Raw genomic sequence first — 57,250 nt, 5'->3', positions numbered from 1 at the left:
GGTGCCTTGGCACTGGTCAGCCGGGACAACGTGCGGGCGATCTGGATACCGCGCTCCAGCCGCCGGCCGATCTCGAGGAAACGCCAGCCGGCGAAGCGGTACATATTCTCGTGCAGCAGGCCGGAGAAGCCGGCGAGCTTGCGCAGGATGACCGTCATGGCCCGTGTCGCGTCGTCGCCCGGCGCCACCGTGGTTGCGAACTGATGGATGGTCTTCGACAGGTCCTTGAGCGCCAGCCAGCCATCGGGTGAGAAGCGGTCGCGGATCTGCCCGGCGCTGTAGACGGCGCTGTCCAGCGTACCGATCAGCCCGGACGGGATCGCCGTCTCGACATCGATGCCGAACGGTTCGAGATAATCCCTGATGTCGGCGAGCAGCGGCATGTCCGGGTCGGACGTCTCGGCCAGCCGCACATGATAGGCGCGCAGGATGCGCACCGTGTCTTCCGAACGTTCGATGTAGCGGCCGAGCCAGGTCAGGTTCTCCGCCGCGCGGCTGGGCAGGCTGCCCGGCCTGGTGCGGATGAAGCTGTCGCCCTCTTGCGGCAGCAGCGTCTCGCGCTCCACCGGCTTGTCGCTGACCACCCAGACATCAGCCGCCTGGCCGCCGCGCTGCATGGCGATAGCCGTCGGATCGAGTGACAGGCCGACGCGGGCAAACCCGCCCGGCATCACCGTCCAGCCCTGGGGCGTTCGCGCCAGATAGACGCGCAGGCTCGCCGGCCGCGGCTCCAGCCAGCCGCCGACATAGACCGGTGTCGTCGAAAGCGTCACCGCTTCCTGACCGACGAAGGCGCCGCCGTCGCCTTCGATGCGCGCCACCAACTCCGCCCGCTCCCCGGCGGACAGCGCCGAGCCGAGCTTCGTCGAATCGTCATCCTCGAAGGCAAGTCGTGTCGACAGCGCCGGGCCAATCACCATGCGGTCGATGTTGGCCAACACATGCGCGCGCTCCGTCGCCTGGCCGCACCACCACGTCGCGACGCTTGGCAAGAGAAGCTCCTCGCCCCGCAAGGCGCGTGCGATCTTGGGCAGGAAGGCGAGCAGCGCGCGTGTTTCCATCAGGCCGGACCCAAGCGCATTGACGGTCGCAACGGCGCCTTGGCGGATCGCCTCGACCAGCCCCGGCGTGCCGATCTGCGAATCCGAGCGCAGTTCGAGCGGATCGGCGAAGGCCGCGTCGAGCCGCCGCCACAACACGCTGATCGGCATCAGGCCGGAAACCGTTCGCACCATCAGCCTGCCGCCGGAAACGGTCAGGTCCTCGCCTTCGAGCAGCATGATTCCGAGATAGCGGGCGATATAGGCGTGTTCGTAATAGGTTTCATTGAGCGGGCCCGGCGTCAGGATGGCGACGCGGCCGTCGGTTTCCTTGGCCATGCCGATCAGCGCATCGCGAAAACGGCGGAAGAAGCCGGCAAGGCGGTGCACATGCATCTCGCCATAGATGTCGGACAGCGCGCGCGTGGTCGCGACGCGGTTCTCCAGCGCAAAGCCGGCACCGGACGGCGCCTGGGTGCGGTCGCCCAGCACCCACCACTGGCCGTCGGGCCCGCGGCCGAGTTCGAAGGCGCAGAAATGCAGGAAATGGCCGCCGGCCGGCCTGGTGCCGACCACGGGCCGCAAATATTCCGGGCTGGCCGCAATCAATCCCGCCGGCAGGATGCCCTTTTCGACCAGCCGGTTGGGGCCGTAGATATCGGCGATGGTTTCCTCGAACAGTTCGGCGCGCTGGACGAGGCCGGCGCTGATCGCGGCCCACTCGCTCTCTTCGATCAGAACCGGAACATGCGCCAGCGGCCATTCGCGCTCGTTGGCACCGGCTTTGTCATAGACGCGGTAGTAGACGCCGGCGTCGCGCAGATACTGGTCGGCGCGGGCGAAGCGCTGGCCGAGCTTCTCAGCCCCCAGTTCGTCGAGTGCCTCGATGAAGTGCTTCCAGACAGGACGGGGACTGCCTGACGCATCGACCATTTCGTCGACGACGCCATCGATCGGCTGGTAGTGCTCCAGCAGGCTGTGGATCTGCGGCTTGCCGCGTACCCTCTTGTGATTCCCCTTCGCCATGTCCGATCACAGTCTTGGTGGACGTCGAAGGTCAAGGGTCATCGGGAAATCTTCCGCCGGTTGTTCCTCGCGCAGCACATAGCCGGACGGCGTATGACCGCGCGGTTCGAAGCGGGCGAGCCGCCGTGCCTCCGCCTCGTTGCCGTTGACAGGGAAAGTGTCGTAGTTGCGTCCGCCCGGATGGGCGACATGGTAGACGCAACCGCCGACCGCGCGGCCCGACCAGCGGTCATAGATGTCGAAGACCAGCGGCGTGTTGACCGGCAGTGCCGGATGCAGGCCCGACGCCGGCTGCCATGCCTTGAAGCGGACGCCCGCCACCGCCACTTCGCGGTTATCGGTCACCTTCATCGGCACGATGCGGCCGTTGCAGACGATCGCATGGCGTTCGGGGTTGAGGCCCTCTGTCTTGACCTGCAGCCGTTCGACCGAGGAATCGACGAAACGGACGGTACCGCCGATCGCGCCTTGTTCGCCCATGACGTGCCACGGCTCCAGCGCCTGCCGCAGTTCCAGCTTGATGCCGGCGTGCTGGACCTCGCCACAGAACGGGAAGCGAAATTCGAGCTGGGCGTCGAACCATTCAGGACGAAACTCGAAGCCGTTGAGCTTGAGGTCGTCGAGAACATCGAGAAAATCCGCCCAGACATGATGCGGCAGCATGAAACGGTCATGCAGCGAGGTGCCCCAGCGCACGAATCGGCCGTCGAGCGGGGTCTTCCAGGCACGCGCGATGATGGCGCGCACCAGCAATTGCTGCGCCAGCGACATGCGCGCATTGGGCGGCATCTCGAAACCGCGGAACTCGACCAGGCCAAGCCGGCCGGTCGGGCCATCCGGCGAGAAAAGCTTGTCGATGCAGATTTCCGAACGGTGCGTATTCCCGGTGACATCGGTCAACAGGTTGCGGAACAGCCGGTCGACCAGCCACGGCAAGGGTGCCGCGCCCTGGTCCGGATGCGGCACTTGCGCCATCGCGATTTCGAGCTCGTAGAGCGAGTCGTGACGCGCCTCGTCGAAGCGCGGCGCCTGGCTGGTCGGGCCGATGAACAGGCCGGAGAACAGGTAGGACAGCGACGGATGCCGCTGCCACTGCAGCACCAGGCTCTTCAACAGATCGGGCCGGCGCAGGAACGGGCTGTCATTGGGCGTCGCGCCGCCGACGACGACGTGATTGCCACCGCCGGTGCCGGTGTGACGGCCATCGATCATGAACTTGTCGGCGCCAAGCCGCGTCTGCCGCGCCTCCTCGTAGATCGCAGTCGTCGTCGCGACGCAGTCCTGCCAGTTGGAAGCGGGGTGGATGTTGACCTCGATGACGCCGGGGTCGGGCGCGACGCGGATGACGTTGAGGCGCGGATCGTGCGGCGGGCCGTAGCCTTCGATATGCACCGGCAGGCCGATCGCCTTTGCCGCATTCTCGGCGGCGGCGACCAGTTCGAGATAGTCTTCCAGCGCCTCGACCGGCGGCATGAACACGCAGAGCCGTCCGTCGCGCGGCTCGACCGAAAGTGCTGTGCGCACCGCACCGCCGATCTCGGTGATTTCCTGCTCGACCCGGTCCTGTTGGCCGCTTGCCGCGGTGAACGACACCGCCTGCTGGCGGCGCGCCATTTCATCGGCGCCTTCGAGTTCGGCCGGAGCCGCTATGGGCAGGATCGCCGCGCGCGCCGGCAGCGGCCCGCGCGGCAGCGAGGGATCGACCGGCACGATATAGGGGAACTGCGCCGGCGGTACGTAAGGAAGCGTGCCGAGCGGCAAGCGATAGCCGACGGGTGAATCGCCCGGCACCAGGAACAGCCTGCCGCGTCGCGTCTTCCACTTTTCCGAGCGCCAGCGCGGACCCGACGCCTGGCTGTTCCAGCGCTGGACGGGCAGCACGTAGCCGGACGGCTTGGTCAGCCCACGTTCGAACACCTTCGCCATGCGGCTGCGCTCTTCCGGATCCTCCAGCTTGGAGTTGGACGGATCGACATTGTCCGGCAGCTTGCCTTCCTTGAGCAGCCACTCCGCCGGATCCTCATAGGCCTCGCTGACCATGGATTTTTCGATGCCGAGCTCACCGGCAATCGCCGTCAGCAGGCTTTCGGCCTGTTTCGGCCCGACATCGGCCGCGCTCTTTTCGCGCGCGATCAGCGACGGGTCGCTCCACACCGGCTGGCCATCGGCGCGCCAGTAGAGCGAGAAGGTCCAGCGCGGCAGGCTTTCGCCCGGGTACCATTTGCCCTGGCCGTAGTGCAGGAAGCCGCCGGGCGCAAACCGCTCGCGCAGCTTCCGGATCAGCGCATCGGCCTTTTCGCGTTTGGTCGGCCCGACGGCGGCGGTGTTCCACTCGGCGGACTCGAAATCGTCGATCGACACGAAAGTCGGCTCGCCGCCCATGGTCAGCCGCACGTCGCCTTCCGCGAGTTCGGCATCGACCTTGTTGCCGAGCGCATCGAGCGCCTGCCAGCTTTCATCCGAGAACGGCTTGGTGATGCGCGGATGCTCGGCGATGCGGTTGACCCGCATCTCGAAGCCGAACTCGACGTTGGCAAAGCTCGCCATGCCGGAAATCGGTGCGGCATTGCGGAAATGCGGCGTGGCGGCGAGCGGCACATGGCTCTCGCCGGTGAGCAGGCCGGAGGTCGGATCGAAGCCGATCCAGCCGGCGCCCGGAAGATAGACCTCGCACCAGGCATGCAAATCGGTGAAGTCGACGGCCGTTCCCGGCGGTCCGTCGAGCGCGACGAGGTCGGGCTTGAGCTGAATCAGGTAGCCGGAGACGAAGCGGGCGGCGATGCCGAGGTTGCGCAGGATCTGCACCAGCAGCCAGCTCGAATCCCGGCACGAACCTTTTTTCGCGGCCAGCGTCTCTTCCGGCGAGAACACGCCGGTCTCCATGCGCACGATGTAGGCGATTTCGCGCTGCAGCCGGGCATTGAGGTCGACGAGGAAATTGACGGTGTTCTTTGCGCTGCGGTCGATGGTCCCAAGCAAGGCCGAAAGCAGCGGACCGGCCGGCTCCGGCGTGCGGTAGATGGCGAGATCGTCGCGGATCTCTTCCGGATACTCGAACGGAAACGCCTCGGCTGACGGCTCGACGAAGAAATCGAACGGATTGTAGACCGTCATGTCGGCGACGAGATCGACCTCGATCTTCAGTTCTGTCACCGGCTCGGGAAAAACGAACCGGGCGAGGAAGTTGCCGTACGGGTCCTGCTGCAGATTGACGAAGTGGTTTGCCGGCTCGACCTTCAGCGAATGGCTCAACACCTTGGTGCGGGAATGCGGCGCCGGCTGCAGCCGGATGATCTGCGGCCCGAGAACCACCGGCCGGTCGTACTTGTAGTGGGTCAGATGGTAGACAGCTGCCAGAATTGCCATGGGGCCCCGGGATTCAGCGTTTCAAACGAATTCGCTGAACCCTGACACAAATGGCGGCCATTCTCCAAGCAGAGATGTTGCGGTGCACCTAATTTAAGCAGGTGTGCCGGCTTAGAAAAACGCCTGCAGGCCCGTCTGCGCCCGCCCCAGGATCAGCGCATGCACGTCATGCGTGCCCTCATAGGTGTTGACGGTCTCCAGGTTCTGCGCATGGCGCATGACGTGGTAGCCGATCTGGATGCCGTTGCCGCCATGCATGTCGCGAGCCTGGCGGGCGATGTCGAGCGCCTTGCCGCAATTGTTGCGCTTGACGATCGAGATCATCTCCGGCGCCATCTTGCCTTCATCCAGCAACCGCCCTACCCGCAGGCTCGCCTGCAATCCCAGCGCGATCTCGGTCTGCATGTCGGCGAGCTTCTTCTGGTAAAGCTGCGTGCCGGCCAGCGGCTTGCCGAACTGCTTGCGGTCGAGACCGTACTGGCGGGCGCGGTGCCAGCAATCTTCCGCGGCCCCCATCGAGCCCCAGGAAATGCCGAAACGGGCCCGGTTGAGGCAGCCGAACGGGCCTTTCAGTCCGGAGACATTCGGCAGCAGCGCGTCTTCACCAACCTCGACGCTTTCCATCACCACTTCGCCGGTGATCGAAGCCCGCAGCGACAGCTTGCCGCCGATCTTCGGCGCCGACAGCCCCTTCATGCCCTTTTCCAGCACGAAGCCGCGGATCTCGTCCTTGCCATTCTCGCCCTTCAACTTCGCCCAGACGACGAAAACATCGGCGACCGGCGAATTGGAAATCCACATCTTCGAGCCGGAGAGCTTGTAGCCGTTGGCGGTCTTTTCCGCACGCGTCTTCATGCCGCCCGGGTCGGAGCCGGCATCCGGCTCGGTCAGGCCGAAGCAGCCGATCCATTCGCCACTGGCAAGTTTCGGCAGATACTTCTTGCGCTGTTCGTCCGAGCCATAGGCGTAGATCGGGTACATCACCAGCGACGACTGCACGCTCATCATCGAGCGATAGCCGGAATCGACGCGCTCCACTTCACGCGCCACCAGCCCGTAGGTCACGTAGTTGGCGCCGAGGCCGCCAAACTCTTCCGGGATGTTGATGCCGAGCAGGCCGGCCTCGCCCATTTCGCGAAAGATCGCCGTGTCGAACGTCTCGTTGAGATAGGCGTCCTCGATCCGCGGCGCCAGCTTGTCGGCGGCAAAGGCCGCGGCACCATCGCGCACCATACGCTCGTCTTCGGAAAGCTGGTTCTCGATCAGGAACGGGTCTTCCCAGACGAAGGTATTCTTGTCGGCGGCCATAGCTCTCTCCCAACTGATGCAGATCGCCCAAAAGTCTCAGCGGTTTTGGGATGGCGACATGCATGAAGCAAAATCTTGGCCCGGCTTATCGACCTGCGGCCCGAAAAAATCAAACGAAATTGCTTCACCGATCAATGAGCGTTAGTAATGGATCATGAGTGTCCAACGCCGCCTCCTACCGAACATCAGCGCTCTTGCCGCCTTCGAGGCGGTGGCTCGCCTGGGTAGCTTCACCGCCGCCGCCCAGGAACTCGATCTGACCCAGGGCGCGGTCAGCCGGCAGATCAGATTGCTGGAGGATCAGTTCGGCCGCCGGCTGTTCGAACGCGACAGCCGCAACGTCAGGCTGTCAACGGCAGGCGAAATCTACGCCGATGCGGTGCGGTCGGCGCTTGGCCAATTGCGTGACGGCGCCCTTGGATTGATGAGCAATCGGCATAGTGGCATCCTGAACCTTGCCATCTTGCCAACCTTCGGCACGCGCTGGCTGATGCCGATGATCCCCGATTTCGTCGAAAGCAACCCCGATATCACCATCAACTTCGTCACCCGCGTCGGCCGATTCGACTTCGCCCGCGAGCGGCTGGATGCCGCCATCCACTACGGCCTGCCGGACTGGCCGGAGGCCGACTCGACGCTCCTGGTGCGCGAAACGGTGGCGCCGGTTGTGTCACCCGAATTCCTCGCCGGCCGCGCCATCGCCGCACCGGCCGACATCGGCCGCTTGCCGCTGCTGCACATGGCGACGCGCCCTGGCGCCTGGACCGAATGGTTCGAGCACCAGGGCCTGAGCGCGCCGACAGGACCGGGCATGCAGTTCGAACAGTTCGGCACCGCCGCCCAGGCCTGCATGGCGGGGCTCGGCGTGGCGCTTTTGCCGCTGATTCTCATCGCTGGCGAATTGCAGCGCGGCCAACTGGTGCCTGCGCCCGGCCAGCCGATGCAAAGCCGCAGCGCCTATTATCTCGTCGTCCCGCACGACAAGCGCGGCCACCCGCCGGTCGCCAGCTTTCGCGACTGGCTGCTGGAGCAGCTTGAGAAGGAGCCGGCTGTTCTGGCTTGGTAGCTACTTCCGCTTCAGCGCATCGGCCAGTGCCGCGCCGAACGCACCTTGCTGCGCCGGCCGTTCCGGCTGGCGCTGCGGCGCTGGCGAACGCGGCGCTGGCTTGCCACCCGTGGTGTCACGTGGCCCGCCTCTCGATGCACTTCCCTCGCCGCCATCCCTGCGCATCGACAGCGCGATGCGCTTGCGCTTGATGTCGACATCGACGACGCGCACCTTGACCACATCACCCGCCTTGACCACCTCATGCGCGTCCTTGATGAAACGGTCGGCCAGTTGCGAGACATGCACCAGCCCGTCCTGGTGCACGCCGATATCGACAAAGGCGCCGAAGGCGGCGACATTGGTGACTGTGCCTTCCAGCAGCATGCCGGGCTTCAAATCCTTGATGTCGTCGATGCCGTCGGCGAAGGTCGCCGTCTTGAAACCGGGGCGCGGATCGCGGCCGGGCTTTTCCAGCTCAGCCAGGATGTCGCGCACCGTCGGCAAGCCGAAACGCTCATCGACGAAGACGCGCGGATCGAGTGCCTTGAGCACTGCACTGTCGCCCATCAGCGCGCGCACGTCGCGGCCGCAGGCGGCGACGATCTTCTTCGCCACGCCATAGGCTTCCGGATGCACCGACGAGGCGTCGAGCGGCTCGCTGCCATTGGCAATGCGCAGGAAGCCGGCGGATTGTTCGAACGCGCGAGGTCCAAGGCGGGGCACCTTGAGCAGATCTTTCCGGCTGGCAAAAGGTCCGGTCGCATCGCGATGCGCGACGATGGCGTCGGCCAGCGATGCGCCAAGGCCCGAAACCCGGGCCAGCAGCGGCGCCGAGGCGGTGTTGAGATCGACGCCGACAGCATTGACCGCATCCTCGACCACCGCTTCCAGCGAGCGGCCGAGCCGGTACTGGTCGACATCGTGCTGGTACTGGCCGACGCCGATCGACTTCGGCTCGATCTTGACCAGTTCGGCCAGCGGATCCTGCAGTCGCCGGGCGATCGACACCGCGCCACGCAGCGACACGTCGAGGCCGGGGAATTCCGCCGCCGCCGTCGCTGAAGCCGAATAGACCGAGGCGCCGGCCTCGCTGACGATCACCTTCAGCGGCTTCGGCCCACCATCCGCCGGCATGTCGGACAGCATGTCCGCCACCAGCTTTTCGGTTTCACGGCTGCCGGTGCCGTTGCCGATCGAGATCAGCTCGACCTTGTGCAGGCGAATAAGCTTGGCCAGTTCCGCCTGTGTGCCGCGTGCGTCATTCCTGGGCGGAAACGGATAGACCGTCGTTGTCGTCAGCACCTTGCCGGTGCCGTCGACCACCGCCACCTTGACGCCGGTGCGGATACCGGGGTCGAGCCCCATGGTGGCGCGCGAGCCGGCGGGCGCGGCAAGCAGCAGATCCTTCAGGTTGCGGGCAAAGACATGGATCGCTTCCTCTTCTGCCCGCTCGCGCAGGTCCCGCATCAGGTCGAGTGTCAGGTGCAGCGAAAGCTTGATGCGCCACGTCCAGCCCGCCACCTCCATCAGCCAGCGGTCACCCGGCAGGCTGCCGCCGACGGCATAGGCATTGGCGATCATCCGTTCGACCGGCTTCACCGGTGACGTGTCGTCGGCATCGACCTCGATGTCGAGCGACAGCACTTCCTCGTTGCGGCCGCGCAGCATGGCCAACGCGCGATGGCTCGGCACATTTGCCCAGCGCTCGACATGATCGAAATAGTCGGAGAATTTCGCGCCGGCCTCCTGCTTGCCGTCGACCACCCGCGCGCGCATGAAGGCGCGTTCCTTCATGTAGGTGCGCAATTTGCCGACCAGGTCGGCATTCTCGGCGAATTGTTCCGACAGGATGTCACGCGCGCCCTCGAGCGCTGCCTTGGCGTCAGCCACCTCTTCGCTGACATAGGCCAGCGCCAATTCGACCGGGACCAGCGACCGGTCGGCAAGGATGGCCTCGGCCAGCGGCCCCAGCCCGCGCTCCCTGGCGATCTCGGCCTTGGTGCGCCGCTTCGGCTTGTAGGGCAGATAGATATCTTCCAGTTCGGCCTTGGTGGTGGCGGCGGCGATCTTGCCTTCAAGCTCCTCGGTCAGCTTGCCCTGATCACGGATGGAGCCAAGAATGGTGTCGCGACGCGCATCGAGCTCGCGCAGATAGACAAGACGCTCCGAAAGCAGCCGCAGCTGCGTGTCGTCCAGCCCGCCGGTCACTTCCTTGCGGTAGCGCGCCACGAACGGCACCGTCGCGCCCTCGTCGAGCAGTTCGATCGCCGCCGCGGCCTGTTCGGGCCGCGCGGTGATCTCGGCCGCGATGATGGCGGCAATGCGCTTGATGTCGGATGCCATGTCGTTCCTGCTCTCGTCGAAAAGAGCGGCGACCATAGGCGCAGACGCTCAGTCCGCCAACCGCCGCGTTTTCATCGGCCCAGCGGGTCCACAGGAAAGCGTGCGCTAATGTGGCGCTCTTGGCGCGGATCAGACCATCCGGCTCAGCGCCTCGAAGAAGGCGACGATCTCGATATCGAGTGGGTCGTCGACCGGCTCCGGCTGCGACGACATTTTGGCGATCACCACTTCGGTCCTGGGATCGACATAGAGCCACTGGCCGTGGATGCCGATGCCGCAATAGGCGCCGTTTTCGGCACCGGTCTGGTACCATTTGTTGCGATAGCGGCCCTTGGGGAACAGCGGCAGCATTGCGCCGCGCTGCCAGGCATCCGTGCTGCCGCCGGTGCTGGTGGTGTCGCGCACCCAGGCCTCCGGCACGATGCGCCGGCCATTGACCGTGCCGCCTTGCCGCATCATCTCGCCGACACGCGCCAGGTCGCGTGGTGTCACCGAAATACCGCCGGCGGTGCGCGCCGTGCCCTCCATGTCGACCCCGATCGAGGCGTCGCTGACGGCGCCAAGCGGCAGCCACAGTTTCTCGCGCATCAGGTCGCTGAACCGCTGACCTGAAGCGCGCTCGAGCAGGATGCCGAGCAGGTCGGAATTGGGCGAGCGGTAGCGGAAGGTCTGGCCATGCGGCTCGGCAAGCTGCTGCAAGGTCAGGATGAAGTCGCGCAGGCTTTCGGTGCCACCGCCCGGGTTCCATAGGGTGGCGCGGCGATAGCGGGCAAAGGCGCTTTCCGGATCGAGATAGGCCTCCTCGAAATCGAGGCTGACGCTCATGTCGAGCACATGCCGCACGCTGGCATCGCCATAGGCCGAGCCGGCGGCTTCCGGGATGTAGGCCGTCACCGGCGCTTCCGGATCGAACATCCCCTCGCCTTCCAGTATGCCGGCGACAATCGCTGTCACCGACTTGCTGATCGAAAAGATGATGTGGCGGGCACCGAAATCCATATGCGGCGCAAACCAGTCGCCGATGACCTTGCCGCTCTTCATCACCGTCAGCGCGTCGCTGCTCGAGCGTGCGAGAAATTCAGCCACTGTCTCCGGCGCGCTGGCGATCGTAATTTTGTCGCCGAGCAGGCCGCTGATATCCCGCACCGGCGCCTCGACACTATCAGGCGCAACCGCCACACGTGCTGTCGGCACCAGTTCGCCGAGATTCTGGAACGACCACCGGTTGAACGGGTTTTCGCGCCAGTTGGCGAGCAGCACCTCATTGCGGCGGAAGCCGTATCGGGTCTCGAACGCGGTCTTGCCGGTCATGGCGGTTCCTTGCAGGTCGTTTCTTGTGGGGTTCAGCCCAGTGCAGCAGCGATGGCGTGCACGGCCTTCACCGTCGCCACCGAATAGGCGACATTGCTGAAATCCGGATAGGTCGAAAGCTTCACCACGACCATGCGGCTGTTCCAGTCGATGTGGATCATCTGTCCGAACACGCCCCGGCACATCAGCGCGCGTGAGCGCGGATCCTCGATCCAGAACTGGTTGCGGTAGCTGCCCTCAGGCAGGCTCGGGTTGAAGTCCGGCCCGTGCCTACCGTTGCGCGTCGCCTCGATCCAGTCGGCCGGCACCACGCCGCCGCCTTTGTCGAGGATCAACTGGCCGAAGCGGCCATAGTCGCGCAGCGTCGCGTTGAAGCCGCCATCGGCCACTGCATAGCCGGCACTGTCGACGGTGAAACAGGCGCTTTCGTCAGCACCAAGCTTTTGCCAGAGCTCTTCCGAAACCAGCTGCGGCAGACGTTTTCCAGTCACCCGCTCCATGATGAAGGCGAGCACATCGGTCTCGATCGAGCGGTATTCGAAGGCTGCGCCATGCGGACGGATCGTTTCCGTGAGGCCGAGGATCAGCTCGAACATGTGCGAGGGCCAGCGAAAGGCCGGATCGCTGTCCGGCGGTACCGGCTTCCAGCCGGTAGCGACGTCGACCTGACCGATGTCGGAATAGCGGTCGGTATATTCCTCGGAAAAGCGCACCCCGCTCGTCATGTCGAGCACGTGCTGGACGCTGGCGCCCGCCCAGCCGGTGACGGCGAGCTCCGGCAGGTAGTCCGTCACTGGCCTGGCCGGATCGATCAGGCCGCGACCGACCAAAATGCCGAACACCGAGCCGGTGACCGATTTCGCCATCGATTGCGACAAATGCAGCGACCGCTCGCCCATCCCGTTGAAAAAGCGCTCATAGGCTATCTTGCCGTCCTTGAGCACCAGGAAACCGTCCGTATAGGTCTCGTCGAGAAGGCCGGCGAGTGTCGTCTGCGCCCCCGTGCTGTCCTCGACTGGCAGCCCATCGAGATCGACCTCGGCGCGGTCGAACCGATGGCGATGGCCATTGCCGCGCCAGACTTCGGCGGTCGGCAGGAACTCCCTGATATGCTGGAACGCCCAGCGGTTCCACGGCGGCCGGTCCCAGTCGAGCTTGGGCAGCACCATGGCGGGCGGCGAGCCCCGCATGATCGGCGGCATCGGATCGGAATTGCGGTAAGACGTCATCGAACCTCCCCGTATGCGCGAAGAAGGGGGGCCGAAGCCCCCCTTCCGAAGGATTTGGGACGAAAGCTACTTGCGCAGGTTGGTCCAGATCTTGTTGTAGATTTCGACCACCTCAGGCGGGCAAGGCGGAACGAATTCCGCTGCCGGCGCACCGGCCGGCGGGTTGAGTTCCGGCGACGCCGCGAAATCCGCCGGCAGGAACTTGTGGCTGCCTGCAATGCCGTTGTCGTAGCCTGCGAACTCCGAAATCAGCGCCGCGTTTTCCGGAGCCATGATGAAGTCCTGGAACAGCTTCGCATTGTCGAGGTTCTTGGCGCCCTTCAGAACCGCGACATTGTCCATCCAGCCTTCAATGCCTTCCTTCGGATAGGAATATTTGATTGCCGGGATTTTCTGGCGAGCGCGATAGGTCGCGCCGTTCCACGCTTGTGTGACGATCACGTCGCCGGAGGTGATCTTGGTGATCGTGTCGTAGCTGAAGGTCTTCCATGACGGCTTGGCGGCCACTAGGATGTCGTTGACTTTCTTGAGGTCGGCCTTTTCAGCGCCGCATCGCGGCACGCCCGCATAGCGTTCGGCCGCATGCATGACGGTGTTGACGTCGTCGAGCATGTTGATCTGGCCCTTCAACTCGTCCGGCGGGTTGAAGAGGATTGCCAGCGTGTCGATGTTGCCCTTGTACTTGTCAGTGTTGACTTCGAACGTTGTGGTGCCGAACTGCCACGGCGCGGTGTAGTGGCGGCCGCTGTCCCAATAGATGTCCAGGAAACGCGGATCGATGTTCTTGCCGTTCGGCATTGACGCGGGCTCGGTCTTTTCGAGCAGACCCTCGTCGACCATGATCTTCACTGTGTAGTCCGATGGCACCACGATGTCATAGCCCGAATTGCCGGCGCGCACTTTCGACAGCATGGTTTCGTTGGAATCATAATCGTCCAGCGTGACCTTGATGTTGTACTGTTTTTCGAACTTTTCGATCAGCTTGGGATTGGTGTAGTCACCCCAATTGTAGATATGCAGCTCGCCATCGGCGAGCGCCGGCACTGCCCATAAAAGCGCTGCGGTCGAAACGGCAGCCATCAGTTTCCGAGACATTCTTGTTCTCCTTTGCCTTCCCATTAATTCAATTGGCGCGTCGGCGCGCGATGAGGAACGATACCGAGACGAAGAGGATCGAGACCAGCAGCAGGATGGTGGAGATGGCATTGATCTCCGGCGTCATCGGCCGCCTGATCTGGTTCCAGATATAGAGAGGCAGCGTCGTCTGCCCAGGCCCCGCGACGAGCTGCGTGATGGTGAAATCGTCAAAGGATACGATGAAGGCGAGTGCCGCACCTGACAGAATGCCGGGAATGAGCAAGGGCAGCGTGATGCGCCGGAACGCATGCCAGGGGGTGGCATAGAGATCGGCCGCGGCAGATTCGAGCGTCAGATCCATGTCCTCGAGACGCGCCCGGATCGGCATATAAGCAAAAGGAATGCAAAACACCGAATGAGCGAGGATCAGATTGCCGATGCCGAAATTCAGTCCGAAAGCCCCGGCGATCAAGGCGAAGAAGGACAAGGTCGCCACCGCCGTGATGATCTCGGGGACCATCAGCGGCAGATTGATCACCATGAAAGCCGCCGAAAGCCCGCGCCACGGCTTTACCTGGGTCATGCCGATCGCCGCCAGCGTAGCGCATATCGTCGAAATGATCGTCGCGCTCACCGAGATGATCAGCGTGTTCGCGGCGGCTCTGTGGAATTCCTCGTTGAGCAGCGCACTGCCGTACCAGGTCAGGCCGATACCTTCCCAATGGGTAACGAGCGACCCCGTGTTGAATGAAAACACCATTAGGATCAGGATCGGTACGTAAAGCACGCCAACGCATATGATGGCGATCGTGCGAAATCCCGGCTGGTCCTTGATGTCGAGGTTGCGGGGGTCAGCCATGCTGGATTTTCCCCGACGTGTTGCGAACGTAGAAGTAGAGAGCCACCAGCACCGCCGCCATCAGGATCAGCGCCTGGGCGCAGCCGAGCGGCCAGTTGCGACCGGAGCCGAATTGCTGGGCGATGAGATCGCCGATCATCAGGTGGATGCCGCCGCCGAGGATCAGCGGCGTCACATAGGCCCCGAGCGCCGGAATGAAAACGAGCAGGCAGCCCGCTATGATGCCGGGCAGCGACAGCGGGATGATCACCCGCCAAAGAACTTGCCGGCGTGTTGCATAGAGGTCGTTGGCAGCCTCGACCAGCCGGAAATCCAGCTTCTCCAGGCTGGCATAGAGCGGCAGGATCATAAACGGCAAAAACGAGTAAAGCAGGCCGAGCTGAATGGCGAAATTTGTGTAGAGCATGGTGATCGGCTTCTCGATCACGCCAAGCCCCATCAGCAGATTGTTGATGAGGCCTTCATCGCGAATGATGAACATGATCGCCAGCGTGCGCACCAACAGGTTCGACCAGAACGGAATGGTGATCAGCAGCACCCACCAGTTACGCTGCGCCGGGGTCCGCGTCGCCATGAAATAGGCGGTCGGAAAACCAAGCAGCAGGCAGATGACCGTCGTCACCACGGCAAAGAGAAACGAGCGCAGATAAATGATCAGGAAATCCGGCGTGAACTGCAGCGTGTCGTCGAAAATATCTCGTTGAAACAGGAAGTTCAGATAGGCATCCGTCGAAAACTTCCACTTCACGCCGCCATAGGGCGCGGCCTCGAGAAACGAATAGACGCAGATGATCAGCAGCGGCAGCACGCCAAACACACCGATGATGATCAGCGCCGGCGTCGACAGCAGGCGATTGCGGCGGCTCGCGGCCCGTGCCGCTTTGGCTTCGAACAGTGCGGCTTGCGGAACTGCGTTTGTCATCAGTCCCTCAATATCCGCGCGCCGCCATCCTCGAACACGATGCCGACTTTGGCGCCCGGCTCGAATGCCACCGCACTCGAGCGGCTGTTCTGATGGCGCACGATGAAATTGTCACCGCCGTCGAGGTTCACGTGGTAGTGGGTGTCGGTGCCGAAGTAGACGACATTCGCCAAGGTCCCGGCGACAGTACCCTTGGCCGCATCGGCAATCAGATCCGCATGTTCGGGCCGCACCACGACCGTCACTTCCCCGGAAGGATCGAAGCTGTCGGGAAACCCCGCCGCCACCATTGCGTCGGAAGCGATCCTTACAGTGGCGACGCCGGACTTCTTCGACACGACGGTGCCCTTCAGGAAATTTGTTTCGCCGATGAAGTCGGCGACGAAGCGCTCCGCCGGACGGTCATAGATGTCGCGCGGCGAGCCGACCTGCAGGATCTTGCCGGCTGACATCACCGCGATGCGGTCCGACATGGTCAGCGCTTCTTCCTGATCATGGGTGACGAAGATGAAAGTGATGCCGGTCTCGTGCTGCAGCCGCTTCAATTCGATCTGCATTTCCTTGCGCAGCTTGTAGTCGAGCGCCGACAAGGGCTCATCGAGCAACAGTACTTTCGGCTGTGGTGCGAGTGCCCGTGCCAGCGCCACGCGCTGTTGCTGGCCGCCTGAAATCTGGCTGGTGCGGCGGCCCGCCAGCGCCTCCATCTTCACCAGCTTCAGCATCTGGGCCACGCGGGCCTTGATCTCGGCCTTCGGCTTGCCCAGCATCTCCAGACCAAAGCCGATATTCTCGGCGACCGTCATGTGCGGGAACAGCGCATAGGACTGGAAGACGGTATTGACCGGCCGCTTGAACGGCGGCAGCGGCGCGATGTCCTGGCCATAGAGCAGGATTTCGCCGGCGCTCGGAAAATCGAAGCCGGCTATTAGCCGTAAAAGCGTTGTCTTGCCGCAGCCGGACGGGCCGAGCAGCGTGAAGAACTCATTTTCGCGGATGGAGACGGAAACGGTATCCAGCGCGGCGACTTGCGCCTCCCCCGTACCGAAAACCTTGCGCACACCACGGACTTCGATCGCATTCTTACCCGGTTGTTCCGGCACGATTACCCCATTGAGAAAGCCTGCTCTTTGCGGCAGGTTTCGTTCCTGTTTGATTGTCATCACATGGCAGCCGGCTTGGCAACTGCGTAACTGAATCTTGATTCAAAAGGCAATTCCCATGCCACCGTCAGGCTTGATAAGTCACCTTGCCACCGCAAATCGTTGTCACCGGCCGCACCGTGTCCAGCGCTTCCGGCGCGGTCTTCTCGATATCGGCCGAGAGCACCACGAGATCCGCCAGATAGCCGGGCTTCAGACGGCCTTTGCGGTGCTCGGCGAATTCGGCATAGGCACCCTCTACCGTGTAGGCTGCAAGCGACTCTTGCAGCGAAAAGCTCTGGTCGGGATCGCCTTCTGCCCACGGTTTGCGCAGCATTGCCGCCTGAATGCCCAGGATTGGATCGACCGGCGATACCGGCCAGTCCGAAGCGAACACGACGCGCGCGCCAGCGGTCTTCAGCGTTCGCCAAGCGTAGCTCAGCGGCCATTTCTTGCGGCCGATGCGCGAGAGTGTCGGTTCGAGCGGAAAATTCAGCGCCCCTGGCGGATGCGGCGGCTGCATCGACGCAATGACACCGAGCTCGGCGAAGCGCGGCACATCGGCGTCGGTGGTGACTTCGATGTGCTCGATCCGATGCCGGCTGTCGCGTTTGCCGTTTGCCTTCCGCGCCGCCTCGTAGCCGTCCAGCACGGCGCGCACCGCGCCGTCGCCAATCGAATGCACCGCGATCTGCAGGCCGCGTCGGTCGGCCTCCACCGCCACTCGCGCGAAATGTTCTGGCGAAAATAGCGGCTCGCCGACCCAGTCCGGACGATCCGCATAGGGTTCGACCATCACCGCCGTCCATGAATCGAGCACACCGTCGTAGAATACCTTGACCATGCCCGACGACAGCCACTCCGATTTGTAGGTCGAAGCCATCGTCGATGCTTTTTCAAGCATGTCGAGGTCCATGAAGTTCTTGAAGTGGAAAGGAATTTGCGTGCGGCACAACAGCCGCCCTTCCTGTTCGAGGCCGGCAAGCAGTTCGAGCTGGTAGAGGTTGCCATCCATGTTCTGGATCGAGGTGATGCCGTGGCGGGCACACCATTCCAGCCCGCGATGCATCAGGTCACGGTCAGCCGCGAGTTCTTCGGCGGATGGATAAGGGTGCGGCTCCTCGCCCGTCAGCCCGAGCCGCGTTCGGTTCTGACCGTAGAACTCCAGGATCGGACCGAACGCTTCACCCTCACGCAATTCGCCGGACGCCAGTCCATCCGCGCCCATGACGATTTCGTTGCCCGGCCCCACTCGCTTGCCGTGAAGCAGGCCAGCCTCCTCCAGTGCCTTGGTGTTGGCCCACATGGTGTGATGGTCGGAAGCCGACATGGCGAAGGGACGGTCGGGAATGATCCTGTCGAGATGATGGCGCGTGACCGGCTCGGGCAGTATCGCATAGTCGACGCCGGCGCCAACCAGCAGCTTTACGTTCGGCCGTTTCGCTGCAAAGGCCTGGATCGAATCGCGCAGGGCATCGAAGCCATGCACGCCTGCCAGATACAGATTGTCGAGTTCCGCGGCGCCGCCGAAAAGATGCATATGGGCTTCGATAAAGCCCGGGATCACTGAACCGCCCTTGGCGTCGATGACCTTGGTGGCCGGTCCCTTGAGCTCTTCGATGGAGGCGCGGCTGCCAATGGCGATGATGGCGCCGTCCTTGACGGCAACAGCCTCGGTAGCGGGATTGTCAACGTCCATGGTCAGCACACGACCGTTGATGACGATCAGATCAGTACTATGACCCGCACCCGTGACAGACATCGCGACTCCGCGCTTTTGACGACTGACTGATACCGACAACCCGTGCCCACGACCGGCCACTCCACTGGAGCGGCGCTATGGGAAAAAAATGATGCCGGCACGCTGTCTTCGAAATTCCCCTTGTTATCCCTGAAGACAGCGTGGATAAAGAATGCGACTAATTATTCGCGTTTGTCAACATGCGGAATTTGTATTGCGGACAGCACCCTCCGCGTGCGTTGGGACCGGGCGGGGAACGAGGACATCAGGCAGTGAAGCGCAGTCTCGACCGCATAACCAGGATAGCGCTCGAGCCGCGCAAGCAGCCGCGGCAACAACGGTCGAGCAAGGTGGTCGACAGGATTCTCGACGCGGCTCTGATCTTGACGCGGGAGCAAGGAACCAAGACGCCGACGACGCTTGCCATTGCGCAGCGCGCGGGCCTGTCGGTCGGTTCGGTCTACCAATATTTTCCCAACAAGGAGGCAATTCTTCTGGACCTCGCCCGGCGCTGGCTGTCATCCTTTCCCGAGGTGATCGCGAAACGAATCAAGGTCGCACCGCCCACCAACCGCGAAGAGTTTCGGCGGGAAGTGCGCAAGCTCTTCATCGACACGTCCAGGCTCTATCTCGAAAACGCCAGCCTGATGCCGGTGATCGAGGCTATTTCAGGCAACGCCGACCTCAGGCCGATCCAGAACGAATATGACGACCAGATCATCGCCCTCTACGCGGCTTGGCTGCGGCATGTGAACCCGGCTCTTGAAGACAAGATCGCCAGCCGGCTCGGCGTGGTGATGATGGAGGTCGGGCACGTCTGCCGGCTTGTGGGGCTGAAGAAGGATCGCAAGACGTTCGACCTCATCGAGGACGATGTGGAAACCATGTGGCTCGCTCTGGTGAGCCCCTATCTCGATCTTGACTGATTTCGCACTTCGAGAGGAATTCTATGAAAACTGTCTATTCGCCGCTTCATGCTGGCCATACCGGCCAGATGGAACTTGTCACCGCTGCCATCGTGCCGGGTTTCGAAAAGCCTTCGCGGGCCGAATTCATCAGGGCGCGGGTCGAAAGCGAAAAGCTGGGTCCGATCGTCCTGCCGCTTGAGCACGACCTTGCCGCCGCCAAGCGGATCCACAAGGCCGACTACATCGACTTCCTGCCGACGGTCTGGCCGCAATGGGTAGAAGCCGGTTTCAAGGGCTCGGCAATGCCCTTCACCTGGCCGACGCGCGGCCTGCGCGGCGACGTACCGCCAAAGCGTATCGAAGGCCTGCTCGGCTACTATTCCTTCGATGCCGGCGCCACCTTCGTCGAAGGCACATGGGCCGCGATCAAATCGTCCTATGACGTGGCGCTGACCGCCGCCGGCCTGATCAAGGGCGGCGAGGCATCCGCCTTCGCGCTTTGCCGTCCGCCCGGCCATCACGCAGGGGCCGGATTCATGGGCGGCTATTGCTTCATCAACAACGCCGCAGTCGCCGCGCAATGGTTCCGCGACCAGGGCGCCAGCCGCGTCTCCATCCTCGATGTCGACTACCACCATGGCAACGGCACGCAGGAAATCTTCTATGACCGCGCCGACGTGCAGGTCCTAAATCTGCACGGCGATCCGATGGTCGAGTATCCGTTCTTCCTCGGCCATGCCGATGAACGCGGCGCCGGCGCCGGCGAGGGCTTCAACATCAACTATCCGATGCCCTTCGGCACCGGCTGGGACGCCTGGAACGCCTCGCTCGAGGATGCCTGCGCCAAGCTTACTGCTTACGCGCCGGATGTCGTCGTCGTCTCGCTCGGCGTCGACACCTTCGAGAAGGACCCGATCAGCCAGTTCAAGCTGAAGATATCAGACTATCCCAAGATCGGCCGCCGCATCGCCAGGCTCGGCCTGCCGACGCTGTTCGTCATGGAAGGCGGTTATGCCGTCGAGGAGATCGGCGTCAACGCCGTTGGCGTGCTGACCGGATTTGAAGACAGGTAGATGCCTGTCGCCCAAAGTGTGCAGCGGTTTGGGGCAACGACAGGCATATGCAAAAACCAGGACCGGGCAGCAACGCCGCCCGGCTCTCGCGATCAGGTGCCGGTGCTCGGCACGACCGCTGGTGCGGCTGCCTTGCGCGAGCGCCCGAGATAGTAGACCACCGCCGCCGCGATGATGCCGGCGACCAGGATACCCGCCGCAAGCAGCGGCCGATACCAGAACCAGGCGATGGCGATCGTCGTCGTGCCGACCAGGATCGCCAGGAAGAAGGCGATGATGCCGGTTCCCATCCGGGCCATGCTGCCGAGGAACGGTATGACGTCGAGGATGACGCCGATCGGGCTGAGGAACAGCGCAAAGCCGATCGTCAGCAACAGCAGGCCAGCGGCACGCAGCAGCCAGGTAGTCAGCGTGTTTGCGCTGACCGCTTCGGCAAACATCTTGTCGGCCGGGACAGTGCCGGTGTCGACCATCAGCAATTGGTCGCCGGCCACCGTCTGGTAAGGCTCGAACCGGCTGCCGGCCTGGCGCCCCACGATGCTGACCACGCCGAGCGGCGCCAACTCGTAGCCGATGCGGTAGTCGCCCAGCGCCGGCGTTGTCGTGTCGACGCCGAGATAGATCTTGCCGTCGACGATGTTGAGCGGCCGGGCGCCCGTGTACGCGGCCTTGATCGCAGCCGACTGGTTGGCCGACAGCGAATAGTCCTTGTCGCCCTCGATGCGATCAAGCACCGGCGTGTCGAGCGTGAATGCGCCAAGCTTGCCTTCCGGGATCTGGAAGGTCCGGCTGTGGATCGCCATCGACGGATTCTGGTGGCCATCCGGCTTCTTGAAATCCGACGAGTCGATCTGGCTGTCGTCCCAAACCTTCGAATAGCTGTAGGTGGTCACCGTCTCTTCGCCGCCGCCAAGCTTCTTGGTGGTCTCGGATTTGGACTCTTCCTTCCACTGGTACATCTCGACATCGCGCGACAGACGCAGCCCTTGCGCCGCAATGCCGAAGTCCGGATCTGACAGGCCACTATCCGTCGTCACCGGCCCACTGACATGCACCAGTTTGCCGTCATTGGCGGCATCGACGTTGTCGGCGCTGGCCGAAACCACGGCGCCGGCCCCTTCGGCCAGCGAGCGTGCCGTCTGCACCGCGCGGCCCTCGTTCCAGAACAGCCCGATCACCATCAGCACGATCAAGAGCAGGCCGAAGATGACCCCACCGACCGCGCGCTTGATCCGCCCGAACCACGAGACGGATGTTACTTCCCGAAATGAATCGCTCATCGTTTCCCCCGAAACCAACAGTGCCAAGATTTGCGCGCGGCCGGCGGCCGCGCATGTAACCGATCAATCGGCGTGGATCTGCGCGCCGCAATCCTTTGCTACAGTGCAGGAATGCACCGCGCGCGTCGTGCCGCCGTCGCCGACCCGCCATGGCGAGGCGGACAGCGGCGCCTGCTGCTTGCCACCGAGAAGATCAAGCGCCCGCATCGCCGTCTGCTCGCCTTCATCGCCGCGCTTGACGATCTCGACATCCCTGAGGCCGATCGCGGCAAGTTGCGGCATCACCACGTCCGGATCGCCTGCCACCACGATCAGTGACGGATCGAGCGACGACAGTGCCAGCGCCTGTTTCTGCACCGCGTCGAGCGTCAGCTGGGTGCGCACTGTCATCCGGCTCTGCTGGTCCGCCAGCGTCGAACCGGAGCCGACGGCGCCTATCAGCGAACCAAACAGGCCGGCCGAGGTCTCCCGCTTCATGATCATCCCCATGCCGATGGCCGCGAACAAGCGCTGGCCGTCTCGCCCAGTCCGACCGACGGGACGCCCATCCCTGCCGGTCGGCGAAACCTATCGGAATCGATCGGCCCTCGATACCGCAGCTTCGCAATATCGTCCGGCTTTTTCGTGTCGGCGTATCAGTGACCCCCAGAGTCGCGAAAAGGCTTGCGAGCCCGCCTCTGAGTCGCACACGAGTCCACCAGATTCGTTTTTGTCAAATCGCGTTTGATGTCGGATTCATCTGCGGGTAGATTAGACCCGAATCAGCCGGTCCTTGGGGGGCGCGGCGACCACCCAAAGTCTCACGTTCCGGAGATTTTCCGGCACCAGACGCGGACGGCTTCGCGTTCCCTGAATGGATTCGGATCTGGTTGGCGCAGCTCTGCGCCATGAGTGTGTCTTCGTCAAAGTAATGCGTATTCGGGTTCGGCGGCTGGCACCCAGCATCCGGACGGCAGAAACGATTCCGGCCAAAAGCAACAAGAATGAGCAGTCCCGCCGCGCTTCTTCAATCCGACACATTGGGCTCGCGCCTGACGTCGCGCGGTGATCTCACCAGCTTTTTCATGCAACTGACCGCCGAGATCGGCGCCGACAGCTACATGCTGGTTGCAATTGTCCACGACCAGGACCGCAACGATGCGCGCATCGTTTCGTCAAACTGGATTTTCGACGCCATCGAGCTGACCGGCAAGCGGCTGATCGCCGGGCTTGCGCAAGGTGCGCTCACCGTCGCGCCCGGCATCCGCCCGAGACCGCTTGTAGCCTCCCAGGCACCCGAGGCAGACGGATTGGTCACCGGCGAGGAGGCGCGGCTTCTCGACGTGCTCGGCCATGCCGAGATCTATTCGCTCCGGCTGAATGTCGGCCGCCAGCGCCTGTTCGCGCTGTTTTCGGCCGCAACCGCCGGCAAGATCGACCAGCCGGCGCTGATGCGGGCGCAGTTGAAGTGCTGCTACGCGCTCTCGCACATCCCGCAATTGATTGCCGCCGCCGCCATGCAGGACCCGCTGTCGGATCGTGAGCGCGAATGCCTGTTCTGGGTCTCCGAAGGCAAGACCACCGACGAGGTTGCCGTCATCCTTGGCGTCTCCTCCAACACCGTCAACAGCTACATCACCCACGCCATCCAGAAATTCGCGGCCAGCAACCGCGCGATGGCCATCGCCACGGCGATCAGGAGCGGCATCATTTGAAACACGCCGATATCAAGGAGGCTGCCGAAGCCCTTTTCAACGAGCAGCGCAATCCGTTCGGCGCCTTCTCGCTCGGCTCCGAAACCCATCACGCCGTCACCATTCCCGACGCCGTGCGCCGCTGCCGCTGGATCGCTGTCGACATCAACGCCTCGGCCTTCGGCCTGTTCTTCGTCAGCCCCTCGCCCGAACGGGCACGGCTCGTCCCTTGTCTTGATTCCGACTATCCCGGCATTGCGGTGGCAACGAAGTTCATTTCAGGCGCCAATGGCGAGGAGATCGTGCGCCACACCCGGAACTCGACGGAGCCGCGCTGGTGGACGGACGACGGGGTCGCCGCCATCGCGGAGGCGTTCGGCAATCTCGCCTGGACCGAACAGATGGCGCCGCTGGCGCCCGGCACCAGCGGCATCGCCTTCCCTGTCCATGCCGATCGCGGGCAATGCGGCCTCGTCGTATTCCTGGGGTCCGAGATCGCCCTGCCGCAGGACGCCCTCTACGAAATCCACGCCCGCTGCTTTTCATTGTTCGCCGCCGTCGCCCGCATCCGCCCGATCGAAGCCGGCCGCATGCGCGCGATCTCCAAGCGTGAGCTCGAATGCCTGAAGCTGACCGCCAATGGCAACACAAGCGAGGAGATCGCACGGCTTCTGAAGCTTTCGGTGCACACCGCCAACCAGTACCTGACTCAGTCGACCCAGAAGCTCAACGCCGTCAACCGCAACCAGGCCGTTGCCAAGGCGTTGCGGCTGGGCCTGATCGAATAGGGCAATTCCAATGCATGTCGCCAAAAAGTGGACCCGGTTCTGGGAAAACGACATGCATGAAAACAACGGCGTGTAGCGGCTCGGAAGCGACTGATGGTCAGCGAAAGGCCAGCGGCTCGACCTTGCGGATACGCGCCTGTTCGATCACCGCCTCGAGCAGGGCCGTGTTGTGCTCGGGATCCTCGCCCGGCTTCTCGAACGACACGTAGTTGACCATCACCGAGGCGCCAAGTTCGCTCAGCGTCAGCTGGAAATAGACGGTGACACCCGGCGGCCTCAGCTCCAGATCGAGCACGATGCGCGGGCTGCCGCTCCAGTCGACATGCGCCTCGGCGCCATGGCCGAGCCGCAGCGTGCCCGGCATGAAGAACAGCTCCACAGCCGAGTCGACCAGATCCGACAGGCACGCGAAATGCTCCAGCCGGATGAAGGCGATGTAGTCGGCGACATCGATCAGCCTGAGTTCCGCCACCACTTGCTCGATGGCGCTGGCGACGATGATCTCGCGGGATTTTGCGTGCGGTTGCCGGTTCATGAAATCTGTCTGCGCTCAGCCTTTTTCGAGTAGACGATCCGCACCAGTTCGGCGACGGCCTGATAGAATTGCGATGGGATCACACTATCGACCGAAACTTGCTTGTACATGGAGCGGGCGAGCGCCACGTCCTCGAAGATCGGGATGTTGTGTTCCCGCGCGATCTCGCGGATCTTCAGCGCCACCAGGTCCTGCCCCTTGGCCAGCACGATCGGTGCCGAATCCTCGTCGCGCACATATTTCAGCGCGATCGAGAAGTGCGTCGGGTTGGCGATGATCAGTGTCGCGCGCGGCACCGCCGTCATCATCCGTTTGCGTGCCCGGTCGCGCGCCAGCGAGCGCAGCCGCGACTTGACGATCGGATCGCCCTCGGACTGCTTGAACTCGTCCTTGACCTCCTGCTTGCTCATGCGCAGGTCCTGCTTCCAGTGGAAGCGCGACCAGACGAGGTCGACCGCCGCGATCAGTCCCATGACGAAGACGATCGCCACCAGGATGTCGACGGCAATGCCACGGATCACGAGGCCGAAGGCAACCGGATTGGTGATCATGCCGGCGAGCAGCTTGCGGTGGTCTTCCGACAGCGTGAAGCTCAGCACGACGATGGCAAAACCGACCTTGCCGAGTGCCTTGAGGAACTCGACCCAACCCTGAATGCCGAACAGCCTGCTCCAGCCCTTGGCAATCGAGATGCGCGAGAGTTGCGGCCGTACCCGCTCGCCGACGAATTGCGGCATGTTCTGGAACACCGAGGCGCCAACACCGGCAACGGTCAACAGCACCAGCAGGCTGACCACGGCGCGGCCCACCTCGAGGAGGACGATCTTGTAGAGCGCGATGACATCGGTTTCGGTGTCCATCGGCCAGGCTTCCGGCTTCTCCAGGAACATCGACAGGAACATGCCGAGATCGATGACCGCGTCCTTGGCGTAGAAGACGGTGAACACCAGTATGGCGACGAAGGATGCCAGCAGCGCCGTTTCCCGCGAATGGGGCAGCTTGCCCTGTTCGATGGTGTCGCGGATCTTCTTTTCCGTCGCCTCTTCGGTTTTCGAATCCTTGTCGACCGCGTCAGCCATGTCGCGGTCTTAGGCGGCGTTCCGGGTCGAGGGGAGCTCGAAGGCGCCTTCGCGCGACAACCGGATCGTCGTCGTCACGATCGTCTTGCGCGCCGCGGTGATGTCGGCAAGGGCAACGCCCTCCGACCCTTGTCCGAGCTCGGCTTCGATCATCCGCCGCGACCGCGCGCCGATCGCCGACAGCACGGATTCGGCAAGTCCCGCCTGCGCGCCGCGCAAGGCCAGCGTGACCAGTTCGGTCGACAGCCCGTCGAACAGCAGCACCCGCGCTTTCTGGGTCAGCAGCGGAAGGTCGTCGAAGGCGAACAGGCGGGCCCGGACGCCGTCGAGATCGGGCGTGCCGGCGGCCTCCAGATCCTGCATGACCTCCTCGAGCAGCGGCTTGTCCAGTTCATTGAGCACGCTGGCGACACGCGCCTGGCCGGCCGACGTGTCCTTGGTCGAGGTTTCCGTCAGCACGCTGCTGCGCAGTCGGTTTTCGACGATCCTGCTGGCGGCGTCGGGAACGTTGGCGATCGTCACCATGCGCTTGATGATCTCGCCGCGCGTTGCCTTGGTCAGCGTCAGGAGCACGCCCGCTGCCGTTTGCGGCGCCAGCTTCGACAACACCATGGCCGCGGTCTGCGGATGTTCGCCGGCGAGGAACGCGCCAAGCCGCGCCGGTTCGAGCTTTTCGAGCTCGGGCCAGATCGGCGGCGGGCCTTCCGGCGCGGCCTCGAATTTCTTGTCGCCCATGATCGCGCTCATCTCTTCGGGCGAGAGCGATTCATTGAGGATGGTGTCCATCCTGTCGGCGGAATCGAGCAATCCCGCCCCTTCGGTGAACTCGGCCTCGAACTCGGCGACGATGCGCTCGAGATCACTTTGCGGAATGGTCCGCAGCAGCCGGGCGCCCTCGATCAGCGCCTTCAATTCTTCCTGCTTGAAGAATTTCAAAAGACGGCTGGCCGATGGCTTGCCCATCGCCACCAATATGGCGGCCGCCTTCTGCGCGCGGGTCAGGGTCACTGGCGTCGTCATGCCTCTCGCCTCCGCTGCCACCGGCAAGCCCCGCAATCCATGTCTAGGCGCCCTTCGTGCCGGCGATGATTTCGGTCAGCCTGATGCCGAAGCGCGACGGATCGCTTTCCAGCACGGTGATCTCGCCGCGCGCGATCTTGCGGCCGTTGACCACGACGTCGACAGGTTCGCCGATGCGGCGGTTGAGCGCCACCGTCGACCCCTTCTGCAGCGCCATCAGGTCGGAGACCGGCATCTCGGTGCTGCCGAGGATGATCTGGACATCCACCGGGATGTTCATGATGACGCTCGAATTGGCACCGGAAGCGGCCCTCAACGCCGCATCGGGGCGCCTTTCCTCTTCATGCAGGACCCCGCGCAATTCTTCGATGGCACGGTCGAGCTGCTCGTCCGGCTGGTCGAGGTCGGCTTCCGCCTTGGTGTTGGCCATGCGTCGTCTCCAAATGCTCAGGCGCGTCCGGCGGAAGCCGGCATCAGCCCGTCGATAAAATCCTGCCCGGCATCGTAGGGATGCCTGATCCGGACGGTGTAATTCTGCCCCAGTTTACCGAACTCGCACACGAACAGCGTTTGGCCGCGCGCGCTGAGACGCGCCTGCGACTGCGCCGTTTCCTCGAATTCGATGATCTGGCCGATTTCGAAACCGGCGAGGTCGCCGAGCGTCAGCCGCGCCAGCGGCATGGTGGCCTCGAGCGCCACGGCGGAGCGCATCACCTCTTCCGAAAAGCGCGCGCGCCAGCTGGAGCTGTGATCGTCGTCGCTGACAGCGGCGGCACCGTCGCGGCTGGCCAGCACGACACGCTGCGGCATCGTCACCGTGACGGTGCCGCTGTCGGCCGGCGTCGAGATGCCAAGGACGATGCGGACTGCCGCACCATCGCGCAGCACGTGCCGTTTCGCCTCGGTGCCCGACATCGCCCGCGGCGCCGGCAGGCGCAGGTCGAGCGAGCGCCGTCCCGATCCGTTGAGGGCCTGCGCGACCTGCTGGAACACCATGGTCGAGACATCGACTTCGATCTGCGACAGATCGCGCTCTATCGGAGATGCAGGCATATCCGGGTCGCCGCCGAACAGCGTGCAGATCATGATCGCGATCGCCGGCGCATCGATCACCAGGGTCATCGCATCGGAGGACGTGGATGATGCGACGATGGTCATGGCAAACGTATCGCCGGCACGCGAGCGCGCCTCCGCGACGCGGCTGACCTCGACCGCCCTGAGATCGACGGTGACCGGAACGCCAAGTTCACTGGTGAGGCTCTTCTGCAGCAGCGGTGCGGCTCGCTCGGCCATGGCCCGGCCGGTGCCGATGACCTGGGCGGCCTCGCCGCTGTCGCCGACGAGACGCTCGATGATCAGCGAGCGCGCTTCCGCTGGGCTGCCCGGACTGGTCATGACAGTGCAGGGACCGATCTGTCGCGCATCGTTCAGGCGGCCTTCCTATCGACGGTGCCGGTGTTCATCGTGCTCTGCTCGACGGCGTCGATCGTCGGCCGTTCATAGGACGAGATGGTCTTGCGGCCGAACTCGATCGCCACCTGCGGCAGTGCGCCGTTCATGTAGGCCAGCAGCGTCTGCTTGACAATGATGTAGAGGCGGTTCTTCTTCTCGCGCACCGTCTTGATCTTGGTGGCGACCGGTCCGACCACAGAATAGGACAGGAAGATGCCGAGGAACGTTCCGACAAGTGCTGCACCAATCAGGCCGCCGAGGATTTCCGGCGACTGGTCGAGCGCGCCCATCGCCTTGACCACGCCAAGCACGGCGGCGACGATGCCGAGCGCTGGCAGGCCGTCACCGACCGCCACCATTGCGTGATAGGCCTTCATCTTGTCCGACTTGATGGTCTGGATTTCCTCGTCCATCAGCGCCTCGATCTCGTGCGAGCGGGCATTGCCGATGATGATGATGCGGCAGTAGTCGCAGATGAAATGCGTCAGGTCATGGTTATGCAGCACGGTCGGAAAGGCCTGGAAGATCGCCGATTCCTCGGGATTGTCGATATGCGCCTCGACCTCGCTCCGGGATTTTGACCGCAACTCTCGCATCAGTGAGTGCAGCACGCCGAGCGTTTCGAGATAGTCCTGTTCCTTCGGCACCGCCTGCTTGAAGGCTTCGAGAATGCCTTTGCCGGTGTCCTTGACTGTCTTCATTGGATTGGCGACGAGGAAGGTGCCAAAAGCTGCGCCACAGATGATCACTGCTTCCCATGGCTGTATCAGCACGTGAAGATGACCGCCCATGGCCATAAAGCCGCCGAGGACGCAGCCGAGCGTTACCACCAGTCCAATCAGAATGCCCACGAGAGGTCCTTCCGCATTTCACAACAGGAGCAAGGGATAGCCCCCGTGCCTTGTGTGAGGCTTGAATCGAAGCCCGCGGATCCGATTCAGTTTCGCGCAAGGAAGTGGGGCTATTGTGCTGACATAGCTTCGGCCGGAGGCACGTTTTTGCTTAATACCTTTACCAGCTACCAGCTCATCACCAAGGACATCTCGCAGTCGCTCGACAGGATCGAGCAGCAGCCCGTGGTTGACCGCGATACCAAATATTATCTCGCCAACATCACCAAGGTGAAATCGATCGACGATTTCGTCAACAATGACCGGCTGTTCAAATATGCCATGAAGGCCTACGGGCTCGAGGACATGGACTACGCCAAGGCCTTCATGGTCAAGGCATTGAAGGAAGGTGTCTCCGACCCCGACAGTTTCGCCAACAAGCTGACCGACAAGCGCTACGCCGATTTTGTCAGCGCCTTCAACTTCGCCGCCAACGGCGCCGATGCGACCATCTACAACAAGGCGCAGCAGATGGTGACCAAGAACTACGCCACGCAGGCGGAGATCGCTGGCCTCGATCCGGACTCCGACTACGTGAAGGGCGAGACGACATACTATCTCGCCAACATCACGAAGGTGAAGTCGATCGACGATCTGATGTCGAACAACCGGCTCTACACATACGCCCTCGCCTCATTCGGTCTCGATTCGGCGACCGAGGACAAGGATCTCATCAAGCAGGTTCTGCAGGGCGGGGTCCGCGACCCCGACAGCGTCGCCAACAAGATGACGGACAAGACCTACGCCGCACTCGCCTCCACCTTCAACTTCGAAGCCTATGGCGAAAACGCCACCACCATCAATCCGGCGCAGCAACCGACGGTCGACAAGTACATGCGCCAGACCCTCGAAGAGAGTGCCGGCCAGACCAACCAGGGTGTGCGGCTGGCGCTTTACTTCGACCGCAAGGCGCCAACCATCACCAGCTGGTACGACGTGCTGGCCGACACCGCCCTTGCCAGCGTGGTGCGCACCGCGCTCGGCCTCCCCGATTCCTTCGCCTCCGCGAATATCGACAAGCAGGCGCAGCTGTTCGAGCAGAAACTCGACATCTCGGATTTCTCCGACCCCGAGAAGCTCGGCAAGTTCCTGACACGCTTCACCAGCATGTACGAGATCAACAATCCGACCTCATCGGCCGTCACCTCGGTCAGCGTGCTGTTTGCCCAGCCGATCACGGTCGGCATTTCCACCGACCTGATGATGGCCATGCAGAAACTGAGGTCCTGAGAGCATCATGCGGGACAGCCTCTACGTCGCCCTTTCCTCGCAGATCGCGCTCGAGCGCCGCCTCGACACGATCGCCGACAATGTCGCCAACGCCTCGACGATCGGCTTTCGCGCCACCGGCGTGAAATTCGAGGACGTCGTGTCAGGCACCGGATCGAAATCGGTGTCCTTCGCATCCTCGGGCAAGACCTATCTTTCCGGCGCAAACGGCGCGTTGACCGAGACCGGGAATCCGTTCGACTTCGCCATCCAGGGCGATGCCTGGTTCGCCATCGATACGCCGGTCGGCACCGTCATGACCCGCGACGGGCGCTTTTCGATGAACGAGAATGGCGAGCTTATGTCGATCGAGGGCCACCCGGTGCTCGATGCCGGTGGTGCGCCGATCCAGCTCGACCCCCGCAACGGTCCGCCCAAGGCCGGTGCCGACGGCTCGCTGCGCCAGAACGATCAGCTTGTCGGTTCCATCGGCGTCTACACTTTCGACCCAGGTGAGAATTTCGTCCGCTACGGCAATTCAGGCATCGTTCCGGCGCGTACGCCAGAGCCGGTCACGGATCGCTCCGATACCGGGATCGCCCAGGGTTTTCTCGAGGAATCCAATGTCAATCCGGTGCTGGAGATCACCCGGCTGATCATGTTGCAGCGCGCGTTCGAGAACACCGCCGCGCTGATGCGGCAGACGGACTCCTCCACCGACGAGGCGATCAAGACGCTCGGCTCGAAATAGTCCATGTCGCTCGACCAGCCATCCCTGCGCGCACCCGAAAGACAGCTCCAGCCGGCGCCGGAAGACCGGCTTGCCGCGCTGGAACGGGTATGGCGGCGTTTCGCCGACACCGAGGCGCTGCTCAAGCGCGGCGGCCGCGTCACCGAGGTCACGTCCACGCACTACAAGGTGCACGGCCTTTCCGACTTCGCCAGGCTGGGCGACATCGTCGAGCAGCGCGGCCATGCCGGCACGCGTCGCGGCGAGATCGTCAAGATCGGCCGCGACGAGATTGTCGTAGCACCCTTCGAACGCAGCGCCGATGCCGGCATCGGTGACGCCGTGTTCCGCCGCGGTCCGCTCGCGGTGGCGCCGCATGCCTCGTGGCGAGGTCGCACCATCGACGCGCTCACCAGGGCGATCGACGGCGGCTCGCCACTGGTCAGGGGTGACGATACCTCGAGGGGGGCCCAGACGACGCCCGGCGCCATGGCACGGCAGCGCGTCGGCACCGCCTTCATGACCGGCGTCAAGGTCATCGACATCTTCACGCCGCTTTGCCTCGGCCAGCGTCTCGGCATCTTTGCCGGCTCCGGCGTCGGCAAGTCGACGCTGCTCGCCATGCTCGCCGGCGCCGATGCATTCGACACCGTCGTCGTGGCGCTGATCGGCGAACGCGGCCGCGAAGTCCGCGAATTCCTCGAGGACACCATCGGCGACAGCATGGCCAAGACCGTTGCAGTCGTCGCCACCAGCGACGAGAGCGCCATGATGCGCCGGCGTGCGCCGGACACTGCCATGCGCGTCGCCGAGCATTTTCGCGACCAGGGCCACCGCGTGCTTTTGGTGCTGGATTCGATCACCCGCTTCGCCCATGCCTTGCGCGAGGTGGCGACGGGAACTGGCGAGCCGCCGGTCGCCCGCGGCTATCCGGCCTCGGTGTTCACCGAACTGCCCAAGCTGCTCGAGCGCGCCGGGCCCGGCGCGGAGGGCCCCGGGGTTGAAGGTCGGGGGTCGATCACCGCCGTCATTTCCGTGCTGGTCGACGGCGACGACCACAACGACCCGGTCGCCGATTCCGTGCGCGGCATTCTCGATGGACATGTCGTGCTCGACCGCGCGATCGCCGAACAGGGCCGCTATCCGCCGGTCAACCCGCTGTCGTCCATATCGCGGCTGGCCGGCAAGGCCTGGAGCGCCGAACAGCGTGCGCTGGTGACAAGGCTGAAGTCGATGATCGCCCGCTTCGAGGACACACGCGATATCCGTCTGCTGGGTGCCTATCAGGGCGGGGTCGACGCCGAACTCGATATCGCCGTGCGTCAGGTGCCGCTGATCTATGAGGCGCTGACGCAATCGCCCAAGGACCGCCCGTCAGCCGAACCGTTCTCCGATCTCGCCCGCCACCTCAAGGGTAAGCTGAATGCCGATGCAGGAGACTGAACGCCAGTACACCGAGCGTATCTTGCGCGAGATGATCGCCGAGGCCAACGCTGCGGAGGAAGCAAGAGCTGCCGAAGCCAGAGTCGCCAGGGCAACGGCTGCCCGCGCCATAGCTGCGAAAGCCGAGGCTGTTCTAGCCAGGGCTGCCAAGCCAATCCTGCCCAGGGCTGCCAAGCCAATCCTGCCCAGGGTTGCCAAAGCCGAGCCTGTTCTGTCGAGAGCTGCCGAGCCCGCTTTGCCCAGGGTTCCCCAGGCAGCGGCTGCCGAGAGGACGCAGGCCAGCCGCGACTCGCTGATCGACGGCCTGTTCCCGGTCACCGAATGGCCGCAGCCGCCAAAGGCGCAGTTTCCCAGGTTGAAAAAAAAGTCCGACCGACGCAGCGATTTCGTCGTTGCCGCGCTCGGCCTCACGCTCGGGCTGATCTGCGCCCTGTTTCCCTGGTACATCTTCTTCAACCAGGAACAATTCGGCGTCCAGGCGATCAAGTTCGGCGGCACCGGCAGCAACTCGGGACGGGCGGGTGGTGGTGTGGTCGCCCAACGCAGCGCGCCGTTGACGGCAAAAGACGTTCCGGCGGCCAATCTCGATCTGCTTGCCACGGGAACCGTGCAGGATGATGCCAATCCCGCGCCGGCGCCCAATGAGCAACCGTTTCCGGCGGACGCCGCGAAATTCCGCATGGTTCATGTCGCCAATGGCCGCGCCATGATCGAGGACGACGCCGGACTGTGGATCGTCCAGCGTGGCTCGATACTGCCCGACTCGAGCCTGGTGTCCTCCATCGAGCAGCGCAACGGCAAATGGGTCATGGTCACCAGCACCGACCAGGTGATCGAACTCTCCAGGTAAAACGCCCCGTCTCGGGCGTCCGGCCATCCGCAAGGTCCGCGCAAGACTGGCGGCCTAGTCTTCGGGAACCCGCCCGGAGATTCCCATGGAGCCCGTTTCCCTTTTCGACCTCGCCGCGAAGCAAGCGCAATGGCTGGCCGTGCGCCAGTCCGCCATCGCCGGCAACATCGCCAACGCGAACACGCCGGGCTACACGGCCAACGATGTCGAGCCGTTCGAAAAGGTGCTCGACCGCACCGCGGTATCGCTGCAGGCCACGCAGGCCGGCCATCTCGGCAACGCCGCGACCAATGCCGGCTTCACCATCAGGCCGCAGGAAGGCGACGGCGTTGTCATGCCGTCCAAGAACTCGGTGGTGCTGGAAGACCAGCTGATGAAAGCCGGCGAGGTGCGCCGCTCCTTCGAGCTCAACACGGCGATCGTCAAGGCGTTCCATTCGATGATGATGATGGCGGTGAAAACCTGACCATGGACGCGCTCACAGCAGCCCTCAAAGTCGCAGCATCCGGCCTCGGCGCCCAATCGGAGCGCCTGCGCGTGGTTTCGGAAAACCTGGCCAACGCTCAGTCGACCGGCACCACACCCGGCTCCGATCCCTATCGCCGCAAGACCATCAGCTTCGTCTCCGAGCTCGACCGGACCTCCGGCAGCTCGACGGTCGCGGTGAATTCCATCGATCGTGATCCGAGCGACTTTCCGGTCGAGTTCCAGCCCGGCAACGAGGCCGCCGACGATAAGGGCTACGTCAAGATGCCCAACGTCAACGTGCTGATCGAAATGGCCGACATGACCGAGGCCAACCGCTCCTACGAAGCCAATCTTCAGGTCGTCAAGCAGGCACGCGACCTGATTTCCATGACCATCGACCTGATGAGGAACCAGTAATGATCAGCGGCATCGGAGCCCTTCAGTTCAAGTCATCGATTGGCGGCGACGACGCGGTAACGAGCCTGCTCCAGGGCGGCGCGACACCCTCGGCCGGCGGCAACATCGGCAGCTCCTTCGCCGAGGCGCTGAGCCAGGCGGCCTCCAAGACCGTCAACACCATGCAGAATGCCGAGCAGGTGTCGATGCAGGCGCTCAAGGGCGACGCCGACACCCGCCAGGTGGTCGACGCCGTGATGAGCGCGCAGCAGGCGCTTCAGACCGCCGTCGCCATCCGCGACAAGGTGGTTTCCGCCTATCTCGAAGTCAGTCGAATGGGCATCTGAGGAATTCCGCCATGAAAGCACTCGCCATCGCCGCCACCGGCATGAATGCCCAGCAGACAAATCTGGAAGTCATCGCCAACAACATCGCCAACATCAACACCACCGGCTACAAGCGCGCCCGCGCCGAATTCTCCGACCTGCTCTATCAGGTCGACCGCACGCAGGGCGTGCCCAACCGCTCCAACGCCTCGCTGGTGCCGGAGGGCGTCTCGATCGGCCTCGGCGTCAAGACGACGGCCGTGCGCAACGTCCACACCCAGGGCGAACTGACCAGCACCGGCAACAGTTTCGATATGGCGCTGACCGGCAGGGGCTGGTTCCAGATCGAGGGCGCCGACGGCGGCACGCTGTACAGCCGCGCCGGCGCCTTCAACACCAACGCCACCGGCCAGTTGGTTACGGTCGACGGCGCCACCGTCATTCCCGCCATCACCGTTCCCACCGACGCCGTCGAGGTCATCGTCAACAAGACCGGACAGGTCTTCGCCCGTATCGACGGCCAGACCGACCTGCAGACCCTCGGCCAGCTCCAGATCGCCAATTTCGCCAACGAGGCGGGCCTGGCGCCGCTCGGCGACAACCTGTTCCAGGAAACCACGGCTTCCGGCCCGGCGAATGTCGGCGTGCCCGGCGATCCCGGCTTTGCCACCATCGAGCAGGGCTATCTCGAGGCCTCCAACGTCGACCCGGTCAAGGAAATCACCGAACTGATCTCGGCGCAGCGCGCCTATGAGATGAATTCCAAGGTCATCCAGGCCGCCGACGACATGGCCTCCGTCGTTTCCAAGAACATCAGGTAGGGATGATGGCCATGCCGATCCCCTGTTCCGCGCTCCGCCGCACCGCGCTCGTCCTTGCGCTGGTGGCCGGCGGCATGCCGGCTTTCGCCCAGGAATCGGCAAACCAGTCGACAGACCAATCGGCCACTCAGATCGCCAGCAATCAACCTGTAGGCGAGGTTATCTTGATCCCCAACCGGGTCATCTATCCCGGCGAGACCATCGAGCTCGCCGCCCTGAAACAGGTGACCCTCATTGCCGGCAAACACAAGCCGGACGCGGTCGCCACGCGGGCCGAGGAACTCGACGGCAAGGTCGCCAAGCGCACGCTGCTGCCCGGCCGCTACATCCCCTCCGCCGCCATCCGTGAAGCGTGGCTGGTCGAACAGGGCGCGTCCGTGCAGGTCTTCTTCATCGCCGGCGGACTGACGATCTCGGCCACCGCGGTGACTTTGCAGCCGGGTGCTGCCGGCGACCTCGTCAAGGTCCGCAACATCGACAGCGGCAAGATCCTGTCCGGCACGGTGATGGCGGATGGGACCATCCAGGTCAGCGCTTCATGATGCGCGGACTTGCCCTGATACTGGCAGCCGTGCTCGGCTTGCAGCCGGCGCTGGCCGACGGCCTGACGCTCAAGGCCAAGCGCGAGCTCGCCGCCAAGAATGGCGGGGTCTACGACGATCCCGAATACAATCCGGCCACCACCAGCCGCATGTTCCGGGTCTCGTCCGGACCGAGTTCGCTGCCGCCGGGCCAGGTCGCCTCGCGCATCAAGGACATCGCCCAGCTGCAGAGTTCGCGCGACAACCAGCTGGTCGGCTACGGCCTGGTCATCGGGCTTGCCGGATCGGGCGACAGCCTGCGCAACTCGCCGTTCACCGAACAGTCGATCCGCGCCATGCTCGAAAATCTCGGCATCGCCACCGAAGGCGGCAGCGCGCGCGCCAAGAATGTCGCCGCCGTCATCGTCACCGCCAACATGCCGCCCTACGTGCAGTCGGGCGCCCGCATCGACATCGACGTCTCCTCGATGGGCGACGCGACCTCGCTCGCCGGCGGCACGCTGATCATGACGCCCTTGAAGGCGGCGGACGGCGAGATCTATGCCGTCGGCCAGGGCTCGGTCATCGTTTCCGGCTTCACCGCCAAGGGTCAGGCCGAGCAGCTGACGCAAGGCGTGCCGACCTCCGGTCGCGTGCCGAACGGTGCCATCGTCGAGCGCGCGGTGCAGGCCGAGTTCGATGATCAGGCGACGCTGACGCTGCAATTGCGCAATCCCGACTTCTCGACCGCCATTCGCATCGCCGACGCCATCAACGACTATACCAGCCAGCGCTTCGGCATGCGGGTGGCGGCTGAGCGCGATTCCCGCACGGTGCAGATCAGAAGGCCGAAGGGTGTTTCGGCGGCCCGCTTCTATGCCGAGATCGAAAACCTGGTGGTCGAATCCGATACGCCGGCCCGTGTCGTCATCGACGAGCGCACCGGCACCATCGTCATCGGCAACGACGTCAAGATCTCACGGGTCGCCATCAGCCACGGCACGCTCACCGTGCGCATCACCGAGGCGCCACGCGTCGTGCAGCCCGAGCCCTTCTCCAAGGGTGAGACCGCCGTCGAGCCGTTCACCGCCATCGAAGCCAACCGGCCCGATGCCCGCGTCGCCGTGCTTGATGGACCCGATCTCGAAACGCTCGTTTCCGGCCTCAACCGTCTCGGCGTCAAGCCGGACGGTATCATTGCCATTCTGCAGGGCATCAAGTCGGCCGGCGCCCTGCAGGCCGACCTGGTTCTGCAATAGGCGATGCCGATGACGCGCTCCCTCTCACATCATGCAAGACGCCGCCCCGCTGCAATCCTGTTCGCGGTTGTCGCCGCCATGTCCTTTCCCGGCAGCGCCGCACACGGCGAGGAGACGGTTCGGCAGGTCCTGCCGGGCGCACCGGTCGCCGAGGCCCCACAGCAATTGACGCGGGAAAAGGCACCGGACCAAAGCGAGATCGAGCGCTTCTGCTCCAACATCGCCGACGCGGCCCGGGACCGCCGCTATGCCTTGCAGGCGGAAGAGATGAAGCAGCTCCAGGCCGGCATCGACCAGCGCATGAAGGCGCTGGAGGAGAAGCGGGCCGAATACGAGACCTGGCTGAAACGGCGCGAGGTTTTCCTGGCCCGGGCCGAGGACGGCGTCGTCCAGATCTATGCCGGCATGAAGCCCGACGCTGCCGCCGAACGGCTGGCCATCGTCAACGCCGATCTGGCGGCGGCGATCTTGATGAAGCTCGATTCACGCAAGGCGAGCGTCATCCTCAACGAAATGGACCAGAAGGCGGCGGCAACGCTCACCGGCATCATGGCCAGCGCAGCCCGAAGGGTAGATCCGTCATGATCCGCAAAATGCTCCTCCTGTGCGCGGTCGCCGGGCTGTCTGGCTGCGGAACCAATCTGAAGGAGGTCGGCAAGGAGCCGGCCCTGTCCCCGGTCGGCTCCGGCATCGATGGCGGCAACACCTCGTCCCTCTATCGCTATCCCGAAACGCCGCCCGCGCCGGTCCGGAAATTCTCGTTATGGGATGACCGCCAGAGCAGGCTGTTCACCGACCCCCGGGCGCTGTCGCAGGGTGACATCCTGACCGTCAAGATCAAGATCAACGACAGGGCCAACTTCAAGAACCAGAACGACCGGAGCCGCACCGCCAACCGCAAGCTCGGCTACGACCTCAGCGCGCAGTGGGACAAGTGGAGCACCGCTGGCAAGGGCGCTGGCGCTCTCACCTCCACCACGGACACGACCGCCGACGGCGAGATCAAGCGCTCGGAAACCCTGGAGCTCAATGTCGCTGCCATCGTCATCGATGTCCTGCCGAACGGCAATTTGATGATCAAGGGATCGCAGGAAGTGCGCGTCAACGCCGAGCTCAGGGTGCTGACCATCGCCGGCATCGTGCGGCCGGCCGACATCGGCGCCGAGAACACCATCCCCTACGAACGCATCGCCGAAGCACGCATCTCCTACGGCGGACGCGGCCGCATCACCGAGGTCCAGCAACCTGCCTACGGCCAGCAGGTTCTCGACCAGGTTCTTCCGTTCTAGGATTGGGGAACACGGCACCGTGGCAAATGTCGAACAGGTTCAGCCGCGCAAGGGTCCCTCCCTTGCCATCCAGGCTGGCATGCTGCTGATTGTGACGGCGGCGGCCATCGGCATGGGCTGGATGTCCGGCGGCTATCTCAAGGGCGTCGGGTCACCGGCGTCGGTGCCGGTCGCGCCCGAGAACGAAGGCAAGAGCGCACAGCCCGCCACCGCCGAGCAGCCAGGCGCGGGGCCGACGCTCGTCCTGCTGGCGCCGATCACCACCAACATCGCCTCGCCTGCTGATACCTGGATCCGAATGGAGGTGTCCGTCGTCTACGACGGGCCGCAGCCACAGGCAATGTCGGATGACATTCATCAGGATCTGCTGGCCCTGGTGCGCACCTTGAAGATGCATCAGATCGAGGGCGCCAGCGGCTACCAGCACCTGAAGGCCGATCTCGAGGAACGCGCCTCGATCCGCAGCCAGGGCCACGCCAAGCAGATTCTTATCAGGACATTGCTGCTCGAATGAGAAAGTTCCTTCTCGCCACGGCGATGATCGCCGCCGCCACGTCCGTCGCGGCGGCCCAGCAACTCGATCTCGGCGGCATCGGCAAGGCCGACGGCACCACCGTTGGCTACATCATTCAGATGTTCGGCCTGCTGACCGTGCTGTCGGTGGCGCCGGGCCTGCTGATCATGGTGACGAGCTTCACCCGCTTCGTCATCGCCTTCTCGATCCTGCGCGCCGGCATCGGTCTGCAATCGACGCCGGCAAACCTCATTCTCATTTCGCTGTCGCTGTTCATGACCTTCTATGTCATGGCGCCGACCTTCGATCAGGCCTGGAACACCGGCGTCAAGCCGCTGATGGACAACCAGATCACCCAGACCGAAGCCTTCGACAAGATTTCGGATCCCTTCCGCACCTTCATGCTGCGCAATGTGCGCGACAAGGACTTCGACCTCTTCGCCGATCTCGCACGCGAGCGCGGCCAGACTGTTTCGCGCGACACCGTCGACCTACGCATCCTGGTGCCCGCCTTCATGATCTCGGAGATCCGGCGCGGCTTCGAGATCGGCTTCCTGATCGTTTTGCCATTCCTGGTCATCGACCTGATCGTCGCCACCATCACCATGGCGATGGGCATGATGATGCTGCCGCCGACGGTGGTATCGCTGCCATTCAAGATCCTGTTCTTCGTCCTGATCGACGGCTGGAACCTGCTTGTCGGCAGCCTGGTGCGCTCCTTCAACTGATCCCCGGCAACGGATGCTGGCAACGGGTCGCTGCCGCGCCGCTATAGTGCAGAATTTCAAGCAATATATTTTCGATTAACCGTCCGGTTTAGCCCTTTGGTAGGGACTAGCCCGCATATTCGCTCGCAGATGGCGGGTGATCGATTTCGAAGATCATTGGCATGATGCCGCACCGTCATACCGGAAGAGCCGGTATGTCAAAAAAACACGTGTAAGAACAAGGTACGAGTAGCCATGTCCAGCATCATGACGAACAGCGCAGCTTTGACCGCGCTGCAGAGCCTCAACGCCACCAACAAATCCCTCCAGGACACCCAGGCCCGCATTTCGACCGGCTACCGGGTCTCGCAAGCTTCGGACAACGCCGCCTACTGGTCGATCGCCACCACGATGCGCTCCGACAACCAGGCAATGTCCACCGTTTCGGACGCGCTCGGCCTCGGCGCCTCGAAGGTCGATACTGCCTACACCGGCATGAACGCCGCGATCACCACCATCAACTCGATCAAGCAGAAGCTGGTCGCGTCCTACGGCCAGACGGATGCCTCCAAGGAAAAGACCCAGACCGAAATCACCGCTCTTCAGGCGCAGTTGAAGTCCTACGCCGATGGCGCCACCTTCTCCGGCACCAACATGCTTTCGGTGTCCACCGCCACGGGCACGGCCGCCGACGTGAAGATCGTTTCGGCTTTCAACCGTGACTCCGCCGGCGCGGCTTCGATCTCGACGATCGACGTCAACGTGGAAAGCATCAAGCTCTATGACTCCGGTGCCACACCGACCGCGAAGGGCATTCTCGACACGGCCCGCCTCGGCCTCACCGGCGCTGCGGTCGCCACGGCCTCGACTCCGACCCTGGGCGCCGCTGCAGCGGCCACCGACACCTATTCTGTCGCTTCGCTGACCATCTTCTCGGGCGGCACGGCTGCCAGCGATACCCAGATCCAGCAGCAGATGAACGTTGTCGACGCCGCGCTCAAGGACATGACCAACGCCGCCACCACGCTCGGCGCCGCCAAGAGCAGTATCGACCTGCAGAAGACCTTCACCTCGGACTTGATGGACTCCATCGATCGCGGTGTCGGACAGCTCGTCGATGCCGACATGAACAAGGAATCGACCCGTCTGCAGGCCCTGCAGGTCCAGCAGCAGCTCGGCATCCAGGCGCTGTCGATCGCCAATGGCTCGTCGCAGTCGATCCTGTCGCTCTTCCGCGGCTGATCACCTTCGCCTAACCTTAGTTCGCACTAAAACATCGGGCCGCGCCAAAAGCGCGGCCCGATTTGCGTTTGCATGATTTTGCGTTTGCTTGATGCGCGTTTGCAAGGCTCGCGCAACCCTCGTTCCTTAGCTCTCAAAGGCCAGCTTTTAACAGGCTGTTAACCATGCCGCGCTAGTTATGGTTAACCAATAGCTTACGACAGTGGGGAATCGGTCCGACCGGCACGACGCCACCCGTTGAACAGGCCTGTCCGGCATGTCTGAAGCATGTCGGTTTTTGAGAAGGAGCGACTCTCTTGGCGAGCATCATGACAAACGCCGCGGCGTTAACCGCACTTCAGAGCCTCAGCGCCACCAACAAGTCACTCGAACAGACGCAGGCTCGCATATCGACCGGCTACCGGGTCTCGCAGGCCTCGGACAATGCCGCCTACTGGTCGATCGCCACCACGATGCGCTCGGACAACTCGGCCCTGTCGACTGTTCAGGATGCGCTCGGCCTCGGTGCCTCGAAAGTCGATACCGCCTACACCGGCATGAACAACGTGCTGACAACCATCGGCCAGATCAAGACCAAGGTGCTTTCGACCGTAGGCCAGACCGATGCAGCCAAGGCAAAGACCCAGACCGAGATCAAGGCGCTACAGGCGCAGATGAAGTCCTTTGCCGATGCGGCAACCTTCTCCGGCTCGAATTTCCTTGCGGTGACTTCGAAGCAAACTGCCGTCGCCAATGATGGTGTCCAGCCCGACTCCCAGATCGTGTCCTCCTTCAATCGCTCATCGTCCGGCGCGGTCTCGATCGGAACGATCGACATCGATGTCGAGGGCACCAAGCTTTTCGACTACGGCCTTGCCACCGAGGTCAAGAATTACGGCACCCTCGATCGCCAGACTTCCATTTACGCCACGGGAGCCGCCCAGACTCTGTATGACAACGCCTACCAGGCCGCGATCGCCGGCGGATCAACGGACATCGCCGCAAACGCCGCTGGCCAGACGGCGGCGGGAGCGGTCGCCAAGGTCGACAACATTTCGGCCTACAACCTCGACATCACCGCGACCGGCGTAACCGACGACATCATCACGCAGATGGTCACCAGGATGGACAAGGTCATGGCGCAGTTGACCGATTCCGCCACCATCCTCGGTTCGGCCAAGAGCAGTATCGACCTGCAGAAGACCTTCACCCAGAGCCTGATGGACTCCATCGACCGTGGTGTCGGCCAGCTCGTCGATGCCGACATGAACAAGGAATCGACCCGCCTCCAGGCGCTGCAGGTTCAGCAGCAGCTCGGCATCCAGGCGCTGTCGATCGCCAACAGCTCTTCGCAAAGCATCCTGGCGCTGTTCAAGAGCTAATCGCGGGCGCCACCGGCGCGATCCCTACCGCATCCTGATTGACGGGCCGCGCCGCAAGCGCGGCCCGATTTCATTTTCGCACAAGCTTCGAGGACTACTGTTCCGGCGGACAATCATGCTGGGAGTCGTTGAACCGTGCCGGAACAGATCCAGAGCATCATCTCGAATCTCCGCGGGTTTGGCGTGAAGCGCCTCGCCATGCTGGCGGGCATCGCCGTTCTGGTGATGGGCGTTATCGGCATCGCCTCGGTCTATCTCAACCGCCCCGCCTACGACACGCTCTATGTCGGGCTCGACCGCTCCGACGTGAACCAGATCGGCCTGGTGCTGGGCGAAGCCGGCATCGGCTTCGATGTCGGCGCCGACGGAACCTCGGTGCTCGTGCCGGCCGGCACCACGGCGCAGGCCCGCATGCTGCTTGCCGAAAAGGGCCTGCCGACCAGCGCCAATGCCGGCTACGAACTGTTCGACAACGTCGGCTCGCTCGGCCTCACCTCCTTCATGCAGCAGATCACCCGCGTGCGTGCGCTGGAAGGCGAGATCGCCCGCACCATCCAGTCGATAGCCGGCATCAAGGCAGCGCGCGTCCACATCGTCATGTCCGAACGCGCCAATTTTCGCCGCGACGAACAGCAGCCTTCGGCATCGGTGGTCATCCGCTACACCGGCATCGACGCCGAGAAGAGCGCCATGTCGATCCGCCATCTCGTCGCCGCCGCCGTGCCGGGCCTGTCGGCAGACAAGGTGACGGTGCTTGATTCCAACGGCAATCTCCTTGCCGCGGGCGATGATCCTTCCAACACCAGCGCCGCCCGCACGCTCGGCGTCGAGCAAACCGTCGAGGCGCAGATCGGCGACAACATCCGCCGTGCGCTGACAGCCTATCTCGGCCCCGACAACTTCCGCGCCAGCGTCAAGGCCGAGGTCAACACCGACACCCGCCAGACCGAAGAAACCATTTTCGATCCGAATTCCCGCGTCGAGCGCTCGGTGCAGTCGGTGCGGGCAAACGAAAACAACAACCAGAAACAGGCCTCCACCCCGGCCAGCGTCGAGCAGAACCTGCCCGAAGCCCAGGCAACCACCACCGACGGTCCGCAATCCTCTTCGCAAAACGACCGCAAGGAAGAGATCACCAACTACGAGATCAATTCCAAGAAGATCGCCACCGTCTCCAACGGCTACACCGTCACCAAGATGTCGATTGCCGTCGTCGTCAACCAGCAACGCCTGATGACCATCCTCGGCAAGGACGCCACGCCCGAGCAGATTGCCAAGCGCGTCGCCGAAATCCAGAAGGTGGTGACCTCGGCCACCGGCTTCGACGACAAGCGCGGCGACGTCATCGATGTCTCGGCGGTGGAGTTTATCGACGGGCTGGATGGCGAGGCGATCCCGCAGGCCGGCATGCTCGATTCCATCGGCCAGCATGCCGGCACCTTGATCAATGCCGGCGCCTTCATCGTCGTGGTGTTCCTGGTCGCCTTCTTCGGCCTGAGGCCGATGGCGGCAGCGCTGACGGCAAAGGCGACGCCTGCCCTGTCGGGTCCCAGCTACGATGAAGTCCAGCGCTCGCTGCCGACGCCGGAAGCAACCGCAAACACCGAAAGCGCCGTCGGCGCCCTGCCCGGTTCTCGCCCAAGTCCCACACCTCTCGACGATCTTCGCCAGAAGATCAGGCCGGCGCCACAGGATCGGCTTGCCCGGATGGTCGACCTCAACGAGGAGCGCACCGCGCAGATCCTGCGCAAATGGGCCGCCCAGGAAGTCGCGGTGTAAACCATGGCCTCCGCAGCCCTTTTCGACCTTCTGCCTGATTTCGGCACGCGCGCGCAACGCGCCGGCCAGCCCCGCGCCACGGCCGATCCCGAACACACGCCCGAGGCACCGGTGCCGCAAGCCGATATCGGCACGCTGATCGCGGAGGCAGTTGCCCAGGCTGAAGCGGCGCTCGAGGCGCGCCTGTCGGTCGCGCATGAAGCAGCGCTCGAAGCCGAACGCCAGGCCAATGCCGAGGAAGCAAGGGTATTTCTCGAAAGCCTTGGCGACGATGTCGGCAAGGCCGTCTCGTCGCGCATCGATGCCATGGAGGCGCGCGTGACCGGGCTGGTCGCGGCCACCGTCGCCCGCATGATCGGCGGCATCGTCAGCGACGACTTGCAGAAACGCTCAATCGAAGCGCTCGCCAGCGCGATACGCGAAGCGGTCGGCGATGCCGAGGCAGTGCGCATCGCCGTGCGCGGGCCTCTCTCGCTGTTCGAAACACTGAAGGCATCGCTCGGGCCCCGCGCCGCCAATCTCGACTTCATCGAGACGCCAGGCTTCGATCTCACGGTCGCCATCGACGAGGCGGTGTTCGAGACGCGCATGGCCGAATGGTCGACGACACTCTCGGAGGTCCTGGCATGAGCGTCGCCGACGCAGGACAAGTTCATCAGGAGATCATCATCGTTCGCCGTGGTCACGACGACCACGACGAGGGTCACCATGGCGGCGTCTGGAAGATCGCCTTCGCCGACTTCATGACGGCGATGATGTGCTTCTTCCTGGTCATGTGGCTGATCAATGCCGCCAACGAGCAGACCAAGGCTGCCGTCGCCAGCTATTTCAACCCGGTCAAGCTGGTCGACCGCAATTCGAGCCGCAAGGGTCTGGAGGATCTCGGCGACGGTCCGCGCGCGATCGGGACGACGGCCGACAACCCGCAGAAGGCGACCAACAAGGCCGGCCAGGACGGCGATGGCTCGGCGGACCGCAAACAGGAAAAGCAGGAACTCCCGCAGGCGGAACACTCCGACGAGCATCTGTTCGCCGATCCTTACGCGGTGCTTTCTGAAATCGCCACCGACACCGGCGTCATGCAGAACGTCAGCCAGAAGGGCGATGGCGGCGCGCAGGCTGCCGGCCCGGCGACGGGCGCCTCGGGCGGCACGTCCTATCGCGATCCCTTCGAGCCCGATTTCTGGTCGCAGCAGGTGGCGGCGCCCGGGGCCGAAGCCAGTGCCCAGCGTGCCAAAATCGAGGGCGATCCGGTCAAGCCCGGTGACAAGGCCGCCGAAACGCAGGTGCTGAAGGTCGAGGCCGTGCCACCCGTCGCGGCTGCACCGCTCGAGCCGCTAGCAAAGGATGCGACCGGCAAGCAAGCCGCGAACCCCGCCGAGGCAACGGCAAAGGCCGGCGACACCAAGCCAAGCCAGATCAAACCGGGCGAGACCAAACCGGGCGACACCAAAGCCGCGGACGCAGCCGAGTCTGAGGCCGGTGCGCAAGAGGCCGCCAAGCCCGACACCGAAGAAAAGGCGCCAACCGCGGCCGCCGTCAAGGCCGCGGCCGACGTTAAGCGGCAGTTGGCCGATGCTTTCAAGCCCGGCGACAAGCTGCATGACGGCGTCTCGGTGGAAGCCACCGACAAGGGCGTCGTCATCTCGATCACCGACCAGTTCGACTTCGGCATGTTCGAGGTCGGCTCGGCACTGCCCCGCCGCGAACTGGTGCTGGCGATGGAGAAGATCGGCCGCATCGTCAACAGCCAGAAGGGCACCATCAGCATCAACGGCCACACCGATGCTCGGCCCTTCCGCAGCGACAGCTACGACAATTGGCGGCTGTCGACGGCGCGCGCGCATTCCGCCTACTACATGCTCGTGCGCGGTGGCGTCGACGAACGCCGCATCACCGAGGTCGCCGGCTTCGCCGACCGCCAGCCGAAGGACCCGGCCGATCCATTGGCGGCCGTGAACCGCCGCATCGAAATCCTGATGGCGACCGGCGGATGAGGCGGGCGGCCGTCACCAGCCGCTTGATTGGCTTGTTGCTGCTGGCCGGCGGACTTCCGTCGGCCGGCTTCGCCCAGGACGCGCTGCAGCCGTATCAGCTGGTGCGCTCGCTGCAGCTCGTTCAGGACCGCATCGCCGCCGGCGACCATGCCGCCCTGCCGATGCAGGCCAAGCTGCTCGAGATGGCGGATGCGCGCCTGCGCGCGGCAGACGCAGAGGATTTCAAGGATCCCAAGAACTTTCGCGCCCTGCTTGTCTATGGCATGAGCGGCGGCAACCCGGTGACTGTCGAGGCCGCCACGTCGCGCGCCACGACGGACCCGCAAAGCCTTGCCATAGCCAAGGGCGTGATCGACTATCTCAGCGGCCGGCCCGGCGAGGCGATCGAAGCGCTGAAGCCGATCGATCCGATGACGCTGCCTCCCGATCTCGGCGCTTTCCTTGCCCTGGTCAAAGGCTCGCTGCTTGCCGGCGACCAACCGGCAGCGGCGCTCGGTTTGCTCGACGAGGCGAGATTGCTCAGCCCCGGCACGCTGGTCGAGGAAGCAGCACTTCGCCGTTCGGTCGGCATTGCCGTCGCGCAAGGCGATGCGGCACGCTTCGCGCGTGCCTCCACCCAGTATGTCGAGCGCTATCTCTATTCGCCCTATGCCAGCCAGTTCGCCGACTCCTTCGTCTCCGGCGTCATCGCGCTGCATATGTCGATCAGCCAGGACAAGCTGGCCGACATCACCTCGATGATGGATCCAGAGCGCGAGAAGGTCATCTACCTGCGCATCGCCCGCCGCGCCGCGATTGACGGCCTGAACGAACTGTCGGCCTTCGCTTCAGCACGGGCCGAGCAGGGCCGCGACGGCAACACCAACCAGGACGATCCACGCGCCCAGCTCTACGCCAGCCTTTCCACCGTTACCTCGGGCACCATCGAGGACGTGCGCGCCAAGCTCGGCAAGATCGACCGCAGCAAGCTGTCGGAAGGCGACCGCGACTTGCTCGACGCCGCTCAGGCCATTGCCGGCGAGGTCGTCGCGCCGCCCGCCGCCCTTGCTGAGCAAAAGCCCGCCCCGGTTGCAGCCGAGCAACCTCCCCTGCCTCAGACCGCCGCGGCGCAAGGCGTCGACGCGAGCGGGCTGCCACCGGTCGAAGGCGCAATCGCCGAGCAACCGGCGGTCACCGCGGCCGCCGGCGGTCCAGCCCCGAATGCGCCGGACACGCCGGTAGTTGCGGCCGCGGCTGCCGATGCGGCGACTGTTGTGCCGGCGTCGGCACCGTTGCCCGCGGCCAGTCCCGAGCCCGCCGACCCGACCGATGCCGCCATGACCAGAACACGTCGACAGCTCGACCTGATCGACCAAATGCTTGGAGCCGCCCCCAAATGACCACCAGCCTAGGCTCGGCCTTACCAGGATTTGCCGCCACGCGCGCGTCGCCGGAGCAACCGGCTGCGAACGGCAAGAAAGATCACGCCGGCTTCGGCAAGATGCTGCGCGGCCAGGCCAGTCCTGCCCACCCGGAACGGCAAACGACAACAGAAACGGGATCGCGCGAGCAGCGCTGGGCCAAACTCGCAGCTAGCCTTGCCGGGCATGATGGCAAGGCCGAGCCGACATCGGCCGCTCCCGGAAAAGTCGTCTCGGCCAAAATACCGACTGTGAAAATCAGCAAGGACGACCTGGAAGCAAAGTCGCACGAGGACGAGGACGACGCCAAAGAGACGGCGCCGGATGTGGATGCGGTGCCGCTTGACGACCATCTGCCGCTGCTGATCGCGTTTCATGACCTGCGCCATTTCTCGACATCGGCCAAGGCAACCGGACGCGACGCGGCTAGTGGCGAGAGCCCGCCGGAGCCGGCGCTTGAAGCGCAGGCGCCGCTGCCAAGGACCTATCGGTCGAAGTCCACGGCCGGAAACGAAGTCCTCGAAACCCTGTCGAAGCCGGAGCAGGCGTCGATCGTCGACGGGCCTTTGACTGAGCTTGACGGCCCGCCGCCCAGCGCTGCCGGCGTTGCCTCGAGCGCCCCCAAACGCGACAACATCGTGGCGGCCCAGAAGCTGCCGGACGGCACAACCGCCGATGTGCCCGGCGTGCAGTCGAAGCACCCCGCACCGGCGCTGAAAAGCATCGAGGATGTGCAGTCCTCGCTACGACCGGAAGCGGGAAAACAGTCCCTGTCCGCCGTCCGCATCGACGTCGTGGCCGAACAGAGCTTCCCCGCGCCGCCGCAGAGCCTCATCAGCCAGGCAGCCCTCAATGTGATCAGCGCCATAGCCACCGATGGCGGCCCGCAAAAGGCGCTTTCTGCCCCATCCGCGGCCGCCCAGCTGGCCAACTCTGTTGCCGTTCCGACACATGTGCTGAAGATCGAACTTCACCCCGCCGAACTCGGCATGGTGACGGCCCACCTTCGCCTCTCCGGAGAACAACTTTCGATTGAATTGAAGCCAGAAACACACGACGCTTATCGCCGGCTGTCCGCCGACAGCGAGGCCATCGTCAAGTCGCTGCGCGGGCTCGGTTTCGAGGTTGATAAGGTCACGATCATACAACCTTCGGTAGCGGTTCCTGCCGCAATCCGCGCCGATGCGGCCGCCCCTTTGCCAACGGCGTCAGGCCGCGACCCGTCATCCTTCCAACCTGGAAACCCGGGCGCCGGCAATGGTGGAGCGGGTGGTCAGCAACCGGGTCAGCAATCCGCAGGAAACCGCAATGATGACGCGCAGGACTACGGCCGCGGTACTCAGCCTTCTCGCGAGCGCGCTAGCGGCGATATGTTCATCTAGCGTCGCGACTGCCGCCGCTGCCGCCACCAACCCTTGCGAGCCGGAGATCCTGCGCGCCGCCGACCGCTATGGCGTGCCGGCCGGCATCCTTTATGCCGTTGGTTTGACAGAGACCGGCAACAAGGGCAGCCTTCAACCCAACGCCTTGAATATAGAGGGAAAAGTGGTCTTTCCGAGAAGCCGGACCGAGGCCCTTGCTGCGTTCGCCAATGCCCGGCGCGAGGGCAAGACGCTCATCGATCTGGGTTGCATGCAGATCAACCATCACTACCACGCGTCGCATTTTCGCAGCGTCGAGGACATGCTCGATCCGCGTCAGAACGTCGACTATGCGGCGCGCTTCCTGGCCAGCCTCCATGCCCGTCACGAGACATGGTCGATGGCCGTCGCCCGCTATCACGCCGGTCCCGACAACGATCCGGCGCAGAAGATCTATGTCTGCCGTGTCATTGCCAACATGGTCGCCACCGGCTTCGGAAAATGGACCGCGAACGCCCGCGGTTTCTGCAACCCATAGACGCATTACGGTTTTTCGAGCATCCGAGACGTGCCACCCTGGAGTTGCGGCTTCAGGTGGCCGATAGCTGCCACGCCGACATATCTGGACGCGCGCTAATGCAACCGGCGCGATTCCCGACTCCCAAGAAACTAGCTACAAGAAATGACGGTTGTTCAGGATTCTCACCACCGGATACCCCTTTTCTCACGGGGCAAATGATTTGATTCGGAGGCGGGCCGATGATTGTAATCGTTGACGAGCGAGAGCTCGTAACAGAGGGATACAATTCACTTTTCGATCGTGAGGGTGTCGCCTGTGCAGGCTTCGCGCCAGGCGAGTTCGGCGAGTGGGTAAGCTCGGCGGCCGACACCGACCTGAGGTCGGTCCGAGCCTTCCTCATCGGCGACTGCCGCGAAGGCTCGATCTCTCCCCGGCAGATCCGCGACCGCACCGGCGCACCGGTCATCGCCCTGAGCGAACAGCACTCGCTGGAGAACACGCTGCGGTTGTTCGAGAGCGGCGTCGACGACGTCATACGCAAGCCCGTCCATATCCGCGAGATCCTGGCCCGCATCACCGCCATCCGCCGCCGCGCCCTGGAAGACGTCGCCTACACCGAGATCGGCGCCATGCGCATCTTCATGGACGGCCGCGACCCCGAGATCGACGGCCAGCCTTTGCCCTTGCCGCGCCGTGAGCGCCGCATCCTCGAATATCTGGCGAGCAATCGCGGGCGCCGAGTCACCAAGACCCAGGTTTTCAACGCCATCTACGGCATCTTCGACGAAGAGGTCGAGGAGAACGTGGTTGAAAGCCACATAAGCAAATTGCGCAAGAAGCTGCGAGAGAAACTGGGCACCGACCCGATCGATTCCAAGCGCTTCCTTGGCTACCGGCTCGTCTTCTGATGCCGCGCCGCGCCAGCTTCGCGCAAGACAACACACGTAGCCTTGTAGCCAGTGGCATGCACATTGGGGAGACGTTTCGATGAGCCTCTACGGAATGATGCGGACCGGCGTTTCCGGCATGAATGCACAGGCAAACCGGCTGTCCGCCGTGGCCGACAACATCGCCAACTCCGACACCACCGGCTACAAACGCTCCTCCGCCGAGTTTTCGACGCTGGTCATGCCAAGCACCGGCGGCGCCTACAATTCCGGCGGCATCACCACGACGATCCGGCAGGCAGTCAGCGATCCGGGCGTGCTTCAGTACACGACCTCGGTCTCCGACCTTGCCGTCAACGGCGACGGTTTCTTCGTCGTCCAGGATCCGAGCGGAACACCTTTCCTGACACGAGCCGGCGCCTTCGTTCCCGATGCGGAAGGCAGGCTGGTCAACGCGGCCGGCTTCCAGCTGATGGCCTACAGCTATGCCAACGGCGTGCCGGCGGCGACAGTGAACGGCTTCGAGGGACTGACCCCGGTCGTCATCTCTGACCAGGGGATGACGGCAACGCCGAGCACCGAGGGTAGTTACAGCGGCAACCTGCCGGCTGGCGCGACGCCGGTCGCCGCCGGCAGTCTGCCCACCACCAACGCCGCGGGCGCTCAGTACACCTCGAAATCCTCGATGGTCGCCTACGACAATCTCGGCAACAAGAAGCTGCTTGACGTCTATTACACCAACACCGGCACCGGCACCTGGCAGGTGTCGGTCTTCGATCAGTCGAAGGCCACCGCCGGGACGTCGTTCCCCTACACCGGCGGCGCATTGGGCTCGGCCAACCTGACCTTCGACACCACCACGGGCAAGCTCACCGGCGCCGTCACCAGCGTCGGCCTGACGGTACCCAATGGCGCGGCCTTTTCGCTGGATCTGTCGGCATTGACCCAGCTCGGCACCGGCTTCACCGTTTCCGATGCCCAGGTCAACGGCAACGCGCCGAGCACCATCGACAAGATCCAGATCAGCAAGGACGGCACCATCTCGGCGCAGTACAAGGACGGCTCCACCAAGCCGCTCTACAAGATTCCGCTGGCCGATGTGCAGAGCCCGGACCAGCTCACCGCGCTGCCCGGCAACGTCTACGCACAGGGCACCGAATCCGGCGCGGTCCGGATCGGCTTTGCCAATGAAGGCAAGGCCGGCTCGATCATCTCCGGCGCACTCGAGAATTCCAATGTCGATATCGCCGAAGAACTGACCAACATGATCGCGGCGCAGCGCAGCTACACCGCCAATTCGAAAGTCTTCCAGACCGGTTCCGATCTGATGGACGTCCTTGTCAACCTGAAGAGATAAAACGGGCTCCGCCCGTGAAAGACCCGCATGTCGCTGTCCACTGCACTGAGCATCGCCCAGTCGGCGCTTATGAACACCGCGCGGCAGACCAGCGTTGTCTCGCGCAACGTCGCCGACGCCTCCAATCCGGACTATTCGCGTCGCCAGGCCGTTGTCACCAGCACGGCGCCGGGCGCGCGTTCGGTTGATATCCAGCGCGCCACCAACGACCTGCTGTTCCGCCAGAACCTCAGCGCGCTGTCGGCCTGGAGCGGCCAGAGCGCGCTGTACAGCGGCATGGATCAGCTGGGCGTTGCGGTCAATGGCGTCGACAATGCGTCCTCGCCCTCGACCGCGATCGGCAATCTGCAGCAGGCGCTGCAGCTCTACGCCACCTCGCCGTCCAACCAGAACCTCGGCGCCAGCGTCATCGACGCCGCCAAGCAGGTTGTGCGCTCGCTGAATGAGGGCTCCAAGGCGGTCCAGGATTTCCGCACCCAGACCGACGGCCAGATCGCCACGGCGGTCGACGACCTCAACTCGCTGCTCAGCCAGTTCCAGGATGCCAACACGGCGGTCATATCCGGAACCCGTTCCGGCACCGATGTTTCCGATGCGCTCGACCAGCGCGACGCGCTCTTGAAGAAGATTTCGGACTATGTGCCGGTCTCGACCTTTACGCGTGGCGACAATGACATGGTCATCACCACCGGCGACGGCACGACGCTGTTCGAAACCATACCGCGCACGGTCACCTTCGCGGCGTCGTCCGGCTACACCGCCGGTGCCGCCGGCAATGCGGTCTATATCGACAATGTGCCGATTTCGGCGGGAGCCGGTGGCAACACCAGCGCCAGCGGCAAGCTTGCCGGCCTGCTGCAATTGCGCGACGGCGTCGCCTCGACCATGCAGAGCCAGCTCGACGAGACCGCGCGCGGCCTGATCACCGCCTTTGCCGAAACCGCGCCCGCGATGCCCAATGCCGCCGGCCTGTTCACCTGGTCGGGCGCGCCAGCCGTGCCGGCAGCGGGCACGCTGGTCAACGGCCTTGCCGCTTCCATCAGCGTCAATGCGGCGATGGACCCGAGCACCGGAGGCAATCCGACGCTGCTGCGCGATGGCGGCGCCAATGGTGCTGCCTATGTCGCCAACACCGGCGGCGGCGCGTCCTACTCCAGCCTTCTGGTTGCCTATGGCGACCGGCTCGACCAGCCACTGACCTTCGACCCTGCCGCCGGGATCTCGGCGACGTCCAGCGTTTCCGACTACGCGGCCAATTCGATAGGCTGGTTCGAGGGCGTGCGCCAGCAAGCTTCGACCGCCTCCGACGCCAAGGAAGCATTGGCATCGCGCAGTGCCGAGGCGCTGTCGAACGCGACCGGCGTCAATGTCGACCAGGAGATGTCGCTGCTCCTCGACCTCGAACACACCTATCAGGCATCGGCCCGGATGATGAAAACCGTCGACGACATGATGACGGCCTTGCTCAGCGCGGTGGGATAATCCATGACTTCAGTCTCCTCAGCCGCCATGTCGAACGCCATGCGCTACCAGCAGATGCGCATGCAGGCGGATCTCGTCAAAGCCCAGAAGGAGGCCTCGACCGGCAAGGTCGCCGACACCGGCCTGGCCCTCGGCGGGCGCACCGCTCAGTCCGTCACCTTCTCGCGCGATCTCGACCGGCTCAACGTCATCATCGATTCCAACGGTCTGGTCGGCGCCCGGCTGTCCTCGACGCAGACCTCGCTTGGCCAGCTCTCCACCGCCGCGCAGACCTTTCTGTCCGCCCTGACCACCGCGACCTCGAGCGATTCTTCCAACAATCTCACCCAATCCTCGGGCAAGGCGACCATCCAGCAGCTGACCTCGATCCTCAACACCAGCGTCAACGGCGAATATCTGTTCGCCGGCACCAACACCGACGTCAAGCCGATCAACGACTTCACCGCCGCCGGCTCCACCGCCAAGGCGGCGTTCGACGCCGCCTTCGTCGCCAATTTCGGTTTCACCCAGGACGACCCGGCCGCGGCCAACATCACCGCTGCCCAGATGGACGACTTCATCACCAACGATGTCACGCCGCAGTTCATGGGCCCAGGCTGGCAAGGCACCTGGTCGAACGCTACCGACCAGCAGATCGTCAGCCGCATCGCCCTCAACGAGACCACGCCGACCTCGACCAGTGCCAACAGCGCTGGCATCCAGAAGCTTGCCATGGCGGCAGCCTTGGTCACCGGCCTGATGTCCAGCAACATCAGCCAGGCCGCGAAGAATACGGTCGTCAGCCGCTCGACGTCGCTGGTCGGCGAAGCGCTGAGCGGCATTGGCCAGATTCAATCCGAGACCGGCATCGTCCAGAAGCGGGTTTCCGATGCGAACGACCGCATGAAAACGCAGGTCGATCTTTTCGAACGGCACATTCTCGATCTGGAAGGCGTCGATCCGGCCGAAGCCGCGACCCGCGTCGCCGACCTGACACAGCACATCGAAACGTCCTTCGCGCTGACCGCACGCCTGCAGCAGCTCAGCCTGTTGAATTACCTGACCTGACAACGCTTAACGGAACGGTAGAGCCCCAAAGATGTACCAATTCTCCTACGCCGACATCCAGAGCACCTCCGTTGCCGACGCCAAGGACCGCGAGCGGGAGCTCCTGACCCGCTCGATCGACATGCTGTCGGCAGCGGCCACCGCCGGCCACAACTCGATGGAGGCGGTCGAGGCGCTGCATTTCACCAACCGCGTCTGGACCACCTTCGTCGAGGATCTCGGCTCCAGCGACAACGCCCTGCCCAAGGAATTGCGCGCCAACCTCATTTCCATCGGCCTGTGGCTGCTGCGCGAGGCGGAGGACATTCGCCAGGGCCGCACCAACAATTTCGAAGGGCTGATCGAGGTGTCCCAGATCATCAGGGACGGCATTCAATGACCAACACGCTGAAGATATCGCTGAAGCCGAACGAGAAGATCTACATCAACGGCGCCGTCATCCGCGTCGACCGCAAGGTCACCGTCGAATTGATGAACGACGTGCAGTTCCTGCTCGAAAGCCATGTGATCCAGGCCGACGATGCCTCGACGCCGCTCAAGCAGCTGTATTTCATCCTGCAGGTCATGCTGGTCAACCCGGCCGGCGCGGCCGAGGCACGCGACATGTTCCGGCGTTCGCTGCCGTTGCTGCTGGCAAGCTTCGAGGACACCCAGATCTGCGCTGCGCTGAAACAGATCGACCGCATGGTCGGTGAGGATCACATCTACGAGGCGCTGAAGGCGATCCGCGCGCTCTATCCGCTCGAACGCCGCGCGCTTGGCGGCAATGACGATGTTCCGGGTGACACGCGCCCGCTGGCTGTGGGAGCACGATACTGATGAACGTGGACATGACGACGACGATACCGACTGGCGCCAACCAGGCCACAACGTCGACTTCGAAGACTGCGGTCGACTACCAGTCGTTCCTGAAGCTTCTGATCGCCGAGATGAAGAACCAGGACCCGACCAAGCCGATGGACTCGACACAGTATGTCGCCCAGCTCGCCACCTTTTCGCAGGTCGAGCAGTCGGTGCAGACAAACACCAAGCTCGACCAGATCATGCAGTCCTCGGCGCTGTCGCAGGCCGACGCGCTGATCGGACGCTCGATAACCTCCGCCGACGGCAACACGACCGGCACGGTGGCGTCGGTGCGCCTCGCCAGCAGCGGCCTCATCGCCGTGCTGCAGAACGGCACCGAAGTCGCGGTCGGCCCGGGGGTCTCGGTCAAGGCGGCGAGCTGACGCTTCCGGCAGGGCCAGTCCCATGAACGAGGCCGACGCTCTCGACATCGTCCAGTACGCGGTGTGGACGGTGCTCACCGCGTCTGCACCGGTGGTGTTGGTCGCCATGGTGGTCGGCATCGGCATCGCCCTCATCCAGGCGCTGACGCAGGTTCAGGAGATCACCTTGACCTTCGTGCCGAAGATCGTCGCAATCATGCTGGTGGTGGCGCTGACCGGCCCCTTCATCGGCAGCCAGATATCGGCCTTCACCAACGTTATCTTCGAGCGCATCCAGAACGGATTCTGAGCAGCTTCTATCCATCTGGCTTGCGGTTGTGCCTTCCAGCAGTGCGGCAGCCGGCCAGACCTCGCGCGAAACCAGGCGTGGACCGCAGCTATCCCATTGTTGGACCGTGACCTTTTTCGAAAGACATTCGCCCTTTGCGCCGCCATGCCCTACTTTCGGCAAATGATCTGAGCAAACGGATCATCTGACGAATCGGCACGACATGGCAGGGACCCCCGATGATTGACGAAAAGCCGGAAAGCGAGAGCGTTTCGGCGCTGGCGCCCTTCCGGCACGGCATTTTCCGCGCCGTATGGGCGGCAAGTCTGGTCTCGAATTTCGGTGGCCTGATCCAGGGCGTCGGCGCGGCCTGGATGATGACCACGATCGCCACCTCGCCCTATCAGGTGGCCCTGGTCCAGGCTTCGACCACCTTGCCGATCATGCTGTTTGCGCTCGTCGCCGGCGCCATCGCCGACAGTTTCGACCGGCGCAAGGTGATGCTGGTCGCCCAGACCTTCATGCTGGTCGTCTCGGTGCTTCTGACCCTGTTCACCTATTCCGGCCTCATCACGCCGTGGACGCTGCTGGCCTTCACCTTCCTGATCGACAGCGGCACGGCGCTCAACAGCCCGTCATGGCAGGCCTCCGTCGGCGACATCGTTCCCCGCAACAAGGTGCCGGCCGCCGTCGCGCTCAACTCGATGGGCTTCAACCTGACCCGCAGCGTCGGCCCGGCGATCGGCGGCATCATCGTCGCCGCGGCCGGTGCGGCCGCCGCCTTCGCGGCGAACGCGGTGAGCTATATCGGCCTCATCGTCGTGCTGGCGCGCTGGAAGCCGGACCTGCCGGTTTCGACCTTGCCGCGCGAGTCGCTGGGTGCGGCCATGGCCGCCGGCCTGCGCTATGTCGCCATGTCGCCCAACATCGGCAAGGTGCTGGTCAGGGGCGCGGCTTTCGGCTTCAGCGCCGGTGCCGTGCTGGCGCTGCTGCCGCTGGTGGCGCGCGATGTCGTCAAGGGCGATGCCCTGACCTACGGCATCATGCTCGGCGCCTTCGGCATCGGCGCGGTCGGTGGCGCGCTGATCAGCGTCAGGCTACGGCAGCTGCTGTCCAGCGAGACGATGGTGCGCTGCGCCTTTGCCGGCTTTGCTGTCTGCGCATTCAATGCCGCCGTCAGCCATCATGCATGGCAGACGTCGCTCGGCCTGCTGGTCGGCGGTGCCTGCTGGGTAATCGCCCTTTCGCATTTCAACGTCACGGTGCAGATGGCGACACCGCGCTGGGTGGTCGGCCGGGTGCTGTCGGTTTACCAGACCGCGACCTTCGGCGGTATCGCGCTCGGCAGCTGGATCTGGGGTGTCGTCGCCGATGCGCATGGCGCCGAAACCGCGCTGATCGCGGCCAGCATCGCCATGCTGGTCGGCGGCGCCATCGGCATGCTGCTGCCGCTGCCGCAGCAGCAGGTGCTCAACCTCGACCCGCTCAATCGCTTCAGGGAACCGCACCTTGCGCTCGACCTGAAGCCGCGCAGCGGCCCCATCGCCATCATGATCGAGTACATCATCCGCGACGAGGACGTGCCGGAGTTCCTCGCCACCATGGCCGAACGCGGCCGCATCCGCCGCCGTGACGGCGCCCGTAACTGGACATTGGCACGCGACCTCGAAAATCCGGCGATCT

Annotated in this window: 55 protein-coding genes (2 of these 55 running past the window's edge); 36 read left to right on the top strand and 19 right to left on the bottom strand. The window is 63.9% G+C overall.

Annotated features, from left to right (window positions below; all coding sequences use genetic code 11):
- The 3 genes from AC1RZR_RS11720 to AC1RZR_RS11710 all read right to left on the bottom strand — a co-directional run.
- On the bottom strand, window positions 1–2,066 hold the 5' portion of the coding sequence (locus AC1RZR_RS11720) for a circularly permuted type 2 ATP-grasp protein (RefSeq protein ID WP_477277461.1). 346 nt of this gene lie to the left of the window's left edge; only the first 2,066 of its 2,412 coding nucleotides appear in the window; its start codon is at window positions 2,064–2,066; the stop codon falls past the left edge of the window.
- Window positions 2,067–2,072: 6 nt separating this feature from the next.
- On the bottom strand, window positions 2,073–5,432 hold the full coding sequence (locus tag AC1RZR_RS11715; protein ID WP_481828551.1) for a transglutaminase family protein: 3,360 nt from the start codon (window positions 5,430–5,432) through the stop codon (window positions 2,073–2,075).
- 111 nt (window positions 5,433–5,543) lie between these two features.
- Window positions 5,544–6,740, bottom strand: a complete 1,197-nt coding sequence (locus AC1RZR_RS11710; RefSeq protein WP_477277465.1) for an acyl-CoA dehydrogenase — start codon at window positions 6,738–6,740, stop codon at window positions 5,544–5,546.
- A 154-nt stretch (window positions 6,741–6,894) separates the two neighbouring features.
- On the opposite strand from AC1RZR_RS11710, the gene AC1RZR_RS11705 reads away from it, so the two are divergent.
- Window positions 6,895–7,806, top strand: a complete 912-nt coding sequence (locus AC1RZR_RS11705; RefSeq protein WP_477277467.1) for a LysR family transcriptional regulator — start codon at window positions 6,895–6,897, stop codon at window positions 7,804–7,806.
- Here the strand turns inward: AC1RZR_RS11705 and AC1RZR_RS11700 are convergent, their stop codons facing one another.
- From AC1RZR_RS11700 to AC1RZR_RS11665, 8 genes are all read right to left on the bottom strand, one after another.
- Window positions 7,807–10,131, bottom strand: a complete 2,325-nt coding sequence (locus AC1RZR_RS11700; RefSeq protein WP_477277469.1) for a Tex family protein — start codon at window positions 10,129–10,131, stop codon at window positions 7,807–7,809.
- Between the two features lie 129 nt (window positions 10,132–10,260).
- Entirely contained in the window at window positions 10,261–11,442 is a 1,182-nt protein-coding gene (locus AC1RZR_RS11695; RefSeq protein WP_477277471.1) for a serine hydrolase domain-containing protein, read from the bottom strand.
- Window positions 11,443–11,474: 32 nt separating this feature from the next.
- A complete protein-coding gene (locus AC1RZR_RS11690) occupies window positions 11,475–12,671 on the bottom strand; it encodes a serine hydrolase domain-containing protein (RefSeq protein WP_477277472.1) in 1,197 nt (398 codons plus the stop codon).
- Window positions 12,672–12,737: 66 nt separating this feature from the next.
- Entirely contained in the window at window positions 12,738–13,766 is a 1,029-nt protein-coding gene (locus AC1RZR_RS11685) for an extracellular solute-binding protein (protein WP_477277474.1), read from the bottom strand.
- A gap of 28 nt (window positions 13,767–13,794) precedes the next feature.
- Window positions 13,795–14,607 carry an ABC transporter permease gene (locus AC1RZR_RS11680; protein WP_481828550.1) on the bottom strand — a complete coding sequence of 271 codons (813 nt, stop codon included), beginning with the start codon at window positions 14,605–14,607 and terminating at the stop codon, window positions 13,795–13,797.
- The gene (locus AC1RZR_RS11675) at window positions 14,600–15,529 is read right to left on the bottom strand and encodes an ABC transporter permease (RefSeq protein WP_477277478.1); all 930 of its coding nucleotides are present in this window, start codon (window positions 15,527–15,529) and stop codon (window positions 14,600–14,602) included. Before AC1RZR_RS11675 ends, AC1RZR_RS11680 begins: the two co-directional genes overlap by 8 nt.
- A complete protein-coding gene (locus AC1RZR_RS11670; RefSeq protein ID WP_477278140.1) occupies window positions 15,529–16,629 on the bottom strand; it encodes an ABC transporter ATP-binding protein in 1,101 nt (366 codons plus the stop codon). Before AC1RZR_RS11670 ends, AC1RZR_RS11675 begins: the two co-directional genes overlap by 1 nt.
- A 127-nt stretch (window positions 16,630–16,756) precedes the next feature.
- Window positions 16,757–18,430, bottom strand: coding sequence for an amidohydrolase (locus AC1RZR_RS11665; protein WP_481828549.1), 1,674 nt, complete (start codon window positions 18,428–18,430; stop codon window positions 16,757–16,759).
- A gap of 251 nt (window positions 18,431–18,681) precedes the next feature.
- Here AC1RZR_RS11665 and AC1RZR_RS11660 point away from each other — a divergent pair, with 251 nt between their 5' ends.
- Together AC1RZR_RS11660 and AC1RZR_RS11655 are read left to right on the top strand one after the other, a co-directional pair.
- Window positions 18,682–19,335 (top strand): TetR/AcrR family transcriptional regulator, encoded by a 654-nt coding sequence (locus tag AC1RZR_RS11660; RefSeq protein WP_477277482.1) that lies wholly within the window; start codon window positions 18,682–18,684, stop codon window positions 19,333–19,335.
- Between the two features lie 23 nt (window positions 19,336–19,358).
- Window positions 19,359–20,390, top strand: coding sequence for a histone deacetylase family protein (locus AC1RZR_RS11655; RefSeq protein ID WP_477277484.1), 1,032 nt, complete (start codon window positions 19,359–19,361; stop codon window positions 20,388–20,390).
- 92 nt (window positions 20,391–20,482) lie between these two features.
- On the opposite strand, the gene AC1RZR_RS11650 is transcribed toward AC1RZR_RS11655, so the two are convergent.
- A complete protein-coding gene (locus AC1RZR_RS11650; RefSeq protein ID WP_477277486.1) occupies window positions 20,483–21,670 on the bottom strand; it encodes a TMEM43 family protein in 1,188 nt (395 codons plus the stop codon).
- A 63-nt stretch (window positions 21,671–21,733) separates the two neighbouring features.
- Complete coding sequence (locus tag AC1RZR_RS11645) at window positions 21,734–22,147, bottom strand: hypothetical protein (RefSeq protein WP_477277488.1); 414 nt, start codon at window positions 22,145–22,147, stop codon at window positions 21,734–21,736.
- 506 nt (window positions 22,148–22,653) lie between these two features.
- Here AC1RZR_RS11645 and AC1RZR_RS11640 point away from each other — a divergent pair.
- Both AC1RZR_RS11640 and AC1RZR_RS11635 read left to right on the top strand, forming a co-directional pair.
- Window positions 22,654–23,364: a helix-turn-helix transcriptional regulator gene (locus AC1RZR_RS11640; protein ID WP_477277490.1), complete on the top strand. Its 711-nt coding sequence runs from the start codon at window positions 22,654–22,656 to the stop codon at window positions 23,362–23,364.
- Window positions 23,361–24,131 carry a helix-turn-helix transcriptional regulator gene (locus AC1RZR_RS11635; RefSeq protein ID WP_477277492.1) on the top strand — a complete coding sequence of 257 codons (771 nt, stop codon included), beginning with the start codon at window positions 23,361–23,363 and terminating at the stop codon, window positions 24,129–24,131. Before AC1RZR_RS11640 ends, AC1RZR_RS11635 begins: the two co-directional genes overlap by 4 nt.
- Before the next feature lie 97 nt (window positions 24,132–24,228).
- On the opposite strand, the gene AC1RZR_RS11630 is transcribed toward AC1RZR_RS11635, so the two are convergent.
- The 6 genes from AC1RZR_RS11630 to motA are packed head-to-tail and all read right to left on the bottom strand — an operon-like array spanning window position 24,229 to window position 29,068.
- Window positions 24,229–24,666 carry a BspJ family T4SS effector nucleomodulin gene (locus AC1RZR_RS11630; RefSeq protein ID WP_477277494.1) on the bottom strand — a complete coding sequence of 146 codons (438 nt, stop codon included), beginning with the start codon at window positions 24,664–24,666 and terminating at the stop codon, window positions 24,229–24,231.
- Window positions 24,663–25,745, bottom strand: coding sequence for a flagellar biosynthesis protein FlhB (gene flhB / locus AC1RZR_RS11625; RefSeq protein WP_477277496.1), 1,083 nt, complete (start codon window positions 25,743–25,745; stop codon window positions 24,663–24,665). The genes AC1RZR_RS11630 and flhB overlap by 4 nt, the downstream gene beginning before the upstream one ends.
- Before the next feature lie 9 nt (window positions 25,746–25,754).
- Entirely contained in the window at window positions 25,755–26,765 is a 1,011-nt protein-coding gene (locus AC1RZR_RS11620; RefSeq protein ID WP_477277498.1) for a flagellar motor switch protein FliG, read from the bottom strand.
- A gap of 43 nt (window positions 26,766–26,808) precedes the next feature.
- Window positions 26,809–27,195: a flagellar motor switch protein FliN gene (gene fliN, locus AC1RZR_RS11615; protein WP_477277500.1), complete on the bottom strand. Its 387-nt coding sequence runs from the start codon at window positions 27,193–27,195 to the stop codon at window positions 26,809–26,811.
- Window positions 27,196–27,212: 17 nt separating this feature from the next.
- Window positions 27,213–28,160, bottom strand: coding sequence for a FliM/FliN family flagellar motor switch protein (locus AC1RZR_RS11610; RefSeq protein WP_477277502.1), 948 nt, complete (start codon window positions 28,158–28,160; stop codon window positions 27,213–27,215).
- A gap of 32 nt (window positions 28,161–28,192) precedes the next feature.
- A complete protein-coding gene (gene motA, locus AC1RZR_RS11605) occupies window positions 28,193–29,068 on the bottom strand; it encodes a flagellar motor stator protein MotA (RefSeq protein ID WP_481828548.1) in 876 nt (291 codons plus the stop codon).
- Between the two features lie 147 nt (window positions 29,069–29,215).
- Here motA and AC1RZR_RS11600 point away from each other — a divergent pair, with 147 nt between their 5' ends.
- The 31 genes from AC1RZR_RS11600 to AC1RZR_RS11450 form a co-directional block, all read left to right on the top strand.
- Window positions 29,216–30,337 carry a DUF1217 domain-containing protein gene (locus AC1RZR_RS11600; RefSeq protein ID WP_477277505.1) on the top strand — a complete coding sequence of 374 codons (1,122 nt, stop codon included), beginning with the start codon at window positions 29,216–29,218 and terminating at the stop codon, window positions 30,335–30,337.
- Window positions 30,338–30,344: 7 nt separating this feature from the next.
- Window positions 30,345–31,067 carry a flagellar basal-body rod protein FlgF gene (gene flgF / locus AC1RZR_RS11595; RefSeq protein WP_481828547.1) on the top strand — a complete coding sequence of 241 codons (723 nt, stop codon included), beginning with the start codon at window positions 30,345–30,347 and terminating at the stop codon, window positions 31,065–31,067.
- A 3-nt stretch (window positions 31,068–31,070) separates the two neighbouring features.
- Window positions 31,071–32,489, top strand: coding sequence for a flagellar protein export ATPase FliI (fliI, locus tag AC1RZR_RS11590; protein ID WP_481828546.1), 1,419 nt, complete (start codon window positions 31,071–31,073; stop codon window positions 32,487–32,489).
- Window positions 32,470–33,339, top strand: coding sequence for a hypothetical protein (locus tag AC1RZR_RS11585; RefSeq protein ID WP_481828545.1), 870 nt, complete (start codon window positions 32,470–32,472; stop codon window positions 33,337–33,339). Before fliI ends, AC1RZR_RS11585 begins: the two co-directional genes overlap by 20 nt.
- A gap of 85 nt (window positions 33,340–33,424) precedes the next feature.
- A complete protein-coding gene (flgB, locus tag AC1RZR_RS11580; RefSeq protein ID WP_477277513.1) occupies window positions 33,425–33,805 on the top strand; it encodes a flagellar basal body rod protein FlgB in 381 nt (126 codons plus the stop codon).
- Window positions 33,806–33,807: 2 nt separating this feature from the next.
- Window positions 33,808–34,224: a flagellar basal body rod protein FlgC gene (gene flgC, locus AC1RZR_RS11575; protein ID WP_091577769.1), complete on the top strand. Its 417-nt coding sequence runs from the start codon at window positions 33,808–33,810 to the stop codon at window positions 34,222–34,224.
- Window positions 34,224–34,550 (top strand): flagellar hook-basal body complex protein FliE, encoded by a 327-nt coding sequence (gene fliE, locus AC1RZR_RS11570; RefSeq protein ID WP_477277515.1) that lies wholly within the window; start codon window positions 34,224–34,226, stop codon window positions 34,548–34,550. The genes flgC and fliE overlap by 1 nt, the downstream gene beginning before the upstream one ends.
- Before the next feature lie 11 nt (window positions 34,551–34,561).
- Window positions 34,562–35,350 (top strand): flagellar basal-body rod protein FlgG, encoded by a 789-nt coding sequence (gene flgG / locus AC1RZR_RS11565; RefSeq protein ID WP_379102508.1) that lies wholly within the window; start codon window positions 34,562–34,564, stop codon window positions 35,348–35,350.
- Window positions 35,351–35,355: 5 nt separating this feature from the next.
- Entirely contained in the window at window positions 35,356–35,892 is a 537-nt protein-coding gene (gene flgA / locus AC1RZR_RS11560) for a flagellar basal body P-ring formation chaperone FlgA (RefSeq protein ID WP_477277518.1), read from the top strand.
- On the top strand, window positions 35,889–37,130 hold the full coding sequence (locus AC1RZR_RS11555; protein WP_477277520.1) for a flagellar basal body P-ring protein FlgI: 1,242 nt from the start codon (window positions 35,889–35,891) through the stop codon (window positions 37,128–37,130). The genes flgA and AC1RZR_RS11555 overlap by 4 nt, the downstream gene beginning before the upstream one ends.
- A gap of 3 nt (window positions 37,131–37,133) precedes the next feature.
- On the top strand, window positions 37,134–37,715 hold the full coding sequence (locus tag AC1RZR_RS11550; RefSeq protein ID WP_481828544.1) for a MotE family protein: 582 nt from the start codon (window positions 37,134–37,136) through the stop codon (window positions 37,713–37,715).
- Window positions 37,712–38,419, top strand: coding sequence for a flagellar basal body L-ring protein FlgH (gene flgH, locus AC1RZR_RS11545; RefSeq protein WP_477277523.1), 708 nt, complete (start codon window positions 37,712–37,714; stop codon window positions 38,417–38,419). The genes AC1RZR_RS11550 and flgH overlap by 4 nt, the downstream gene beginning before the upstream one ends.
- A 19-nt stretch (window positions 38,420–38,438) precedes the next feature.
- Window positions 38,439–38,933: a flagellar basal body-associated FliL family protein gene (locus AC1RZR_RS11540; RefSeq protein ID WP_477277525.1), complete on the top strand. Its 495-nt coding sequence runs from the start codon at window positions 38,439–38,441 to the stop codon at window positions 38,931–38,933.
- Complete coding sequence (gene fliP / locus AC1RZR_RS11535) at window positions 38,930–39,661, top strand: flagellar type III secretion system pore protein FliP (RefSeq protein ID WP_023810007.1); 732 nt, start codon at window positions 38,930–38,932, stop codon at window positions 39,659–39,661. The genes AC1RZR_RS11540 and fliP overlap by 4 nt, the downstream gene beginning before the upstream one ends.
- 234 nt (window positions 39,662–39,895) lie before the next feature.
- The gene (locus tag AC1RZR_RS11530; RefSeq protein WP_477277528.1) at window positions 39,896–40,882 is read left to right on the top strand and encodes a flagellin N-terminal helical domain-containing protein; all 987 of its coding nucleotides are present in this window, start codon (window positions 39,896–39,898) and stop codon (window positions 40,880–40,882) included.
- A gap of 296 nt (window positions 40,883–41,178) precedes the next feature.
- A complete protein-coding gene (locus tag AC1RZR_RS11525) occupies window positions 41,179–42,243 on the top strand; it encodes a flagellin N-terminal helical domain-containing protein (RefSeq protein ID WP_477277530.1) in 1,065 nt (354 codons plus the stop codon).
- Between the two features lie 135 nt (window positions 42,244–42,378).
- A complete protein-coding gene (fliF, locus tag AC1RZR_RS11520; protein ID WP_477277532.1) occupies window positions 42,379–44,022 on the top strand; it encodes a flagellar basal-body MS-ring/collar protein FliF in 1,644 nt (547 codons plus the stop codon).
- A gap of 3 nt (window positions 44,023–44,025) precedes the next feature.
- Window positions 44,026–44,652: a hypothetical protein gene (locus AC1RZR_RS11515; RefSeq protein WP_477277534.1), complete on the top strand. Its 627-nt coding sequence runs from the start codon at window positions 44,026–44,028 to the stop codon at window positions 44,650–44,652.
- Window positions 44,649–46,019, top strand: a complete 1,371-nt coding sequence (locus AC1RZR_RS11510; RefSeq protein WP_481828543.1) for a MotB family protein — start codon at window positions 44,649–44,651, stop codon at window positions 46,017–46,019. Before AC1RZR_RS11515 ends, AC1RZR_RS11510 begins: the two co-directional genes overlap by 4 nt.
- Window positions 46,016–47,398 carry a chemotaxis protein MotC gene (locus AC1RZR_RS11505; protein ID WP_477277538.1) on the top strand — a complete coding sequence of 461 codons (1,383 nt, stop codon included), beginning with the start codon at window positions 46,016–46,018 and terminating at the stop codon, window positions 47,396–47,398. Before AC1RZR_RS11510 ends, AC1RZR_RS11505 begins: the two co-directional genes overlap by 4 nt.
- Window positions 47,395–48,801: a flagellar hook-length control protein FliK gene (fliK, locus tag AC1RZR_RS11500; protein WP_481828542.1), complete on the top strand. Its 1,407-nt coding sequence runs from the start codon at window positions 47,395–47,397 to the stop codon at window positions 48,799–48,801. The genes AC1RZR_RS11505 and fliK overlap by 4 nt, the downstream gene beginning before the upstream one ends.
- A complete protein-coding gene (locus tag AC1RZR_RS11495; protein WP_477278141.1) occupies window positions 48,731–49,318 on the top strand; it encodes a transglycosylase SLT domain-containing protein in 588 nt (195 codons plus the stop codon). The genes fliK and AC1RZR_RS11495 overlap by 71 nt, the downstream gene beginning before the upstream one ends.
- Window positions 49,319–49,539: 221 nt before the next feature.
- Window positions 49,540–50,208 carry a response regulator transcription factor gene (locus AC1RZR_RS11490; protein ID WP_477277542.1) on the top strand — a complete coding sequence of 223 codons (669 nt, stop codon included), beginning with the start codon at window positions 49,540–49,542 and terminating at the stop codon, window positions 50,206–50,208.
- 79 nt (window positions 50,209–50,287) lie between these two features.
- On the top strand, window positions 50,288–51,544 hold the full coding sequence (locus AC1RZR_RS11485) for a flagellar hook protein FlgE (RefSeq protein ID WP_477277544.1): 1,257 nt from the start codon (window positions 50,288–50,290) through the stop codon (window positions 51,542–51,544).
- Between the two features lie 27 nt (window positions 51,545–51,571).
- Window positions 51,572–53,026, top strand: coding sequence for a flagellar hook-associated protein FlgK (gene flgK / locus AC1RZR_RS11480; RefSeq protein ID WP_477277546.1), 1,455 nt, complete (start codon window positions 51,572–51,574; stop codon window positions 53,024–53,026).
- Between the two features lie 3 nt (window positions 53,027–53,029).
- Window positions 53,030–54,073 (top strand): flagellar hook-associated family protein, encoded by a 1,044-nt coding sequence (locus AC1RZR_RS11475; protein WP_477277548.1) that lies wholly within the window; start codon window positions 53,030–53,032, stop codon window positions 54,071–54,073.
- 31 nt (window positions 54,074–54,104) lie between these two features.
- A complete protein-coding gene (gene flaF, locus AC1RZR_RS11470; protein ID WP_477277550.1) occupies window positions 54,105–54,452 on the top strand; it encodes a flagellar biosynthesis regulator FlaF in 348 nt (115 codons plus the stop codon).
- Complete coding sequence (gene flbT, locus AC1RZR_RS11465; RefSeq protein ID WP_379102543.1) at window positions 54,449–54,892, top strand: flagellar biosynthesis repressor FlbT; 444 nt, start codon at window positions 54,449–54,451, stop codon at window positions 54,890–54,892. The genes flaF and flbT overlap by 4 nt, the downstream gene beginning before the upstream one ends.
- Window positions 54,892–55,299, top strand: a complete 408-nt coding sequence (gene flgD, locus AC1RZR_RS11460; RefSeq protein ID WP_379102545.1) for a flagellar hook assembly protein FlgD — start codon at window positions 54,892–54,894, stop codon at window positions 55,297–55,299. The genes flbT and flgD overlap by 1 nt, the downstream gene beginning before the upstream one ends.
- 22 nt (window positions 55,300–55,321) lie before the next feature.
- Entirely contained in the window at window positions 55,322–55,588 is a 267-nt protein-coding gene (gene fliQ / locus AC1RZR_RS11455; RefSeq protein ID WP_023761707.1) for a flagellar biosynthesis protein FliQ, read from the top strand.
- A gap of 218 nt (window positions 55,589–55,806) precedes the next feature.
- Window positions 55,807–57,250, top strand: partial view of an MFS transporter gene (locus AC1RZR_RS11450; protein WP_477277552.1) — the 5' portion only. Its footprint extends 200 nt past the window's final position; 1,444 of the gene's 1,644 nt are visible here — the first part of the coding sequence; its start codon is at window positions 55,807–55,809; its stop codon lies beyond the right edge, outside the window.

Source organism: Mesorhizobium bavaricum (genome assembly GCF_056781655.1).
The sequence above is the reverse complement of the archived record's forward strand: the minus strand, read 5'-3'. Positions and strand labels throughout refer to the sequence as shown.

Excerpts from the sequence above, each read along its gene's own strand:
- AC1RZR_RS11630 (WP_477277494.1), bottom strand. The coding sequence starts at position 24,666 with ATGAACCGGCAACCGCACGCAAAATCCCGCGAGATCATCGTCGCCAGC.
- flgF (WP_481828547.1), top strand. The coding sequence starts at position 30,345 with ATGCGGGACAGCCTCTACGTCGCCCTTTCCTCGCAGATCGCGCTCGAG.
- flgK (WP_477277546.1), top strand. The coding sequence starts at position 51,572 with ATGTCGCTGTCCACTGCACTGAGCATCGCCCAGTCGGCGCTTATGAAC.
- AC1RZR_RS11710 (WP_477277465.1), bottom strand. The coding sequence starts at position 6,740 with ATGGCCGCCGACAAGAATACCTTCGTCTGGGAAGACCCGTTCCTGATC.
- flgB (WP_477277513.1), top strand. The coding sequence starts at position 33,425 with ATGGAGCCCGTTTCCCTTTTCGACCTCGCCGCGAAGCAAGCGCAATGG.
- AC1RZR_RS11610 (WP_477277502.1), bottom strand. The coding sequence starts at position 28,160 with ATGACCAGTCCGGGCAGCCCAGCGGAAGCGCGCTCGCTGATCATCGAG.
- flbT (WP_379102543.1), top strand. The coding sequence starts at position 54,449 with ATGACCAACACGCTGAAGATATCGCTGAAGCCGAACGAGAAGATCTAC.
- AC1RZR_RS11490 (WP_477277542.1), top strand. The coding sequence starts at position 49,540 with ATGATTGTAATCGTTGACGAGCGAGAGCTCGTAACAGAGGGATACAAT.
- AC1RZR_RS11555 (WP_477277520.1), top strand. The coding sequence starts at position 35,889 with ATGATGCGCGGACTTGCCCTGATACTGGCAGCCGTGCTCGGCTTGCAG.
- AC1RZR_RS11640 (WP_477277490.1), top strand. The coding sequence starts at position 22,654 with ATGAGCAGTCCCGCCGCGCTTCTTCAATCCGACACATTGGGCTCGCGC.
- AC1RZR_RS11475 (WP_477277548.1), top strand. The coding sequence starts at position 53,030 with ATGACTTCAGTCTCCTCAGCCGCCATGTCGAACGCCATGCGCTACCAG.
- flgD (WP_379102545.1), top strand. The coding sequence starts at position 54,892 with ATGAACGTGGACATGACGACGACGATACCGACTGGCGCCAACCAGGCC.
- flaF (WP_477277550.1), top strand. The coding sequence starts at position 54,105 with ATGTACCAATTCTCCTACGCCGACATCCAGAGCACCTCCGTTGCCGAC.
- AC1RZR_RS11650 (WP_477277486.1), bottom strand. The coding sequence starts at position 21,670 with ATGAGCGATTCATTTCGGGAAGTAACATCCGTCTCGTGGTTCGGGCGG.
- flgG (WP_379102508.1), top strand. The coding sequence starts at position 34,562 with ATGAAAGCACTCGCCATCGCCGCCACCGGCATGAATGCCCAGCAGACA.
- AC1RZR_RS11645 (WP_477277488.1), bottom strand. The coding sequence starts at position 22,147 with ATGAAGCGGGAGACCTCGGCCGGCCTGTTTGGTTCGCTGATAGGCGCC.
- AC1RZR_RS11505 (WP_477277538.1), top strand. The coding sequence starts at position 46,016 with ATGAGGCGGGCGGCCGTCACCAGCCGCTTGATTGGCTTGTTGCTGCTG.
- AC1RZR_RS11715 (WP_481828551.1), bottom strand. The coding sequence starts at position 5,432 with ATGGCAATTCTGGCAGCTGTCTACCATCTGACCCACTACAAGTACGAC.
- flgH (WP_477277523.1), top strand. The coding sequence starts at position 37,712 with ATGATCCGCAAAATGCTCCTCCTGTGCGCGGTCGCCGGGCTGTCTGGC.
- AC1RZR_RS11695 (WP_477277471.1), bottom strand. The coding sequence starts at position 11,442 with ATGACCGGCAAGACCGCGTTCGAGACCCGATACGGCTTCCGCCGCAAT.
- AC1RZR_RS11495 (WP_477278141.1), top strand. The coding sequence starts at position 48,731 with ATGACGCGCAGGACTACGGCCGCGGTACTCAGCCTTCTCGCGAGCGCG.
- AC1RZR_RS11655 (WP_477277484.1), top strand. The coding sequence starts at position 19,359 with ATGAAAACTGTCTATTCGCCGCTTCATGCTGGCCATACCGGCCAGATG.
- AC1RZR_RS11705 (WP_477277467.1), top strand. The coding sequence starts at position 6,895 with ATGAGTGTCCAACGCCGCCTCCTACCGAACATCAGCGCTCTTGCCGCC.
- AC1RZR_RS11530 (WP_477277528.1), top strand. The coding sequence starts at position 39,896 with ATGTCCAGCATCATGACGAACAGCGCAGCTTTGACCGCGCTGCAGAGC.
- flhB (WP_477277496.1), bottom strand. The coding sequence starts at position 25,745 with ATGGCTGACGCGGTCGACAAGGATTCGAAAACCGAAGAGGCGACGGAA.
- AC1RZR_RS11665 (WP_481828549.1), bottom strand. The coding sequence starts at position 18,430 with ATGTCTGTCACGGGTGCGGGTCATAGTACTGATCTGATCGTCATCAAC.
- AC1RZR_RS11620 (WP_477277498.1), bottom strand. The coding sequence starts at position 26,765 with ATGACGACGCCAGTGACCCTGACCCGCGCGCAGAAGGCGGCCGCCATA.
- fliP (WP_023810007.1), top strand. The coding sequence starts at position 38,930 with ATGAGAAAGTTCCTTCTCGCCACGGCGATGATCGCCGCCGCCACGTCC.
- flgA (WP_477277518.1), top strand. The coding sequence starts at position 35,356 with ATGGCCATGCCGATCCCCTGTTCCGCGCTCCGCCGCACCGCGCTCGTC.
- AC1RZR_RS11675 (WP_477277478.1), bottom strand. The coding sequence starts at position 15,529 with ATGACAAACGCAGTTCCGCAAGCCGCACTGTTCGAAGCCAAAGCGGCA.
- AC1RZR_RS11485 (WP_477277544.1), top strand. The coding sequence starts at position 50,288 with ATGAGCCTCTACGGAATGATGCGGACCGGCGTTTCCGGCATGAATGCA.
- AC1RZR_RS11700 (WP_477277469.1), bottom strand. The coding sequence starts at position 10,131 with ATGGCATCCGACATCAAGCGCATTGCCGCCATCATCGCGGCCGAGATC.
- AC1RZR_RS11585 (WP_481828545.1), top strand. The coding sequence starts at position 32,470 with ATGCCGATGCAGGAGACTGAACGCCAGTACACCGAGCGTATCTTGCGC.
- AC1RZR_RS11690 (WP_477277472.1), bottom strand. The coding sequence starts at position 12,671 with ATGACGTCTTACCGCAATTCCGATCCGATGCCGCCGATCATGCGGGGC.
- AC1RZR_RS11550 (WP_481828544.1), top strand. The coding sequence starts at position 37,134 with ATGCCGATGACGCGCTCCCTCTCACATCATGCAAGACGCCGCCCCGCT.
- AC1RZR_RS11680 (WP_481828550.1), bottom strand. The coding sequence starts at position 14,607 with ATGGCTGACCCCCGCAACCTCGACATCAAGGACCAGCCGGGATTTCGC.
- AC1RZR_RS11510 (WP_481828543.1), top strand. The coding sequence starts at position 44,649 with ATGAGCGTCGCCGACGCAGGACAAGTTCATCAGGAGATCATCATCGTT.
- flgC (WP_091577769.1), top strand. The coding sequence starts at position 33,808 with ATGGACGCGCTCACAGCAGCCCTCAAAGTCGCAGCATCCGGCCTCGGC.
- fliK (WP_481828542.1), top strand. The coding sequence starts at position 47,395 with ATGACCACCAGCCTAGGCTCGGCCTTACCAGGATTTGCCGCCACGCGC.
- AC1RZR_RS11685 (WP_477277474.1), bottom strand. The coding sequence starts at position 13,766 with ATGTCTCGGAAACTGATGGCTGCCGTTTCGACCGCAGCGCTTTTATGG.
- fliQ (WP_023761707.1), top strand. The coding sequence starts at position 55,322 with ATGAACGAGGCCGACGCTCTCGACATCGTCCAGTACGCGGTGTGGACG.
- AC1RZR_RS11515 (WP_477277534.1), top strand. The coding sequence starts at position 44,026 with ATGGCCTCCGCAGCCCTTTTCGACCTTCTGCCTGATTTCGGCACGCGC.
- fliI (WP_481828546.1), top strand. The coding sequence starts at position 31,071 with ATGTCGCTCGACCAGCCATCCCTGCGCGCACCCGAAAGACAGCTCCAG.
- fliE (WP_477277515.1), top strand. The coding sequence starts at position 34,224 with ATGATCAGCGGCATCGGAGCCCTTCAGTTCAAGTCATCGATTGGCGGC.
- fliN (WP_477277500.1), bottom strand. The coding sequence starts at position 27,195 with ATGGCCAACACCAAGGCGGAAGCCGACCTCGACCAGCCGGACGAGCAG.